Here is a 55908-nt window from a genome sequence, read left to right on the forward strand (position 1 = left end):
TGGGGTGAATACTGCATCTCCCCCCCTCCCGGCAGGCTCCGCCTGCCGACCTCCCCCTCAAGGGGGAGGTAAAGCGCGCTACGACAGCGACTCCTCCCGCCAACCCAATTCATAGATGGTCCACAGAGCGGCGGCGACAAAAAGCGCGTCGACGCCCCAGACATACCAGCGCGACATGACCTCGGCGACGCGCGGCTGCAGAAAATGCGCCGCGCCGGCAAGCAGCGCCAGGAGCGGCGCGACGCTCGCGAGGCCGAGCGGCGGGTTTAGGCCGCGGTCGCGACAGCGCTTGGCTGAAAGATTGATGAAGCTCACGACGATCAGCATCACGGCGAAGGCGTAAAAGATGACATAGACGTAGGCGAGAATCGTCATCGGCGCGAAGAAGGGCGTCGTCGCCAGATCATGGACCGAATAGGGCGCAAGCGCGAACCAGATCAGCGTCAGCGGCAAAAGCACCGCGATGAGCGCGCCCGCGCCGCGCCGCCAGGTCGCGCGATCAATGCGGCCCTGATCGGTTCGGTAGAGAAATCGCAGGCGCTCGGCGTCCATTCAATCCCTCAAAAGCTCGTTGATGCCCGTCTTGCTGCGCGTCTGCGCGTCGACCGTCTTGACGATCACCGCGCAATAGAGCGACGGGCCGGGCGTTCCGTCCGGCAAGGGCTTGCCCGGCAGACTGCCGGAGACGACCACCGAATAGGGCGGCACATAGCCCATGTGGATCTTGCCGGTGGCGCGATCGATGATCTTGGTCGAGGCGCCGATGAAGACGCCCATCGACAGCACCGAGCCCTTGCCGACGACGACGCCTTCGACCACCTCGGAACGCGCGCCGATAAAGCAGTCGTCCTCGATGATGGTGGGATTGGCCTGCAAGGGCTCAAGCACGCCGCCAATGCCGACGCCGCCAGACAGGTGAACATTCTTGCCGATCTGCGCGCAGGAGCCCACCGTCACCCAGGTGTCGACCATCGTGCCGCTGTCGACATAGGCGCCGAGATTGACGAAGGACGGCATCAGAATCGCGCCAGGCGCCACATAAGCCGAATGGCGCACGATCGCCCCTGGCACGGAGCGAAAGCCCGACGCCGCGTGCTCGCGCGCGCCCCAACCGACGAATTTGGAGGGGACCTTGTCCCACCAGGTCGCGCCGCCGGGTCCGCCGGCGATCACCGCCATGTCGTTCAAGCGGAAGGACAGCAGCACGGCCTTTTTCAGCCACTGATTGACGTTCCAGCTTTCCGGGCCGTCCTTGCCTTCGATCTTTTCGGCGACGCGCAGCTTGCCGGCGTCGAGCAGACGCAGCGCGCTGTCGACGGCGCGGCGGACGTCGCCCTGCGTCTCGGCGGTGATATTGGCGCGATCCTCGAAAGCGGCGCTGATGAGCGTCTCAAGTCCTGTGTGCGACATGAAATTCCCGAAATTGATGCGGTGAAGGCTGGCGCGGTTGTAAGGCCATGGCGAGGGGAGTTCAACAAGGGCGACGCGCCATGAGGACGACCCGGCGCAATGAAGACAAGCATGGCGCGCACTCTCAGCGTCATGCCCGGCCTTGTGCCGGGCATCCACGCGGCGCCTTTACGCAAGTCCCGCAGCATTGGCGCAACGTCTGGCGTGGATGGCCGGGACGAGCCCGGCCATGACGCGGAACCCCTCGGCAAGCGCTGCGGCGAAAGCCTATCCATTTGAAGTCCCGCTCGCCGGCGCGAAGCCTTCGGCCGCGCTCGCCGATCAGGTGAAGAGCCTCGACTGGCGCGCGCTTAAGGCGAAGAAGAAAGGCGCAGCGACGAAATCGGAAGTGACGCTGGCCTTGGCGAAGGCAATCACGCTACTGCGATAGGCTTCCAGGAGGCAAGACAATCACATGGCAAGTTCGACATTTGTAAAAACCATGGCGCGCTACAATCGCTGGCAAAACGCCAGCCTTTACGCCGCCGCCGACAGCCTGTCGGATGACGACCGGCGCAAGGACCGCGGCGCTTACTTCAAATCAATTCATGCAACTTTCAGCCATCTTCTTTGGGCGGACCATATGTGGCTGAGCCGCATTTCCGACGCCCCGAAGCCCTCCACGCCGCTGAGCGAATCAGCTTCCTATCGCGACGATTGGTACAGCTTGAAACAGGACCGCCTCGCCTGCGACGAAAGGCTGATCGCCTGGGCCGACGCCGTCACCGACGACTGGCTCGCCGGCGATCTCATCTGGCGTTCAAGCCTGATGCAATCGGATATGATCAAGCCGAAGTGGCTCGTCGTCAGCCACATCTTCAATCACCAGACCCATCATCGGGGCCAGATTCATGCGATGCTGACGGCCGCCGGAGCCAAGCCGCAAGACACCGATCTGATCTTGCTGGAACGCATCACAACTTAATCCGCGATCAATCCCTCCAAAAACCCCACGAGATCGTCCGTGACGAAATCCACATGCGGCTCGTCGCCCGTCGCGATTTCCCAGATTTCGCGCTCGGGGCCTTCATCATGGGCCGGCAGCACCAGCACCGTCGCCATGCCGCGCGCATGCGGCACGACGAGATTGCGGTCGATGTCCTCAAAGATCGCGGCGCGCTTGGGCTCGATCTTCAGCTTCTCGAAAAAGCGCATATAGGCGCCTTCCTCGGGCTTATTGATGAAGTCAGCGGCGATGATGTCGAAGATGTCCTCAAAGCAATGGTCGATGCCGAGCTGCTTCGCTGTTTCGACCGCGTGATGGCGCGAGGCGTTGGTGAGGATGAGCTTGCGGCCGGGCAGCGCGGCGATCGCCTCGGCGAGCGAATGATTATGCGCCAGCGACGAGCGGTCGATGTCGTGCACAAAGGCCAGATAGGCTTCGGGGTCGATCCCATGTTCGGTCATTAGCCCGCGCAGCGTCGTGCCGTATTGACGATAATAATGTTTCTGCAACGCACGCAGCGAAATGGCGTCGAGGCCGAACAGCCGCATCATGAACAGCGTGATGCGCGCGTCGATCTTGGGCCAGAGATCGGCGGTCTGCGGATAGAGCGTATTGTCGAGATCGAACACCCAGGTGTCGATCGCGGCGAAGCGCGATCTGTCGGGCAAGAGTTTGGTCATCGCAACCTGTCGCAGATCGACCGACGCGGCGCAACGCGCGCTCCCCTCCCCCTTGCGGGGAGGGGCTGGGGGTGGAGGTCGCAGGTGGTAGAGATTGCGCGCCTACCCCCCCGCCCTAACCCTCCCCCGCAAGGGGGGAGGGAATGACCGCGCACCGTTCCATCGTTGCGCATTACAACGCCAATGTTTCATCGACCCATGACGGCACGATCTCGCTCGCGCGGCCATAAATTCTGTCGTCGAATTGCTTTGCGTTTTCCGACGCCTCCAGGTTGATCTCGCAGCAGCGCAGACCTCTTGCGCGCGCCTCGCGCGCGAAGCCCGCCGCCGGATAGACCGCGCCCGACGTGCCGATGGCGACGAAAAGATCCGCCGCTCCGAGCGCCGCATAGATCTCTTCCATATAGAGCGGCGTCTCGCCGAACCAAACGACATGCGGCCGCAACGCGCCATCGCATCCGCAACGCGAGTCGGTCGAAAGATCGTCGCGGCAATCGCTCACCGCGCCGCATGAGGCGCAGCGCGCTTTGAGCAATTCGCCGTGCATGTGAATGACGCGCGTCGAGCCGGCGCGCTCATGCAGATCGTCGATGTTCTGCGTGACGAGAGTCACTGCGCCGCCGCGCTGCGCGAGGCCGGCTTCGAGCCGCGCCAGCGCGGCATGGGCGGCGTTGGGAGAAGCGGCGAGCAGATTGCGCCGACGCGCATTATAGAACGCATGCACCAGCGCCGGATCGCGCATGAAAGCCTCGGGCGTCGCGAGCTGCATCGGATCGTAGCGCTTCCACAGCGCCGCCCCCGGTCCGCGAAAGACGCCAAGGCCGCTTTCGGCGGAAACGCCAGCGCCGGTGAGGATGAAGAGGTTCACTAAATGGCCCTCATCCGACCCTCGCTACGCGAGGGCAAGCGCCAATCATCGCCGCAAACGCAATCGCGAAGCGTCGCCGTTCTTCCTTCTCCCGCAAGCGGGAGAAGGTGTCGCCACGCAGTGGCGACGGATGAGGGCTTCGTTCGTCACCGCGTGATCAGCGTGCCGGCGCCATGATCGGTGAGCAATTCGATCAGCACGGCGTGCGGCAGTTTCCCGTCGAGAATGACGACGCCCTCGACGCCGCGCTCGATGGCGTACATGCAGGTCTCGACCTTTGGAATCATGCCGCCGGTGATCACGCCCTCGGCGATGAGGCCGGGAATATCGCCGACCTTCAGCTCCTGGATGATCTGCTTGTCCTTGTCGAGCACGCCCGGCACGTCGGTGAGGAAGATGAGGCGCTTGGCGTGAAGCGCGCCGGCGATCGCGCCGGCGAAGGTGTCGGCGTTGACATTATAGCTTTCGCCGCGCGGACCTTCGGCGACGGGCGCCAGCACCGGGATGAGCTCGCGCCCCAGCACCTGATCGAGCACGGTCGTGTCGACCTTGTCGGGTTCGCCGACAAAGCCGAGGTCGACGCCGTCGGGGCGTTCGATCTTTTTGGCGGTGACCATGCGCCCGTCCTTGCCGGTCAGCCCGATGGCGCGTCCGCCTTCCGAATTGATGTAGCCGACGATCTGCTTGTTGATGGAGCCGGCGAGCACCATCTCGACGACGTCCATCGTCTCTTCGTCGGTGATGCGCAGGCCATCGGCGAAGCGCGATTCGACGCCGAGACGCTTCAGCATCGCGCCGATCTGCGGCCCGCCGCCATGCACGACGACCGGATTCACGCCGGACTGTTCGAGCAGCACCATGTCGCGCGAAAAATCGCGCGCCACCTGATCGTCGCCCATGGCGTGGCCGCCGTATTTCACCACGACGATGGCGTCGTCGTAGCGCAGCATATGCGGCAGCGCCTGCATGAGAATGCGGGCTTGCTGGAGCGCGGTGTCGACGGCGTCGGTCATCTGAGAATCCTGACTGAAGGCTGCCTCAAAAACGCCCCCTCCCTGTCCCTCCCCCGCTTCGCAAACCGGGTGTTCCCGGTTTGCGCATCGACCCCGAAGTCGGCGACAGCCGACTTCGAATGGGAGAGGGGACGCTAACGAGCGGCGTGAGCGACCTCTACAAAGCGCCGAATCTACTCCCTCTCCCGCGAAGCGGGGGAGGGTTGGGGTGGGGGTTCTAAATTGACCTAGCCCGCCCCGCCCGTCGCATTCAAGCGTTTCGTTCGGCCAGGAGCTTGGCGATCGCGGCGCGAAGCTCGGGAATTCCTTCGCCGCTCTGCGCCGAGGTGAAAATCACTTCAGGAAAGGCGGCGGGGCGCTTCTCCAGCGCCTTCATCGTTGCGGCGAGGACCTCGTCGCGCTCGGCGATCTTCAATTCGTCATGCTTGGTCAGAATGACCTGATAGGAGACGGCCGACTGATCGAGGAGATCGAACATCTCTTCGTCGAGCGGCTTCACGCCGCGGCGCCCGTCGACGAGCACGAAGACGCGGGCGAGGCTGGCTCTTCCCTTCAGATAGTCGCGCATCAGCTGCGACCAGTTCGCCACCTTCTCCTTGCCGACCGCCGCATAGCCGTAGCCGGGCATGTCGACGAGACGCAGCCGCTCGGCGCCTGGCGCGCCGCCAAGCGCAAAGAAATTGAGCTGCTGCGTGCGCCCCGGCGTGTTCGAGACGCGCGCGAGCGTCTTGCGGTTCGTCAACGCGTTGAGGAGCGAGGATTTGCCGACGTTGGAGCGCCCTGCGAAAGCGATCTCCGGCGGGCCGATCGGCGGCAGATCGCTCGCCTTGACGCTCGCGAAGATGAAGTCGCAGGGGCCGGCAAAGAGCAGCCGGCCCGGTTCGGTGAAGTCGGATTCGGTCACGCTCTCTGGAACGTCTTGCGCAGATTGTCCCAGAACTCGAACCTCACGCCGGCGCGCTTCATGATGACCCCCTGCTGGACGATCGACAGGAGATTGTTCCACGTCCAGTAGATCAGCAGGCCGGAGGCGAAGCCGCCCATGGTGAAGGTGAAGATCACCGGCATCCAGGCGAACATCGTCTTCTGAATCTCGTCGGCGGGCTCCGGATTCATCTTCATCTGCAGCCACATCGAGACGCCCATCAGCAGCGGCCAGACGCCGAGCGCGAGATAGGGGCCGAAGATCGCAACATGCGTCGGGTCGAAAGGCAGCAACCCGAACAGGTTGAAGACATTGGTCGGGTCCGGCGCCGAGAGGTCATGGATCCAGCCGAAGAACGGCGCGTGACGCATTTCGATCGTCACGACCAGCACCTTATAGAGCGAGAAGAACACCGGGATCTGCACGATCACCGGCAGACAGCCGCTCGCGGGGTTAACCTTCTCCCGCTTGAAGAGCTCCATCTGCTCCGTGTTGAACTTGTGCTTGTCGTCGCCGTATTTTTCCTTCAACTCTTTGATTCTTGGCTGAATCGCCTTCATTTTGGCGATCGACTGATAGCTTTTATTGGCGAGCGGCAGGAAGGCGAGCTTGACGACAACGGTCACCGCCAGAATGGCGAGGCCGAAGTTCCCCAAGAGCTTGTAAAGGAAGTCGATCAGCCGGAACATCGGCCTGGTGATGAAGTAGAACCATCCCCAGTCGATGAGAAGATCGAAACGCTTCAGGCCAGGATTCGTCTTATAGGCGTCGAGCACGTCGACGACCTTGGCGCCGGCGAACACATAGGTCGTCGCCTCCGCCGATTTCCCGGGCTCGATCGTCTTCTTGTCGCTGACCGTATCGGCCTGATAGGTCTTCACCGCGCCGCCCATCGAGGCGTAGCGCGCCTCCATCGGCAGATTCTGGTCGGGAGCGACCACGGCGGCCCAATATTTGTCCGTCAGTCCAACCCAGCCGCCGACGCCCTTGTAGGTCGTGACCGCGTTGTCCTCCTTCTCGATCTTGTCGTAGGTGACTTCCTGTCCCGCGTCGCCGATGACGCCGACGAAGCCTTCATGCAGGGCCGCGTAGCCCGCGGATGGCGGGTGGCCGACGCGGCTGATGCGCGCGTAGTTAAAAAGCGTGACGGCGGCGCCCGCTTTGTTCTCGACGCTGTCTTTGACGGTGAAGAGATATTCGTCGTCGACCGAGATGACGCGCTTGAAAACGAGGCCGTGGCCATTGTCCCAGGTCAGCGTCACCGGCTTTGCCGTCGTCAGCCCGTCGGCATCCGCGGTCCACAGCGTCTCGGTGGTCGGCAGAACGGGCGCATTTTCCGTTTCGGCGGTCAGATAGCCGAGTTCCGCGTAATAGGGGCTGGGGCCGTCCTCGGGCGAGAGCAGCGTGATGATCGGACTCGAGGGGTCGACGGTCTCGCGATAATTCTTCAAGGAGACGTCGTCGATGCGTCCGCCTTTCAGCGCGATCGAGCCGGAGATTGATCTGGTGTCGATGGCGATCCGGGGGCTCAGCGCCAGCGCTTCAGCGCGTGTCTTGGGCGCGGCCTTTACGGGAGGCTGGCCGGCTGTGACCCGCTCGGGCGCGCCGAGCTGAGGAACCTTGGCGATCTGCTCCTGCTGCGTCTGCGCCCGGCGCTGCTTGTCGATCTCGGGGAAGGCGTAAAAATAGTCCCACAGGCCGATGAAGACCAGCGACAACGCCGCGGCGAGGATCATGTTCTTGATGTTTTCACTCATGGCCGCGTAAGCCTGTCTTCCTGTTTGCGTCTCGGGCGCGCCGCGCCGCGATCATTCAACCTGGCGAGTCCTTCGGTCATCTGCGCGAGCAGTTCGGCGAATGGCGCGGAGAGGGACACGGGCCGCGCGACGAAGACGTAATCGCGACCAGGCTTCGCGCCAAGGGCGCCGCCGAGCCGCAGCGCCTCGCGGAGCCTGCGGCGGATGCGGTTGCGACCCACCGCGCCCGCGACCTTCCGCGTAACGGTGAGGCCGAAACGGGCCGGCGCATGCGAGTCCGTGGGTTCCCGCGGCGCCATCTGCACCGTAAAGGCGGGCATGGCGACTCGCGCGCCGCGCGCAGTACGCACGAAATCTTTGCGCCGGCGCAGAGTCTCCGGGCGCGAGGCCTTCTCATCTTCGGCGGGGACTTGCGCCTTCATGCAGTCATCCGCCTCGTCCGCATCGAGCCGGATCAGGCCGAGAGGCGCTTGCGTCCGCGGGCGCGCCGCGCCGCGATAACGTTGCGGCCGCCGACCGTGGCCATGCGGGCGCGAAAGCCGTGACGGCGCTTGCGCACAATGATGCTGGGCTGAAATGTCCGTTTCACCGTTTTTCTCCGCTGGCGAAAGGGGCTTGCGCCCGGCTCCCGCGCTCGTCTTGCCTGTCGCCGTCGACGGCCGCGCCGCAGACAGCTCAAAAAAGTTTCGGCGCCGCGACGGCGCACAGCCGTCACAAAACATTCGCCGCCCCTTTTGGAGCGGCGCCGATCGCAGGCATATAGGAGAAAGCGCAGGTTCAAGTCAATGTTCGTCCCGCCGGTTTTGCGCCGGCGCCGCGCGAAAATGCCCGAATGCGGCGCGACGGATGATCGGCGCGTTCTCGCCCGCCGGTCGCCGAGTCAAAGCGCCTCGAGAAAGGCGACGATCGCCGCTTTTTCGTCTGGAGTCAGCTCCAGCGGACGGATTTTAGGGTCGAGCGACGGATTGGCGCCCCCGCCGCGATCGTAGAACTCGATGACCTCGGCAAGCGTCCTCAGGCTTCCGTCGTGCATATAGGGCGCGCTCTCGCTGACGCCGCGCAGCATCGGCGTCGTATAGGCCCAACGGTCGGCCGGCGCATTGGTGATCTCGAAACGGCCGACGTCGCTGGGCGCGCCGGTCTGCGCCAGGCCGATCGCGGCGATGTCGACATTTTGGAAAACCCCGGGCGCGAGCTGCACCAGCCTTTCGCCGCCCCTCGCCCCGGAGCGAAACGCGACGCCTGTGTTGTGCCAGGACTGGTCCGTGAACAGCGCCGTCTCAGGTCCAATCGCGTGGCAGGCGGCGCAGCCGGCCTTGCCGGTGAAAAGCGCATAGCCCCGCCACTCCTGAGCCGTCAGGGCCGACCGTTCGCCGCCATAGATGGCGCGATCGAAACGCCCGCCGCCGCGCAGCAGCGACGCTTCATAGGCGGCGATGGCGCGCCCGAGCGTCATCATCGTCGCGCCCTCGCCCGGAAAGGACGCCTCGAACAATGGCCCATATTCGGCGTCGGCGCGAAGCCTTGCGATGAGCGGACCGATCCCGGCATTGCCCATTTCGTCGGCCGCGAGCAGCGGCCCCCAGACCTGCGCGGCGAGATCGGTCTCGCGGCCGTCGTGAAACAGGAAATTCTTGAAGGCGACATTATAGAGCGAGGGCGCGTTGCGCCGCAGCGACCGCCCCTCCATGCCGATCGAGAGCGCGCTTTGGTTCGAGGCGAAGCCCTGCGCGGGAATATGGCACATGGCGCAGGACAGCGTGCCGTTCGCCGAAATGCTGCGGTCGAAGAACAGTTTCTCGCCGAGCCTGCGCATGGCGGGCGTTCCCGCGACCGTCGCGGGGATTGGCGGGAGCCCCAGCGGCGATTGGATGTCCTGCGCTGCGGCGTGGCCGACGCAAAACAATAGCGCCAGCGCGTGCAGAACGCGCGCAATGTCTCCCCCTTGCGCGGAGGTCGCGACGCGCAGCGTCGCGGGTGGGGGAAAAAGCCACCCCACCCCGAACCGCTTTGCGGTTCGACCCTCCCCGTGAAGGGAAGGGATGACGCGCCCGTCCGAATGACCTCCGTTATAGCAAGGGAAGCGAAGCGATCCAGAGCTTCGCGTGCGGCGCTTGGATGCTTTCGTCGCTCCGCTCCTACGAATGACGAAGGGCGGGACGCTCATCTCGCAGCGGCCGCATTGCTCGCCTCCGGAAACTCCATCGCGAGCGTCCGCGCGTCATTGAGCAGGCCATCCGCCGTCAGAAACGCTGTGCTGTAAATCTCGCGGACCCAGCCTTCGGGATCAATCAAGAACACTTTCAGCATATGATTGATTGCGCCCGTGCGCCTGCCGACGCGATCCCTCACATGGGCGATGTCCTGTCCCAGGGCGGAAAAGAGCGGCGTCATCTCGCCTTCGCTCGCGCCGGTCAGAAAGACCCAGGGGACGTCGCCGCCTTTCTCTTCCGTCTCCAGCATGCGCATGACAGAAGGCGTGTCGCGCATCGGATCGAGGCTGACGAAAACGAGACGCAGCCTCCCCTTCAGCAACGGATCGGTTTCGGCCTCCTTTCGCGCCCCGTCGAAAGTCGACCAGGCGACAGGGCAACCGAGTGGATCGGCGCAGCGCGAATAGAAGAAGCCGAGCGCCGTCACTGCGCCGCGCGTGTGAGCGGAAAGCGGCGTCGGCTTGCCTTGCGCATCGAGGAGCGCGGCGTCCGGCGTGCGCTGGATCGGATGCAGCGCATAGCTTCCGGGCGCCGGCAGTCTTGTGACCGCCGGGTCCACTGCGAAGGCCGATGGCGCTGCGAGCGCGAGGGCGACAGCGACCGCCGCCCTTGCGATGTTGCGGCTTGCGCTCACGGCAGCTCGGCCTTCTGGGCGCGCGCGGTGAATTTCATATGATGCGCGCGGCCGAGTCCCTCCTTGTGGAAGTCGACGACGAAATCTTCCCTAAGCTCTTTCCCGTCCCACGAGTAGGCTTTGAGGAACTGCTCGTTTTCGGCGCCCTTCTTGTCCCAGTTGGCGAGCAGCGAGGTGGTGAAATACACGCGCTTCCCGTCCCAGCTTTGCGAGACCATATTCACCTGCGCGCCGATCTTTTTCGCATAGACCTGTTTCGGCGCTTCCGGATTGGCGAGGTCAAAGAGCCGCGCCGTTCCGTCCATGAAGGTGTTGACCCAGAGCGACGACGCGTCGGACGATATCGAGATGTCGACGGGCAAGGGAATTTTCGATGGATCGCCGACGTCGGCGACGGCTTTCGCCTGCCACTCGTGCTTGTCGTCCTGCTTGATCAGGTAAAGTTTCGAGGTGAGCGCGCCGGCGGTGATCGCCCAATTGGCGCCGGGCTTCAGCGCCCAGCGTATTTCGAGCGGCGCGCCGGGAACGGAAAACACCTTTAGAGGCTTCATCGCCTTCAGATCCCACATCACCATCGTGTTCCCGAAATTCTTCATCGCGGAATCGTCTTGGATGAGCTGGGATAGATCCATCATGTAATTGGTCCAGCCGGTGAAGCTCGACGTCAGCATGCGGTTCTGGGCGGGATTGATGGCGATGTCGTAGCCATAGCCGTCGCCGCCGTCAGTGAGCGGCGCCGCCGTCGTCGTCACGAGTTCGCCGGCGTTGTTGTAGGTGATCAGCCCGGTGACGCCGCCATGATCCTTCTTGTTGGAGAGCGCCTGCACCAGCATGCGGCCGGGCAGCGCATAGAAGGTGTGCGGGCCGACATAGCCCGTGCTCTCGGCAAGATTGTCGATGGTTTTGACGAGCTTCGGCGTCGACGGATCGGAGCCGACGTCGAAGATGAAAATCTTGCTGTCGTCGAGACGGCCAGCCCAGAGATATTTGCGATCGTCGGTGAATCCCATGTGATGCGCCTCGCCGCGCCCGCCGACGGAAATCGCGTGGAGCACCTTTCCATAGGTCGCGGAGCCGGGAACGACGTCGATCGTCACCAGCTTGTCGGATCCATCGCCGACGCCCTTCTCGCCGAGCGTCCAGACGTGGAGATATTGTTCCTGTCCCTTGATCAGCCCGCTCATGAACGGCGAGTTGCAGGTCTCATCCGCGATGGCGGGCGCAAGCGCGCCTCCCAAAAGAAGCGCGCAGAGAGCTGCGCGTGACGGCAAGCTTTTCATTTGAACCACTCTCCCTTGTTGGTCAGTCCCCGGTCAGGCCGTCGCAGGGTCTATGATCGCCCTGATTTCGCTGATCCGGTTGGCCGGAAAGCCTCCTTGCGCCGCATGTTCTTTGATCGCCGCCGCATTCTCGGCGATGTAGACGCAATAGATCTTGTCGTCGGTGACGTAGCTTTCGATCCATTGCGTCTGCGGGCCGAGCGCGCGCAGGACGGCGCAGGAGCGCTGCGAGATCGCCTGGAGATCGTCTTGCGTCATCTTCCCGGCGCCGGGGATGTCCCGTTCGATGATGAATTTCGGCATCGTCTTTCCCCTACTTAGAGCCCATATCAATATGACCGGTCGTCTCATTGGAGCGCAAATCGATCACGCCTTGAAGTAGCCGTTGAGCAGCATGTCGCAGAACTGCGTCAGCGGACGCACCGAGCGCTCGATCTTCATGCGCAGCAACGCGCCCTGCCAGAAATTGACGAGAAGGTCCGCCATTTCCTTCGCGTCCATATCCGTGCGGAAACCGCCTTCCCGCTGAGCGCGGGCGATTCCCTCGCGCAGCTTGTCGCGATAGCGGTGCACGGCCTCGCGCAGCGACGTCTGGCAGAGATCGCTCGTGTCGCCGATCTCGCCGATGAGATTGCCAAGCAGGCATCCGCCCCGGAAATCCAGGCGCTCCGTCTCTTCGATCAGCTCATCGAAGTAGGCGCGCAGCGCCGCCGCGGCGCCCAAATCCTTGCGCTGAAGCTGTGCGTCGAGCCGTTTGATGAACGGTTCAATGTAATGTGCGACGACCTCGGCGCTGAAGGCTTCCTTGCTTTCGAAATAATTATAGAAGGAGCCTTTCGGCACGCCGACGCTCTTGACCAGCTCCTGCAGCCCGGTGCCGTGATAGCCCTGCTCCATCAGCAGGGCCACTCCCCGGTCCAGAAGCTTCTCTCTCAGCTCTTTGACGTCGCGTCGGCTCATTTGGACATAATACGACCAGTCGTCTCAGTTTGGCAAGCGCCGCTCGTCGCAAGCATATCGTCGCGCAGCCTCATTGGCGCCGCGCATGGGACCCAATCATGACGCAGATGCGGCGAGAAGCGCGCGCGCGAAGCTTCGTGGGGGCGTGCGCGCATTTCGTTACGCGCCGCGTATTTTGTCTTTGCCCACCGGACTCGCCGCAGCGTATAGATTGGAAATGACGCGTGATTCGCGCGTCGCTGTCCGTGTCCTTCCAGACGTAGCGTGACGCGTCCGCCTTGCTTACCGCCCAAGATTAAGATTTAGGGCAGCGTTTGAGGCGTAAGTGAAGGTTTATTAACCAATTCCGCTTACCTTCGCAGGAAGGTCGGTCAGGTCGCTGAGGCGAGGACTCTCGCCGGCCGCCGGCGCGCGTCCTTCGCGCGATCGGTCGCGGACGATGGAGCTCGGTGGGGAACCAACATGCGCGTTTTATTGATCGAAGACGACAGCGCGACGGCTCAAAGTATTGAGCTCATGCTCAAATCCGAGAACTTCAACGTCTATACGACCGATCTGGGCGAAGAGGGCATCGACCTCGGCAAGCTCTACGACTACGACATTATTCTTCTCGACCTCAACCTGCCCGACATGTCCGGCTATGAGGTGCTGCGCACGCTGCGCGTCGCAAAAGTGAAGACCCCGATCCTCATCCTCTCCGGACTCGCCGGCATCGAAGACAAGGTAAAGGGTCTAGGCTTCGGCGCCGACGACTATCTGACGAAGCCCTTTCATAAGGACGAACTCGTCGCGCGCATTCACGCCATCGTCCGCCGCTCGAAGGGCCACGCCCAATCGATCATCATCACCGGCGACCTCATCGTCAATCTCGACCAGAAGACGGTGGAAGTCAGCGGCGCTCGCGTGCATCTGACCGGCAAGGAATATCAGATGCTGGAGCTGCTCTCGCTGCGCAAGGGCACGACGCTGACGAAGGAGATGTTCCTCAATCATCTTTATGGCGGGATGGACGAGCCCGAATTGAAGATCATCGACGTGTTCATTTGCAAATTGCGCAAGAAGCTCGCCAACGCCAGCGAAGGCCGCAACTACATCGAGACCGTCTGGGGCCGCGGCTATGTGCTGCGAGAGCCCAGCGAAGCGGAAGAACGCATCACCGCCTGATACGACGCCGTGCAACATGACGCCATCAAGCGCTCCGCAAAAATTTGCGGGAGATTTTGCGCCGTCCGTGAGCAATCCGCATAATCATCACCGTGTCGTCGGCGGCTATATGCTCGTAGATCACGACGTAAGGGGAGATGACGCCAATGCGGACATGCTTCCCGATGGCGGGGCGAGGCGCCCCACTGTCGGGATGCTGCATCAGGCGTTCATAGAATTTTTCAAAAGCGGCGGCGTATGCGCGGGAGACAGCGCGCCCCGCCTTGTCTCGAAGATCGGTGAGAATGTCAGCTGTATCGGCTTGCGCCAGCAGCGAGACGATGACCCGCGCCATTAATCCTTGAGAGACGCAAGGAGCGCCGCGTTATGTGCTTTGTGTTCCTCAAGAGAAACAAATTCGCCCCGCGCGATCGCGGCCCGCGCTTCATCGACTAAAGGCTTCGCCCATGCCATGTCATCGTCGTCGTCTTCGGCGGCGAGTTCGGCGATGCGGTCGTCAAGCAACTGGCGGGCCGCCTCCTCAATCGAAGCGAAATCGCCAGTCGCAATATGGGCTTTAATCCAAGCCTCTTGTTCGGGGGTGAGCGTGATTGACATAGCCGTCTTATACCACAAAAAATCCGTTCCCGCACGGTGCATTTCGCCGTCCTTCCTCGTTCACGGATGGCGCCTCGGCTTGTCGCTCGCGGGTTGCACGCCCTTCTTCCGAGGTACGGCCTTCTTTGCCTTGGTTGGTTTGGCGGCCATATCCCTCTCCAACCTCAGCGGCACGATGCGCTTTTGAGAGCCGAGCGAAGCGGAAGAACGCATCACCGCCTGATACGGCGCCATCGCCAGCGCTGAAGCAAAAGCGCGATCACGAGCGATACGCAAAACGCCGCGCCCGAGGATGCGGCGTTTTCTTTTTGCCAACTGAAGCATCTCGCGGAACAGGCGTGTGCGCGATCGGTTTACGGTGCGGGGGCGGAACGTCGAGGAGACGAAGATGAGGAAACCCCTGCTGGCGGGAGCCGTTGCGCTTGCGTTTATGGTCCCCGGTTACGCGCTTGCCGCGTCGTGGTCGAAATCCGGCTCAACAGCCACGATGACCCGATCAAACCGAGTGGACGCCACGACCCAGAACTTCGTGGACAAGGCCTGGAACATCGGCAATTTTGAAATTCAGGCCGGACGCGAAGCTCAGAACAAGGCAAACACTCAGGACTTCCTCGACTATGCCCGTAGGATCGTAAGAGATCACACGAACATGGACGACGAACTGAAGCCAATCCTGCGGCAAGGCGGGATTAACGCTCCGACCGCGCTCGACAAGGAACACCAGAATCTTCTGCAGCAATTGACCTCAGTGACTGGCGCGCGCTTCGAAGAGCGCTTCCGGACGCAGCAGATCGACGGACATGAGAAGGCGGTGAAGCTTTTCGAAAGTTACGCCAGGAACGGTCAGAACGCCGATCTGAAGCGGTGGGCGCAGAGCGCCATTCCGATGCTGGAGAACCATCTGCGCGACGCCAAGGCGTTGCCGCGCGCGACTCAGCGAAGCACCCGCGCCGACTAGCACGTCTGCGCATAGCTGATACGTTTCATCGAAACGGCAGGATCCGCGCGGGTCTCGCGCGGGTCCCGCAAGGGCGTTTGGCTTCAGGCGACGGCGCTCTCTGCGGGCGCATCCATCCCCGCCGCCGCTTGGACGGGGATCGCCTCGATCGTCACAAGTTCCGGCTCGCTGGAAACAACAACCTGCATGTCGCAGGCGTTGGCCACGAGACCCGCGTAATAGGCCTGAATGGCGCGGGCGTCGATCGCGCCCTCTTCCGATTCGCCTTCGAGAAGGCGGGGAACGTTCGACGCGACGCGCGCATTGACGCCTTTCGCCTCGATCCTGAACGTCACCCGATCGTCTTCACCCGTTGAGCTAACGGAAATCACGCCGCCACGCGGGATCGCCGCATCAGCCAAGACACAGAGGTTCAGCAGCAGCTTGACCTTGTTCTTGGACATCAGCACGCGAGGAACGCTCCAAAACAGCTGCGTGCGCTCGTCGGCGATCAGCTGGCGCGTCACCAGTTCGGCGTCGCCCGTGTCGATCGACGCGCCCTTCGAACCCGCCGCGCCGAAAGCGAGCCGGCAAAACTGCAGCCGCGCCGACGCCTCATTGGCGCTCGATTTGATCAGCGCTAGCGCATGGCCGCGCATCTCGGCGTCCTTCTCCTCCTCGAGCACTTCAAGACCATTGACGATCGCGCCCACCGGCGAAATGACGTCGTGACAGACCCGCGAGGACAGGAGCGCGGCGAGATCGAGTGGGTCGAGCGAGAATTTGGTCATGATGCCATCCAAAGCGGGTGAAGGCGGCGACGTCTCAAGGAAGCTTATCCGGTCTTCCTGTACGATGCGCGGCGGACTGACGCGGCGCGCGAATCACTGCGTTCAGGCTAAAACGAAACTAGCGGGCGCCGCGCGGATTGCAAATGACGCGCGCCTTTAATCGTAAACAGACGTTGGGGGAATCGAACGATGGCGGCGGAGAATTTTGTACAGTCGGCGGGCGCGCTCAATGACATCGAAGACCTCGCCCGCCTGTTCGCGAATATGGCGATCGCGGCCGGCGCGCTGGCGATGGAGACGCTGGCCAATGCAAACATCGAGTCGCGACTCAAAGGCGATACGTCGCCCGTGACCGAGGCGGACGAGCGGATCGAGGCCTATCTGCTCCGCGAGCTGGAAGCGGCGCTGCCCGGCGTGCCCTTTTTGGCCGAGGAGAGCGTCGCGCGTGGCATCACGCTCGGCGCCGGCGACGCCTTTTTGTTGATCGATCCGATTGACGGCACGCGCGAGTTTCTCGCCCGCAGCTCGGATTTCACCATCAATGTGGCGCTCGCGGAGAACAACGCGCCGCGCGTCGGCGCGGTTTACGCCCCGGCGCAAGGCCGCGTCTGGTTCGCCGGCGCGCAGGGCTATGAGGCGCAGGCGGTCCCCGGCGGGTCCTTGCCGCCGATGCAGGACTGGCGTCCGCTGCGCACGCGGCGGCGTCCCCCGGAAGGACTGGTCGCGTTGATTTCGAAGTCTCACCTCGACGAGGCGACGAAGACGTTTCTCTCGAAACAGCGCATCGCGCGCAGCGCGCCCGTCGGCTCCTCGATTAAATTCTGCCTGCTCGCCAACGGCGAGGCGGACGTCTATCCGCGTTTCGGACCGACGATGGAATGGGACACCGCCGCGGGCGACGCCGTGCTGCGCGCGGCCGGCGGCGTCACGCTCGATCCGGAGGGCGCGCCGCTGCGCTACGGCAAGAAGGCCGACGATTATCGCAATGGTCCGTTCGTCGCGTGGGCCGACGCGGCCGCGCTGGAAGCCGCCGCAACGCTTCCTTAACTACGGCGCGCGACTTTGGCGGGCGCAAACCCGCCTGTCGCCTTTGCGACGCAACTGCGCCGCGGGTCGGCCATCGTTGACGCCGACGCATGGCGTTTGAACACGTTCGTCCTGGAGTTCGTCGTCATGAGCAAATCTTCGTTCAACGCCGCCTCGCGCCGCGACCTGTTTCGCCTCGCCGCCGCCTCGGCCTGCGCTTGGGCGGCTCCTGGTTCTTTCGCCCGCGCGGCGCAGCGGCCCGAAACCTATTCCAGCGGTGAGATCGTCGAGAACGGCCACCGCTTCTTCGGTTCGATTTCCCGCGGCCTCGCCGAAGGCGTCGAGCGCGCATCGCGGCAGTGGGGCAGTCCAAACGCCTACATCCTCGGCGAGGAGGCGAGCGGCGCGTTCGTCGGCGGGCTCCGCTATGGCCAGGGCAGGATGTATACGCGCAACGCCGGCCAGCAGCGCGTGTTTTGGCAGGGCCCATCGATTGGCCTCGACGCCGGCGCCGACGGCGATCGGACGATGATGCTCGTTTATAATCTGCCGTCGGTCGACTCGATCTATCGGCGGTTCTCCGGCGCCGCCGGATCAGCCTATCTCGTCGGCGGCCTCGGATTCACCGCGCTCAACAGTGACGAAGTCGTCGTCATGCCGGTGCGCTCGGGACTTGGCGCGCGGCTCGGCCTCAATCTCGGCTATCTGAAATTCACGCCCGAATCGACCTGGAACCCGTTCTGATCCGATTCTCACGCGCCGACTTAAGGCGCGTCCTAAACGACCGGCTGGCGGCCCGCCCCCACGCGCGGCGGAAACGGATCGAGCGGCTCCCGGGCGACGAATCCGCAGATGCCGCAGGCCTCGTCGCCGCGCTGCCCCCGCCAGCGGCAATCATGACGAATGCTGCAGTCGTAGGCGGGACTCGGCTTCACCGGCGCAGCCGCCTTGGCGAGCAGCTGCGCGATGCGGCCGAGCAAGGCGCATCCGCCGCCGCTCCAATGCGCGCAGTCGTTTTCAACGCAAATCGGCGCGAATCGGATGCGCGCAGCCGGCGCTGCCAGCGTTTGCGCGGCGGCGAGAACGCTTTCATCCGCCGCAAGGGTGGTGGCGAAGACTCGCTCATTGGCGCCTTGCAGGCTTCTTTCGGCCGGATCGCCGACAAGGAGCGCGGGCGCGCCCGGACAGCGCATGGCGCTCATCGCCGAGCCCGCCGCAATCGCGGCGCGCCGCGCGCGCGGCCAAAACAAAAAACGCCAGCGGATAAAATCATTTGGCTTCTTCTGCTTTCCGCGAGCAACGCCCGCGGCCGTTGCGTCCGCCGTTCTGCAGCCCGCTAGGGGGAAAGTCGTCATCCAAATGGACGACGGCGAAAGCCACGGTCGCATTGCATCGCGCGCGCCGACCAACCGTAGCTCGTGCTTTGCGTTCTGCGTCATTACGTGGCAAAATCCGCAGCGCCGTCCGCCTTGAGACGGATCAAGGATTGCTGCGTCTTGATCGAACAAGCGATGTATTTCGCGCTCGGCTTCCTCGTCGCCGGGCTTTTCGCCTTGATGTTCCTCCCCGCTTTCTGGCGGCGCGCGCTTCGTCTGTCGATGCGACGGCTGCAGATGCTTGCGCCGATGTCGATGGAGGAAGTCGTCGCCGAGCGCGATCTGCTGCGCGCCGAATTCGCCGTGCGCGAGCGGCGGCTCGAGCAGGCGATGGAGGCGACGCAAGCCGCGCGGGCGCATGATCTGGCGACGGTCGGCCGCCATGTCGCGCGGATCGCCGATCTCGAAACGCAGCTCAATCGCGCCGAAGCCGACAATCGCGACATGAACCTGCGCGCCAATGAGGCGGAGAAGGTTTTGGGCGAGCGCACCGAGCTTCTGAACGCCACGGAGAGAGCGCTGCACGAAATGACCGACCGCGCCGAAGGCCGCGTCGCGCAACTGCGGCTGATTCGATCGGAGACGGCGGCGCAGGACGAAGGCGCCGGGGCTCAGCTGGACGGTTTCGTGGCGGCCTATGAGGCGCGCGTCGCGGCGCTGCATCAGCATAATAGCGAGATGCAGCGCGAGCTGCAGGTCTTGCGCGACGAGCATGTGCGCGCCGTGCAGTCGGGCGCGCGGGCCACGGAGCTTGAAGATCTGCTGACGCGCATGTCGGGCGAACTTGCCGCGACCCGCACGCTGGGCGAGACGCTCGCCGCCGAACTCGACGCGGCACGGGCGCAGCTCAAAGCCGCCGAAGAACGCCAAAAGAGCGACGGCGACCAGTTGGAAGGCGCGCTGCGCGTGGCGCGCGCCGAAGCGAACGACGCCGCCGGAAAGCTCGAATCGGCGCGCGCCGACAACGCCATGCTGCAAGGCGCCGTCGAGGCGCTGCGCGCGGAGCGGGCCAATCTGCGCCGCGCCGCCAACGGGTCCAAGGGGTTGTCCGTTGTTCCCGTCGCAGCGAGCGACGCCGAAATCGCCGCCCTGCGCGACGCCATCATCGGTTTTGGCGACCGCGTCGTCGCGCAGGAGCTCGAGGCGCCGGCGACGCGCGCCTGAAGCGCGCCTTCCCCCCAGAGAATCGGGTGAAGGATTGTTATATGCGGCTTGCGGCTTCCTCGCCCTTCGAGACGCGTGCTGCGCACGCTCCTCAGGATGAGGAAGCCCTTCAGGCGCCTTGCATTTCCCGAAGCCCTCGCCTCTTCGAACATGAAATCGTCATTTCGGCGGCGGCGCTGTTGACCCGCGGCGCGGGCTTTGGAACAAGTTGCGCCTTCGTCACGCTTACGCGAGGCCGCCTGTGCTCTTCGTCGCCCTTTGCCTGGATAAGCCCGGTCATGTCGATCTGCGCCTATCGACCCGCGCCGCGCATCTCGCCTTTCTCGAAAAGCATGCTTCGCGCGTAAAACTCGGCGGTCCGTTTCTGGACGGCGAGACCCCCGTCGGCTCCATGCTCATTCTCGACTGCGAGAACGAGGCCGCCGCCCGCGCGCTGCTCAGCGAAGACCCTTACGCCGCCGCCGGCCTCTTCGCCTCGGTGGAGCTGAAACCCTGGAAACGCGTGGTGGGAGCGCAGCTCTAGTGGCGCATTGGCTACTCAAAAGCGAGCCGTCGAGCTGGTCCTGGGATCAACAGGTCGAGGCCGCCGCCAAGGGCACGTTCTGGAACGGCGTGCGCAACCATTCGGCCAAACTCAATCTGATGGCGATGAAGAAGGGCGAAAAAGGCTTCTTCTATCATTCGAACGAGGACAAGGCGGTCGTCGGCGTCGTCGAGATCATCAAGACCTATTATCCCGACCACACCGACGAGAGCGGCAAATTCGGCATGGTCGATGTGAAGGCTGTGAAGGCGCTGAAAAAGCCGGTGACGCTTGCGCAGATCAAAGCCGAGCCGCGCCTCAAGGACATGGTCCTCGTCAACAATTCGCGCCTCTCGGTGCAGCCGGTGAGCGACGAAGAATGGCGCGTCGTGCTGGAAATGGCGGACGAGTAAAAGCTAGTTTGCGTCGACATCATGAATTTGCAAATACCCCCACAATGAACTTGTTCAACAAAGCTCGAACTTCGCTGACGCGGACCGTGGGATGACCATCTTAAACGAAAGGGGTCTTTTTTGGTGGCATCACGACCCCATCCCTGAAAAACATTTCGCTCCAGACTCCAGTGTCGCAGGTCTACTCAAAATTCACGACGATGGTCGAACAACGCTCGAGTTGGACGGGTGTTTAACGCGCGAGAATGGCATCAAGCTCTTTCTTGGCCAAGACGATGCTTGGTTAGACGGAAAACAAATCCAAGGCATTTTGAAGGGAACTAATAATCATGTGCTGCTAAGCGAACTTTCGCGTTATGGTGGCAGATACGGTAGCGGTCTTTCCTATGAGAACTACTTCGCTGCAGAATGTTTATTAAGCGATCTCTTGACTCGGCCCTTCAAGCATTTGGCTTTCAAAGAGTTTGAGATAAATTTGGAAGGATTCGAAGGATGGCTGCGACTGGGGTCGATAAAAATAATAAGAAATAAATCAAGCCTATCGGTCCGGCACCAGGTTCCCAAGCAAGTCAATTACACTCTTGAAGGCGGAGCCAAACTGAAAATAAAATTCGGTATCCTGGCACCAATTCAAGGGAGCCATAAGGATAATAAACTTGAATTACAGGAAAGCGCAACTTTGGTCTATTCTCAGCGAACGACAATGGTTTTGAATGACGTAAAGCGTATATTCAATTCTCTAGATGATTTGTTCACATTGCTCACAGATTCCGAATATCCTCTTGCTTGGCCTTCCGTACTGCTTAAGATAAAATCCATGCCATACCCAATTAAATTTAAATTCTATTTTGTTCGGATCGTAGACAATTCAGACCCACCAAGTCCACCAGAGAGTCACACCTGTCCGACGAACTTTTTGCAGCTCCGGGACCGTTTTGGAGAAATCGTCTCCCGTTGGCTTAGCAAGAAGGAAAAAATTGGCTCAGGGTTTTATTTATACACTGGTCTCCGTCGAGGCATGAGGCTCTACACTGAACACCAATTCGTGAGCCTGGTATGGGGCCTCGAATCTTTCCATAGGAGTACGGAATTTACGCGAGCGCCGCTAAAAAAACTGGAGGATAAGATCGCTCGCATACTTCAGCAGATTACATGCCGTAGAGACAGAGAATGGGCAAAACGACAATTGCGCGCCGAGCCGAGTCTGGAAGCTCGGTTATTTGAGGTTCTTTCGACCGTTAAAATCGATATGAGCCCCGACAAGCTGCGTATCTTTTGCTGCGAATGTGCCAAACGTCGCAATGACCTGTCGCACTTTGGAGCGCCGCAGGATCAAGACGTCAGCCCACCATCATTCTATGAAGATTTACAGAAAAAGATCGGCGCACTTTCTATTTTATACCACTTGTTGATACTGACTGAAATCGGCATTGAGGAAGATTCCGTAAGGTCGTGGGTAAATCAAGGTTTTCGTTCCTACCGAATAAAAAATACCCTGATCGAAGCCGGACTGCTGCATGAGGATACGATGTCCTAACAGCAAAGTTCCCTACCCGCCGTTCTGCGCCGCCTTGTCATGGGCGAGCGTCGGCGCGTCCGACATGCCGTGGTTGATCTTATCGACGATCTTCGGCAGTTCGTCGGGCTCGGGATTGAGGTCGCGCGCATGGTTCCACTGGAAGTGCGCTTCGAGCTTGCGGCCCACGCGCCAATAGGCGTCGCCGAGATGATCATTGATCACCGGGTCTGACGGCTTCAGGTCGATCGCCTTCTCCAATTCGCGCACGGCGTCGTCATAGCGCCCCAGGCGGTAATAGGCCCAGCCGAGACTGTCGACGACATAGCCGTCGCGCTGCCGCAGATCGACGGCGCGGCGCAGCATCTTGAAGGCTTCGTCGAGATTGGAGCCCTTGTCGACCCAGGAATAGCCGAGATAGTTCAACACCAGCGGCTGGTCGGGGTTGAGATCCAGCGCCTTCTTCAGATCGGCTTCCGCTGCCGGCCAATCCTTGCGCCGTTCATTGGCGATGCCGCGATAATAGTAGAGCAGCCACAGACTCTTGTCCGCCTTGGACCGCAAATCGAGCACGCGCGTATAGGTCACGGCGGCGTCGGCGAAAGCCTTGCGCGAGCGCTGAAGATTGCCGAGCGCCGTCAACGCCTCCTGATTCTTGGGGTTGGCGGCGACGATCGCGGAGAGATTATCGCTCGCCTCTTTGGTTTTGCCGAGCGTCTCCAGCAGCAGCGCCGCCTGCACGTCGGCGTTGACGCGCAGCGGACTGTCTTTGGGCACGCTTTGATAAAGATCGATGGCGGCCTCTTCCTGCTTCATCCGCTCATAGACGTCGCCGAGCGTGACGATGGCGAGAGCGTTCTCCGGCGCAAGATGCAGCGCGAGGCGCAGATAGATGAGCGAGGCGAGATCGTCGCCCTGACGGCCGCCGACGGCGCCCAGCCCGTACAGCACTTCACCCGCGCCTTCGTCGGCGGTGCGCACGAAGGCCGGCAGCGGCTTGCCCTCCTCGAGCGCGGCGAGGCCGGCGACGACGATCGGGTGATTGGGCGCGACCTCGTCGAAGGCGAGGTAGAGCTGCTTCGCCTCGTCGCGGCGTCCGTGGGTCGCGAGAAAGCGCGCATAGGCGTCGACAAGCCGCAGCGTGTTCTTTTCGGCGGCATAGGCGGACTTGAAGCGCTTTTCAGCCTCCGCCTTGTCGCCGCCGAGATCGGCTATCAGACCCGCATGATAGTCGCGAAACACCACGAAGGCGTCGTCGGTCAGCGTATCGAGCGTTGCGAGGGCGCGACGCGTGTCCTTGGCCCCGGCGTAACTCCAAGCCGAGAGCAGCGTCGAGGTGATGTCGCGGCGACGGTCGCCGCCGCCCTTGGCGAGTTCGGCGCGCGCGGCGGCGTATTTGCGAGTCTTAATCAGATCGACGCCGCGGGCGAGATGCGCGAGCCCGTTCGTGCGGTCATGCGCGATCACGCGGCCGGTCAGCGAGAGGGCCTCCGACATATTGCCGTTGGCGAGCGCCGCGACGAAGGCGCGGTCGGCGAGATCGGTGTTCTTGGGATCGTCGCGCAAGGCCTCGCGGAAGAAGGTCGAGGCGGCGAGCGTGTCGCGCTGCGCGCCGGCGACGATGGCCGCGAGATAATTGCCCGACAGGCTGGAGCCGACCTCGAAAGGCCGCGCGACGACGATATTTTCCCGCGCCGCGAGGCTGCTGTCGCAGGAGAGCCCGAACGCGCCGGAGCCCGCAACCAAGAGGCACGACAGACGCGCCAGAGCGCGTCTCGCGCGGCTGGCCGGAGACGCAAACAGAAGAGCTGATTTGGGCACTGGCGCTTCCCTAAAAGGCGACGATCGCGCGCGAAGGCCGCCCCACGGGGAACAGCGGCCTAAAAGTCCAAGGTCGCGCCTAAAGATGGCCCTTTTGGGCCGATGACGCAAGGCGGAAGAGAAAGGGGCGATTGATCAAGGCGACTTAAGCGCGACTTTCCCAGAAAGATCCAAGCCGCAGCCCCGCGCCGCTTCCGGAGACGCGCGACTCCTTCTCCCGTTTACGGGAGAAGGAAGAACCCAAAGATTGCGCGACGGCGGTCGAGGAGCGGTGGTTTCGCGAAACTTACGCCTGTCTGATCGCGGCGACGATCTTTTGCGCCGCGTCGTCGAGGTCGTCGGCGGGAATGACGTTCAGCCCCGACTCATTGATGATCTTCTTGCCGAGATCGACGTTGGTGCCCTCGAGCCGCACGACGAGCGGCACTTTGAGGCCCACTTCCTTCACGGCCGCGATCACGCCTTCCGCGATGGTGTCGCAGCGCATGATGCCGCCGAAGATATTGACGAGAATGCCCTTCACGTTCGGATCGGCGGTGATGATCTTGAACGCGGCCGTGACCTTCTCGGTCGTGGCGCCGCCGCCGACGTCGAGGAAGTTCGCCGGAAACTCGCCGTAGAGCTTGATGATGTCCATCGTCGCCATGGCGAGGCCGGCGCCATTGACCATGCAGCCGATATTGCCCGGGAGCGAAATATAGGCGAGGTCGTATTTCGACGCCTCGATCTCCTTCTCGTCCTCCTCGCTCTTGTCGCGCAGCTCGACCATGTCGGGATGGCGGTAGAGCGCATTGTTTTCAAAGCTGACCTTGGCGTCGAGGCAGCGCAGCTTGCCATCCTTGGTGACGATCAGCGGATTAATCTCCAGGAGCTCCATGTCCTTGGCCACAAACGCGGCGTAGAGCTTTTCGGTCAGCGCGCCCGCCTGCTTGGCGAGATCGCCGGTGAGGCCGAGCGCGGCGGCGACCTGGCGGCCGTGATGCGGCATCAGCCCCGTCGCCGGATCGACCGAGAAGGTCACGATCTTCTCGGGCGTGTCATGCGCCACCTTCTCGATGTCCATGCCGCCTTCGGTCGAGACCACATAGGCGATGCGCGACGTCGCGCGGTCGATCAGCATCGACAGGTAGAATTCCTTGTCGATCGCGGCGCCGTCTTCGATGTAGAGGCGGTTGACCTGCTTGCCGGCCTCGCCGGTCTGCTGCGTGACGAGCGTCGCGCCCAGCATCTCTTTGGCGAAGGCTTCGGCCTCGTCGATCGACTTGGCGATGCGCACGCCGCCCTTGTCGCCGGCGCTCGCTTCCTTGAACTTGCCCTTGCCGCGCCCGCCGGCGTGGATCTGCGCCTTCACCACATAGACCGGGCCGGGGAGCTTTTCAGCCGCCGCGCGCGAATCTTCGGCGCGCAGCACGGCGAAGCCTTCAGCGACGGGCGCGCCGAACTCGCGCAGAACGGCCTTGGCCTGGTACTCGTGGATGTTCATGGGCTCTGTCTCCCTGGCGCAATGGCGCGCCGGCGCGGCGAAAAATCGCGCTCAATGGGCATAGGCGGAGCCGTTTCGTCAAGGCGGCGCGGGGACGCGGGCCGAACTGCGGCTGTTGTCTTTGGCGGGCGCTTTGGGCGGTGCGGCGGAGGGAGATGCGACAGGGGAGGCGTACCGCTCATTCGCTGCGGCGGGCGACAGCGCCGGCGGATATTTATTCAGCGCCGCCGCCTTGATCTCCTGCAGGCGCTCCTTGTCGGCGTCCGTCAGCGCAGTCGACACGGGGCAATCCTTTCCCGTAAGAATGTCCTCGATCAGCGCTGGTGCCTCTTGGCCGGTGGCGGTGAGACGCCCGTTCGTCGCGAGTCCGCGCAAAATTTGGATGGCGTTCGCCTCGGAGGCGCAGATCAATGGGCGCAGCAGCATCGCGAGTACCTGCTCATAGGTCGCCTCGTCAGTGCGAGCGCCTTCTATAACCTCGCGCACTTTTGGCACCGCCGCCGCATTTGCTTTGCAAGGTGCAAGATCATCCCCGCTTTTCTTGCAGTCAAGCCGTGCGATGCGCCTTAGCGTGTCATCGCGTGCAGCGCCTTGTGGGACCTCCTTCTCAATCATCTTGCGCAGTTCGTCATATGTATTAGCGGTCCATGGCTCATCGTACCCAAAAAAGCCATCGAAGCTATAATTCACAGCTTTCCATTTCTGCTGGATGAAGCGGATCGGCTTCATCGAACCAGCGTACAATTCATCCCAATACGTACGCCACAGATAGGTGCCTTCGAGCCACGCGCCCTGGAGCTGCGCCCAAACCAGCGTGGCGCCTTGAAGCTGCGCTTCATAGAGCGACGCGCCCTGAAGCCGCGCTTTATAGAGCAACGCGCCCTGAAGCTGCGCTTTATAGAGCGACGCGCCATGAAGCTGCGCTTCATCGAGCGACGCGCCCTGAAGCCGCGCGTTACTGAGAGACCCGCCCTGAAGCCCCGCGTTACTGAGAGAAGCGCCCTGAAGCCGCGCATCATTTAGTTTCGCGCCCTGGAGCTGCGCCAAAAGCAGCGACGCGCCTTGAATCTGCGCCAGAACGAGCGACGCGCCCCTCAACCGGGCTTCGCTAAGGTCGGCTTTTTTCAGCTTCGCCCGGTCAAGCAAACTGCCGTCGAGACTTGCCCCACGCAGATCGATATTGTCGAGCCGCGCGTCGCGCAGATCGGCATGTTCGAGACGACGATGTTTGAGGCTGAAACTGTATGGCTTCCAATCAAGCTTGTCCGGGCCTTCGACTCCCAGCGCTGCGTAAATGTCAAATTCGCGCAATCGCAGCGTATTTACGGGCCAGTTTCCAGTAACGCGCTCTTTCTCGTCACTTTTGAGCGCGTCGACCTTGCCGAATACGAATTCGGTGGCCGTGGTGATCCTGCGTTCGAGCTTCTGCGGCAGCCGGAAAGGCCAGTCATCCCACTCGCCGGGGAAAGTAGCAATGACCACGGAAAAAATAGCGACCAGCGCTGTCGCCAATTGAGAGCCTATTCTTCGAAAGAACCATAGAAAGTCGTCCCAACCTTTCATCCATCGGTCCAGATGCTTCGGTTTGCTTCGGTCGCGGCCGGCGAGGATTTTCATCCACAGCCACCAGATGACGCCAAGATCGGCGCAAAGAACAACGCGGTGCAGCCAGGTCACGCGCGTGTCGTGATAGGGGAGAAACTGCAATTGCAGCAGTAACAGGACGAGGACCGGCGCACCGACCAGAGTCGTCCAGGCGATGATCCAGAGCATGACGCCAAAAGCGCTTTCGCGGATGTCGGTCGGCCCGGCGAGAAACTGCACAAAGACATTGATCGGCAGCTGCTGGCGCAGGCCCTCTCGGATCGCATGGTCGTTGTCGACCTCGGCATTGACTTTGGCGGTAAGGCGGTCGTGAAAGGCTTTCGCCTTGTCCGACAGCATAGCGAAATGTGCGAGCACGTAAGCGTGGACGATCAGGAACAGAATCGGCGCTAAGACAAAGAAAGCCTTCAGTGGCAGCTTGATGTTGAGAAACGGAAGATCGACCGGGCTTTCGAGCAGGAGTTCCTTATGCGTTACCGCTCCGGCCGCGATCGCGATGTAAAACAACAGAAAGATGTATGAGAGCCAAAGCGGCGCGCCGACCGCCGCGGCGTCCGAGACAGATTTTTGAATGGCGTCGAGATCATCCGCCTTTTTTTTGATCGCGGCCACTTCTTCAGCGGAAATTTTGTCGCTCGAACGTGATTTAGAGCGCTCGGCGAAAGCCATCGCCCGCTGCAATCGAGATCTTCGCAATTCTTCCGACGCCATCGCGCCTACCCCGGCAATAACGGCAATTTTGCGCCTAAGACGCCGCTTTGGGCAAGAGGTCGGCGAGAGCGAATAGCGATCACTCGAGAACAACCGCGCCGCTTGGAACAATCCCGAGCGCCGGCGGTTCAATGACACGGAGCTCCCCTCTCCCCTCTTCGACTGCGCTCGGCCAACCTGGCCGGGCGCTTTTTCTTGAGCCGAGGCGTTTGGCGATCGGCGTGAGGGCGTCCCTCCCTTGCCTGGGATCGATCCCTATGATCGAGTGAGAAAGCTCAGCCCCATGCGCGCGTGATGACCAGCATCGAAAATCCCTTCGGCGAAGGCGCCCAAAAATATTGGGATCGTCGTTACGAGCTGTTTTCGAAATGGGATGAGGGCGTCGAAACCGACGAGGTGGGGCTGTTCTCCGTCAAGCCGGAGCGCTTTGCGCTGGAGATCGGCAATCTCCTGAGCGGTCACACCGTGCTGGACGCCTTTTGCGGCATCGGCGGCTCGGCGATCGCATTCGCCCGATGCGGCAAGCGCGTCATCGCCGTCGACATTGACCGCGACAGGCTGTCCATGGCGAAGCATAACGCCGAGATCTATGGCGTCTCGCAAAACATCGAATTCATTCATGACGACGTCATGGAGGCCTATCCCAAGCTCTCATTCGATGCGCTGAATGTTGACCCGCCCTGGGGCGGACCGGACTACTTCAAGAAGGCGCGCTTCGGCTGGCGGGATTTTTCGCCAAACCCGCTGCCGCTCATTCGGGAAGCGATCCGTTCGGGGATCGCCGTCGCCATCGGACTGCCGGCGAATTTTTCAGAAGGCGAACTGCGCGAACTGCCGCCTGAAACCATTGTGCGAGAGTCTCGGGACGCAACGCGCGTTCTCTTTCGGACGGCCTATTATCCGCCCGTGGCGTGAGGTTTATGCCTTCCTCTGCAATGTTTCAAAATGATTCGAATTACAGCCCCGTATCGTGAAATAATTGGACGAGACGCCGCATATCTGCAAATCTGGCGAACCACGAACCCCGAGCGCCCGCTTTGTGGGGCCCCGGCTTGCCAAGACCCAGCTGACGGCACAGATTTGCGTCCGCACGATTCCGTTTGGCCATTTTGAATGGACGATTCTCTCTGTGAGCGATGGATTTAAACTGGCCCCGCCTGAACCTGCGCCAGCCGTGCCGGCCGAGAAGGCGATTGGCTTGGTCCCGGTCGACGAAGAACAAAAGTCGAAACTGAAGGGGCGAGTCGTCGAATTCGTGGACGACCTCGTCGCGCAGGATTGTCATTCGCCCGAATTCGGCCGGCGCGTCGACCAGATCACCAATTTGGGCCGTCGCGAAATTTCCGAAGCTGCGAACCACTCAAACCGTTTCCTGCATCGGCCGGTCCGCGCGATGGATGAGACGTCGAGCCTGGGCGCCGACGTTGCCGAGCTGCGCCGCACCGTCGAGGATCTCGATCCGCTCCGGCAGGGCGACCTCTTCGCCCCGCGCAGGCTGTTTGGCGTTATCCCGTTCGGCAACCGGCTCCGCGGCTATTTCGACGCTTACAGGAGCGCGCAAAGCCACATCGCGACGATCCTTGCCCGCCTGAAGAGCGGCAAGGACGAATTGCTGAAGGACAACACCGCGATTGATGTGGAGCGGCAGAATTTGTGGGTCGCGCTCGGTCGGCTCGAGCAGATGATCTTTATGTCGAAGGCGCTCGACCTCGAACTCGAGTCCCGTGCGGCGGATCTCGATGCGACTGATCCGGCCAAGGCGAAAGCGTTACGCGAAAGCGCCTTGTTCTATCTGCGTCAGCGGACTCAGGATTTGCTGACTCAAATGGCGGTCAGCGTGCAGGGCTATCTCGCCCTTGATCTCGTGAAGAAAAACAACATCGAGCTCATCAAGGGCGTGGACCGCGCGTCCACCACCACGGTCGGCGCGCTGCGCACCGCCGTAACGGTCGCGCAGGCGCTGACGAACGAGAAGCTGGTGCTCGATCAGATTGGCGCGCTCAACGCCACGACCGCGAATATCATCGACAGCACGGGTCAGATGCTGCGTGATAATACGGCGCGAATCCATGAGCAGGCGTCCAGCGCCACGATCCCCCTCGAAACGCTCCGCCGCGCCTTCCAGAATATCTACGACACGATGGACAGCATCGATTCCTTCAAAGCGCAGGCGCTTGAGAACATGAAGCAGACGGTCGCGGCTCTGGAAAGCGAAGTCGACAAATCGAAGGCCTGTATTGCCCGCGCCCATGGCCAGACGGAAACGCAGTCGGCCGGCATACGCGCTGGCGGATTGCTCGACGCGCTTGAGTGAGGCGCAGCGAGAATGATCGAGTCGTTCCTTCTGCCGGAGAATCTGCCGTTCAGCGTCGCCATCGCGCTGATGGTGTTGCTGGGGCTCGTGCAGGTCCTTGGTCTTGGCGACGTGATCGACGGCGACGCCGGGATCGATACGCCGGGGAGCCTGACGATCGATGCGGGGCTGCTTTCCCTGATAGGGCTACGGCGCTTGCCATTTCTGATGTGGGCGATGCTGCTGCTGACGGCATTCGGACTGATCGGCCTCGCCGGCCAGCAGGCGCTCGCCGCGTTGACCGGACACACGCTGTCGGCATGGCTTGCCGGCCCCATCGCGGCGCTGGCCGCGCTCCCGGTGACGGGAGCGCTCGCACGTCCGCTCGCCGCCATTATGCCGCGCGACGAAACCACCGCGATCGACCTCGTCGCGCTGGTCGGAAGAGAAGCGGAGATTGTCATCGGCAGAGCCGCGAAGGGCAATCCAGCGCGCGCGCGCGTCGTCGATCATTTTGGCCAGACGCATCACGTCATGGTCGAGCCGGACAATGACGGGCAGACCTTCGGCGAGGGCGAACGTATCCTTCTTGTCCGACAGGAAGGCGAAAACTTTCGCGCGATCACGCGCGGCGACGCATACTTGCCTCAACTCGACTGAGTTGGAGCAAAACCTGGCGGAATCGGCCAACGTCAGGCCGTATCGGATTCCCTGTATTTGGAGCGGCGAACATGATTCCCTTCAACGTCATCAAAACAGCGCAAGAGGCCATCACCCTGGCCGAACTGCCCGCCTTGCAAATTCAAAGTGATAAGATGGATGCTCATCTGATCCAGATCGGCGTTTACGCCGTTATCCTTCTCTTCCTGCTGCTGACATTCGGCCTGATCATCACCCGCTTGTACAAGCGGGCTTCGAAGCAGATTGGATTTGTCCGCACCGGGTTCGGCGGCGAGAAGGTCGTGATGAATGGCGGCGCGCTGGTTCTGCCGGTGCTGCATGAAACCATGCCGGTGAACATGAACACCGTGCGCCTCGCCGTCGAACGCAAGAACAGCGACGCATTGATCACGCTCGACCGGCTTCGCATCGACGTAAAGGCGGAGTTCTATGTGCGCGTGCGACCTGACTCGGCGGCGATCGCGATGGCGGCGCAAACGCTCGGCGCGCGCACCATGCAACCCGAGGCGCTCAAGGATCTCGTCGAAGGCAAGTTCGTCGACGCGCTGCGTTCTGTGGCGGCCGGCATGACGATGAACCAGTTGCACGAACAGCGCGCCGACTTCGTACAGAAGGTGCAGCAAGTTTCGTCGTCAGACCTTGCGATGAACGGCCTCGAACTTGAATCGGTCTCGCTGACCGGACTGGACCAGACCTCGATCGAACATTTCAACGCCAATAACGCATTCGACGCGGAAGGCCTCACCAAGCTCACCGAGCAGATCGAAATGCGCAGGAAGACGCGAAACGATATCGAACAGGACACGCGTGTCCAGATCGAGACGAAGAATCTCGAGGCCGAGCGGCAGTCGCTGCAGATCAAACGCGAAACGGAGTTTGCGTTGCTGGAGCAGACAAGAGAGATCGAAATTCGCCGCGCCGAGCAGGCGGCCGAGATCGCGCGCGAGCAGTCGCAGCGCAACCGCGAGGCGGACGAAGCGCGCATTCTCGCCAAGCAGCAGGTCGACGCCAAGCAGATCGAGGCGGATCGCACAATCCAGGAAGCCAAGATCGCGCAGCAGCAGGCTGTCGAGCTCGCCCGGCAGGAACAGCAGATCGCCGTTCAGAACAAGAGCCGCGAGGAAAGCCAGGCCAAAGCCGAGGCCGACGCCGCGCGCGCCAAGGCGGTGGCGGCGGAGGAGCAGGTCGTCACCAGCCGCGAGACCGAAGTGGCCGAACGCGCCAAGCGGATCGAACTCATCGAAGCCGCGAAGGAAGCCGAACGTTCGGCGATCTCGATCAGGGTCGAGGCGGAGGCGGAGAAGGACGCCGCCGCCAATCGCGCCGCCGCGACGAAGCTCACGGCGGAAGGCGAGGCGGAGGCCGAGAAGTTGCGGGCGGACGCCGCCCGGGTCCGCTTCGAAGTCGAGGCGGCGGGCCAGCGGGCCGTCAACGAGGCGGCCAATTTGCTCTCGTCCAATCAGGTGTCCCTGCAGATGAAGCTCGCGCTGCTGAAGGTTCTGCCCGAGATCGTGCGCGAGTCGGTCCGGCCTTTGGAGGCGATCGACTCGATCAAGATCGTGCAGGTCGACGGCATCACGCGCGGACCGTCACAGGTCGGCAATGGCGGGGTCAGCAACGGCTCGGGGAATCTCGCCCATGACGCAGTTACTGCAGCGCTGGCCTATCGCGCGCAGGCTCCGGTGATTGACGGCCTGATGAAGGAGTTGGGCCTCTCCGGCGCGTCGCTCGAGTCGTTGATGGAGGGCGCGGCCGCCGCCAAGCTGCAGGCCGATCCCGCGGGGGGAGGCGAGATAAGAGGGTGAGCAGACAAAATCAGAGGAGGCGCGACTCATCGCCTCCCTAATTTCTGGCGCGTTTTTCGGTCGGTGGCGGGTGATGGCGCTCCCTAGGGGAATCGAACCCCTGTTTTCGCCGTGAGAGGGCGACGTCCTAGACCGCTAGACGAAGGGAGCGGGAAGGAGCGTTCTATAGACCGCCGCCGCCCGCCGGGCAAGCGGTCGCGCGAAGCTCAGCCTCACCCGCCCGACGAAGTTTTGCGGCCGAGCAGCGTGCGCGTCGCGACGCGCTTCTCATCGCCGGCGGCGGCGAGATAGAGCGCGCCCTTGGCGCCCTTGGCGCCGCGCACCGCCTCGTTGATGCGATCGATCGAAGAGGGTTTCGGCGGCGCGCCGGCAATCTCCACGCGTTCAGCGGCGGGCTTGGCCGCTGGCGCGGCCTTCGCGGCGCGATAATCTTCGATCGCGGTCAGTTCGCCGGCGATCACGGCGCCCTTCTCCAGCTCGATCTCGCCATAGGTGATCTTGCCCTCGACGCGTCCGGTGGCGCGCACGACGAGCAGCTGCTTGATCTCGATATGATCGGAAATCCAGCCGCTGACGTCGGCTTCCGTGGCGCTGACCTTGCCGCGGATGACGCCGCCCTGCCCCACCTGAATGACGCGCGCGGAGACGTCGCCCTCGATCGCGCCGTCGACGATGATGAGATCCGAGGCGGAGATTTCGCCCTTGAACGTCACGCCGGCGCCGATATAGGCGACATTCTCTTCCTCGGGCCGAAAGTCCATCGCGTTCTTCGCCATCGCCAAGCTCCTCGGTCGCGCAACTGCGCGGAAAAGCTTACGTTGAGCGCGTCTCAACATTCAATGGAAAAAGCGCCCAAGGCGGCTCAGCGCGACTCAACCCTTTTCCGTCGTCTCCGACAGCGGATGCAGATCGCGCACCATCGCCCGCATGCGCTCGTCGAGCACATGCGTATAGATCTGCGTCGTCGAGATGTCCGCGTGGCCGAGCAGTTCCTGAACCACACGCAGATCGGCGCCGTTCTGCAGCAGATGGCTCGCAAAGGCGTGGCGCAGCGCATGCGGATGCATGTCGGCCGCGGGCAGGCCGGCGGCGCGCGCCAGCGCCTTGAGATCGCGCGCGAAGGCCTGTCGGGTGAGATGACCGCTGTCGCTGTCGGCGGGGAAGAGAAAGCTCGAGCCGGCGCGCTCGGGCGCCATCTCCTCGAGCAGTTTGCGGTAGGAAAGCAGCGCGCGGCGCGCGCGATCGGTCAGCGGCGCCAGGCGCTCACGTCCGCCCTTGCCGCGAATGGCGATGAAAGGATCGCGCGAATGCGCGGCGCTTTTTGGCAGCGAGACAAGTTCCGAGACGCGCAGGCCGGTGGCGTAAATCGTTTCGAGCAGCGCATAGAGGCGCGCCGCCCGCAGCCGCTCGCCAGCAGGCCGCGTTTCGTCATCGAGCCCTTCACTCGCGACCGCAAGCAGCCGATCGATTTCCGCCGTGGAGAATACGCCGGGCGCGCTGCGCCGCATCCGTGGTCCGTCGAGCGCCGAGGCCGGGTCGTCGCCGCGATGGCGGTCGACGTAGAGAAACTTGTGGAACTGGCGAATCGCCGAAATGCGCCGCGCCACCGTCGCCGCCGACATGCCGCGCGGCTCCAATGAGGCGAGATAGGCGCGGATTTCGTCCGTCGTCGCAACGCCGGGATCGCGGCCGTTCGCGGACAGATGCGCGAGGTAATCCGAAAGATCGCGCCGATAGGCGTCCTGCGTATTGCGCGCCGCGCCGCGCTCGGCGGCGAGCATGTCGAGAAAGGCGTCGAGCTGGCGCGCTGCGCCGGCTTTCATGCGCTTAACTCCCCAGCGTCATTCCGCACCGGCGTCACGAATGACAGCCTTCACTTGTTCAACCGCTGCGCCGGGATCGTATAGGTCATCTGGCGCGGTTGCGGCGTCACATAAGCGACGAGGGCGACCATGACGCCGTAGGCGATCGCGACGATGGCGCCGACGACGATCAGAAAGCGGATGAGACTCGGCAAGGATTCGACTCAGCCCCCATAAACCCGAAGACTCTCTTCGCCCGAACGCGCGTCGATTGCAACCCGCGCGATGGTCGGCGCCCATGCGCTTGAAATCATCGGCGCGTGCGGCGACGCCGATCCCGTTCAACGGCGCGCGCGCAAATCAGAAATGCGTTTCGGGATCTTCGTCCTCGGGGCGAATTTCGTGGCGCATGATGAGCGGCGCCTGCGACAGCGCGAAGACGAGCGTCAGCGGCAAAATGCCGAAGACCTTGAAATTCACCCAGTCGTCGGTCGTCAGAATGCGGCGCAGGACTTCATTGAGCCCAGCAAGCGCGAAAAAGAACAGGCCCCAGCGTATGGTGAGCTTGCGCCATCCCGCGTCGTCAATGTGGATCGCCATGTCGAAGACGATCGGCAGCAGCAACTTGCCGAAATAGAGCGCGCCGATGAGGCCGGCGCCGAACAGCGTGTAAAGGATCGTCACCTTCAGCTTGATGAAGGTTTCGTCGTGCAGAAAATAGGTGAGCGAGCCGAAGACCAGCACCAGCACGGCGGTGACCACCGGCATCGCCGGCAGATGTCGGGTGATCGCCCATGAGACGGCAAGCGTCAGGACGACGCCGGCCATCAGCACGCCGGTCGCGGCGAAAATCCCGTATCTGGAATTGATGACGAAGAACAGCAGCAGCGGTCCGAGTTCCAGTCCGAGCTTCAGCCAGGGATTGAGCTTTCGTTTTGCCGCGATGGCCGTTTCCTGCGTCATCTCTCTTAGCTTTCCGCCTCTGACGTTTCTTCAAGCCCTGCAATCGCCCGTGCGAAGTCGCGCGCCGCGAACGGCTCCAGATCGTCGGCGCTTTCGCCCACGCCGATAAAGTGGATCGGCAGGCCGTAAGTCTCGGCGATCGCGACCAGAATGCCGCCCCGCGCGGTGCCGTCGAGCTTGGTCATCACCAGGCCGGTGACGCCGGCGACCCGCTCGAAAACCTCCACCTGCTGCAGCGCGTTCTGTCCGACGGTGGCGTCGAGCACGAGCAACACCGCATGCGGCGCCTCGGCGTCGGCTTTTTTCATTACGCGGACGATTTTTTCAAGCTCGGCCATCAACTCGGCGCGATTTTGCAGCCGCCCCGCCGTGTCCATGAGCAAAATATCGGCGCCCTGTTCTTTCGCGCGCTTGATCGCGTCGAAGGCGAGCGCCGCCGCATCGGCGCCTTCCGCGCCCGAAACGACTTCGGCGCCGAGCCGCGCGCCCCAGACCTCGAGCTGCTGGACCGCGGCGGCGCGGAAGGTGTCGCCCGCCGCAAGCACGACCGTCTTGCCCTCGCCGGTCCATTTTGCGGCGAGCTTGGCGATGGTCGTCGTCTTGCCCGAGCCGTTGACGCCGACGACGAGAATGATGAAGGGCGTCTTGCTGTCGTCGACGACGAGCTCTTCGGCGACCGGCGCCAGCACGCGCTCGACTTCGCGCGCGAGGATTTCGCGCACCTCCTCGGGCTCGATGTCGCGCTCGTAGCGCGCCTTGCCGACCGCCGCGGTGATGCGCGTCGCGGCGCCCACGCCCAGATCGGCCCGCAGCAGCACGTCTTCGAGCTCCTCGAGCGTCAGCGCGTCGAGCTTGCGCTTGGTGAAAACGTCGGCGACGCCCTGGGTGATCGCCTGCGAGGTGCGCGAGAGGCCGCCGGACAGGCGCGACCACCAGGAGCGCTTTACTTCCTGCGGCGCCTCTTGCTCAGGCGCCTCTTGCTCAGGCGCCGGCTCGGGCGCCGCTTCGGGCGCGGGCGAGCTCTGGCCGCCGCCAAACAGGCGGGAGAACATGCCGCGCTTTTTACCTTCGGTTTCCTGGCTCATTCACCGGATGGCCTACACGAGTTGCGCTAAAAGGGCCAGCGGGCGGAGCCCCCCGCGATGCGCGTGGCGCCAATGCACGAGACGCCCGAAAAAATACCTGCGCTCGCCACGGCGCCGGAACATCCCATGAAACGTCGGGTTGTTCTTCCGTCTAACGGTTCGACGGGAGGCGCGCAATGCAAGCCAGGACGCGACAGCTCTTCGCCGGCGCATTCGGCTTGTCGCTGATCGGCGCCACGGCCGCCCTGGCGCAGTCCCCAGGATACTCTCCGGGCCCGCCCGGCTGGTATGGAAGGGCGCGTCCGCCCGCCTACGCGGGAGATTGCAAATTCCCCTATCCGCCGGGCTATCGTTACGATCTGAAAGACTGGCGCACCGGCTTCACCGATCGCGATTTTTCCTGTTACCGGCTCGATAGCGACTGAAAGCAGCCACAGCTCGACGAACGCTGGCTAAAAGGCTCTCCCCGCCTGCAGCCGCAGCAGCGCAGTGACAAGCGCATCGACGTCCGCGCATGTGTTGTAGAAGGCCAGCGACGGGCGCACGGTGGCTTCGAGGCCGAAGCGGCGCAGAATCGGTTGCGCGCAGTGATGACCGGAGCGAACGGCGATCCCCTCGCGATCGAGCGCCTTGCCGACGTCTTGCGGGTCGTGTCCATCGAGCGTGAAGGAGAGCACCGAGGCTTTCTCCGGCGCCGTGCCGATGAGGGTCAGACCCGGAACGGTGGTCATCTTTTCGGTCGCATAGACGAGAAGATCGTGCTCGTAACGGGCGATCACCTCCATGCCGATGGCTTCGACATAGTCGAGCGCCGCGCCGAGACCGACGGCGTCGGCGATATTGCCCGTGCCGGCCTCGAAGCGCTCTGGCGGACCCTGATAGATCGTCTGTTCGAACGTGACGTCGGCGATCATATTGCCGCCGCCCTGCCACGGATCGAGATGTTCGAGCACGGCGTCCTTGCCGTAAACGACGCCGATGCCGGTCGGGCCGAACACCTTGTGGCCGGAGAAGACGAAGAAGTCGCAGCCGATCGATTGCACGTCGATCGGCATATGCGACACCGATTGCGCGCCGTCGACGAGCACGCAGGCGCCGTAGCGATGCGCGATCGCTGTGATCTCCTGGACGGGCGTAATGGTGCCGAGCGCGTTCGAGACCTGCGAGACCGCGACGATCCGCGTCTTCGGATTCAGGAGCTTCTCATATTCCTCGAGAATGAGCGCGCCGCGGTCGTCGACCGGCGCGACGCGCAGCTTCGCGCCTTTCTCGGAACACAGCATCTGCCACGGCACGATATTGGCGTGATGTTCGAGGTGTGAGACGACGATTTCATCGCCCTCGCGCACATTGCGCCGGCCCCAGCTTTGCGCGACGAGATTGACGCCCTCCGTCGCGCCGCGCACGAAGATGATGTCCTTGACGTTGGGCGCCTTCAGAAAGCGGCGGACTTTTTCGCGCGCTTCCTCATAGGCGTCGGTCGCGCGCGCCGCGAGCGTATGCGCGGCGCGATGGATGTTGGAGTTCTCATTCTCGTAGAAATAGGCGAGCCGGTCGATCACCGACTGCGGCTTTTGCGTCGTCGCGGCGTTGTCGAGCCAGATAAGCTGTCGTCCGTTGACGCTCTGGTTGAGGATGGGGAAGTCGCGCTTGACGCGATAGGGATCGAAGAGATGCCGCGTGGCGAGGGTTTTCTCGGGCTGGCGTCCCTGCCGAGGCGCCGCGTAGACGCCGTCGCCATAGGGCGCATGCGCCGCGCCAGGGATCGCGCCAGAGGGCGCGCGACCGCCGGCGCCTCCCGGAAACGCATGCGCAACCGTGTCATAGTCGCTGGCGCGGCGCGGCGTCGAAGATGGGCGCCCGCCGGCGCCCGGCGAGTGGGGCGCGCTATGCGCATGATCGGACGCGCCGCCGCCTTGGGCGAATTCCCCCGGATGCAGCGGATAGACGCCCTGCGTCGCGCCGCCTTGCGAGTGACGCGAGACGAGTTCGTCGCCACGCATTGCTCCGCTCGTCTGCTGCGGCGAGAAGGGGTCGGGATGGCCATATCCCGCGCCGGTTGACGGCGCCCGCGTTTCATAGCGTAAGGGCTCTGCGCGTCCAGGCGCCGGCGCTGTTGGAAGAAAATAATAGTCGCTCGCCGGTCGTGCGACCGCGTCGTTGTCGACGAGCGAGAACTCCTGCGCAAGGCGGCGCGTCGGCTCGCTGTAATCCAGTTCGCCAGGGATCGATGATGTCGCGCCGCCGAGCGAAGCGCCGGGCTGCGGAATGTCGGCGAGGCCCAACGGCCGCGTCGAGGAATGCAAGGTCTGCGGCGCCGAGGGCGCCGGGACATTCGGGGTCGGGACGACGGAAGGAATCGTCGTCGGCGGAAAGTCCATGGGACCAAGAGGCGCGCGCGCAGGCGCATGCGGGGCGACGCTCGTCGCGATCGATGGCGCCGGAATATCGGTCAGACTGGGCGTCACGGCGGGCAAGGCGCCGGCAAGCGCCGGCGCACCGGATTGCTGCGTCACGGCGCCGGTCGTCGGTAGCGTCGCATGGGGCAGCGCGCCAAAGAAGGCGTTGGCCATCTGCGCGATGATCTGCGCGTCGGGCGCGGCGGCGTCATGATGCGTGAACGCCTCCTCGGACGGCGCGCCGTCTATGGGGAAGTCGACAAATTGCGGCGTCTGCGGCGCAGTCGGCATATGTGCACACCTCAGGAGGAAGAATCGGCGCGCTCAGCGCCGATCCCATAGGGACTCACGCATATTCGTCGGGATATTTGTGATATTTGCCGACGTCGACGTCTTCGAGCACGCCGAGCGCGTCATGCGTCAGCACGGCCGCCGAGCAATAGAGCGAGATCAGATACGAGGCGATGGCCTTGCGATTGATTCCCATGAAACGCACCGACAGGCTCGGCGCGACTTCTCCTGGGACGCCCGGCTGAAACAGGCCGACGACGCCCTGTTTCTTCTCGCCGGTGCGCAGCAGCAGAATATTCGTCTTTCCCGCTTCATCGACATAGAGCTTGTCGCTTGGGATCAGCGGCAGGCCGCGCCAGGTGACGAAGGGCGAGCCGAACAGCGTCACGGTTGGCGGCGGCACGCCGCGACGCGTGCATTCGCGCCCGAAGGCCGCGATGGCGCGCGGATGAGCAAGAAAGAAGGCCGGCTCCTTCCAGACTTTGGCGATCAGGTCGTCGAGATCGTCGGGCTGCGGCGCGCCGGTGCGCGCGCTGAGCTTCATCGACGGATGCGCATTGGCGAGGAAGCCATATTCGGCATTGTTGATGAGTTCGGCTTCCTGCCTCTCCTTCACCTTTTCGGTGAGGAGCCGCACCTGCTCCTGAATCTGGTCGTAAGGATGATTGTAGAGATCCGAGACGCGCGTCTGCACGTCGAGGATCGTCGTCACCGCATTCATCGAATATTCGCGCGGCGCATCCTCGTAATCAACGAAGGTCTCCGGCAGGTCAGCGTCGCGGTCGCGCGCCGGACTGCATTGGACGTCGGCGTCGCTGAGCGCCGTCGCCTCCTTGACCCGGTTGAGACGATAGATGCCCGCTTCCACCGGCACCCAGGGCAAGAACGACACCAGCCAGCGCGGCGTGACGCCAGACCATTGCGGACGCGTCTTCGTCGCATTGGCGAGCTGACGGGCGGCCGACTCGCTCAATGTTCGGCGAACTTCAGGTTCTGCGGTCATCAATCCTTTTCCCTCGACAAGATAGCCCCACGCGGCTCCACGCCATGACGCCGCTACTCGCATACTATAGCTTGTCGATAGACTATACCTGTTTTATGGTCAAGCCAGGGGTCGGGCCCCATTGGCGAGCGAAAGCAAGATGACGATGCTGCGAGAGATTTTTTCGAAGGACCACGACATCGACGCGATCGTTTCCGCCTTGAGCGCGCTGCGCCGAACGTCGCAGGCGCAGCGTTACGGAAACGCCGCGCCGCCGCAGCTCCCGTCGAAATTCGTCATGGCGTCGATCGTCGAGGGGATTACGGCAGCGCTTTATCCCCGGCATTATGGACCGCCCGAACTGCCCTTCGACAGCACGGACGAATTCATCGCGTCGACGCTAAAGACGTGCCTTGGGGGCCTTCGCGAACAGGTCCGGCGCGAGTTCGCGCTTTTTCCGAGCGACGCGCCGGACGAACCGACGCGGCTGCGCCCAACGGACGTCGTCGAAGCCTTCGCGCGTGCGATTCCGCGCGTGCGCACGCTGCTCGACGCCGACATCCGCGCGGCTTACGCCGGCGATCCGGCCGCGAAAAGCCTCGATGAGATTATATTCTGCTATCCCGGCGTCGCCGCCTTGATCAAACACCGGCTGGCGCATGAACTCTATCGACTCGGCGTTCCGATGCTGGCGCGCATCGTCGCGGAAATCGCGCATTCGCAGACCGGCATCGACATTCATCCGGGCGCCGAAATCGACCAGGGCTTCTTCATCGATCACGGCACCGGCGTCGTCATCGGCGAAACGGCGCGCATCGGCAAGAATGTGCGGCTCTATCAGGCGGTGACGCTTGGCGCCAAGCGCTTCGATGTCGATGAAAACGGCGCGCTCGAGAAAGGCAAGCCGCGACATCCGATCCTCGAAGACGACGTCGTGATCTATGCCGGCGCGACGGTGCTCGGCCGCATCACCATCGGCCGCGGATCGACGATCGGCGGCAACGTCTGGCTCACGCACTCCATTCCGCCCGGCAGCAACATCACGCAGGCGAAAGCGCGGATCGAGCTCTTCGATCACGGCGCGGGAATTTGATTGCGTGGGAGCTAAAGTAACCAAGCGGGCCGGCGTCCCGGCCCGCTTCCTTCCTCATGAGGTCGATCGGGTGAAAGGCTTCCTCATCCTGAGCAGCGTGCGCCGCACGCGTCTCGAAGGACGAGGACGGCCGTTACTCACGCCGTCGCCTCGGCGCAGCCCTTCGCCATCGCCTCGCGGCCCGCCGCCGCGATCTCGTCGGGAGTCAGGTCGCGCATATGCGTCGCGATCGACCAGACATGGCCGAAAGGGTCGATCACCTGGCCGTAGCGGTCGCCCCAGAACATGTCGTCGACCGGCATTTTGACCGTCGCGCCGGCGGCGACGGCCTGTGCGAAGACGGCGTCGACATCGTCGACCATGAGATGAATGGTCACCGGCGAACCTTTCAGCGCCTTCGGACCGAGCGCGCCCCATTCCGGCATTTCGTCGACAAGCATCACGATTGAATCGCCGATCCTCACCGACGCATGCATCAGTTTTCCGTCGGGACCGGGAAGGCGCATCATCTCCTGCGCGCCGAAGGCCTTCTTATAAAATTCGATCGCGTCGGAAGCGCCTTCGCAGATGAGATGCGGCGTGATCGATCGCATGCATGGCGGAGTGTTCTCAGCTTTGGCGTTCATGCTTTGACGTCCTTTCCTTCGGTTTGAGTTTCAGCCCCTAATATGCGCAGCGCTTTGCGCAGCTTTTGTCCCTCGCTGTGCGAAAACCCGGCGTCGAGCGCGGCATGTTCGCGCCGCCAGATCGGCAGCGCCGCGGCGAGCAGTTCGCCGCCGGCGTTTGTCAAAAACAGTCTGCGCGCGCGGCGGTCCTTCTCGTCAAGACGCGTTTCGACGAGTTCGCGCCGCTCCAGGGATTTCAGCGCGGCGGTGAGCGTCGTGCGATCCATGGCGAGCGCGCTCGCAAGTCGCCCCAGGGTCGGCGCCTGCGGGGCGTTGAGCGACATCATCAGCGAGAACTGGCCATTAGTGAGTCCAAGCGGCGCGAAGGCGCGATCGAAGCGGCGCGCGAGCGTGCGCGCCGCGCGCTGCGTCGCAAGGCAGAGACAGGCGTCGCGAACCTCATGAACGACCTCGATCGGCAGCTTCTTTGACATGGCGTCATTATGTTGATATCAACCTTTATTGCGTTTGTCGAGTCTTTCGCCTCACCGCCCAACTCAGCCCTCATGCTGAGGAGGTTCCGCAGGAGCCGTCTCGAAGCACGAGGGCGAAGTTCACGAAGGCGACGCATAAAGGTTTCCTCGTCCTTCGAGACGCGCCCTTCGGGCGCTCCTCAGGATGAGAAAACCTTGGAAACGCGTGCTGCGCACGCTCCGTTCGTTGGAAATGACAGACAGGAAGCAAGGAGCGGCCATGCCGTCGAAAGTCAGAACCTGTATCGCCTTCAAGGACCAGGCGGAGGAAGCGGCCCGCTTCTATGTCTCGGTCATTCCCGATTCAGTCTTCGAAGGCGTGTTCCGCCTCCAGCCAGACGGGCCGGCGCTGCTGGTTTCCTTCACCCTCGCCGGCACGCCCTATCAGGCGCTGAACATGGGCCGCGCGCCGAGCCACAACGAAGCCTTTTCGATCTCGGTGATGACCAAGGATCAGCGCGAGACCGACGCGCTTTGGGACAAGCTGCTCGCCGGCGGCGGCGCCGAGATCGAATGCAGCTGGCTCAAAGACCGCTACGGCATCCACTGGCAGATTGTGCCGGAAGCCTTGCCGCGCATGTTCACGAACGACGACCGCGCCGCCGCCGGCCGCGCCTTTCAGGCGATGCTTGGCATGCGCAAGATCGACCTCGCCGCGGTCGAAGCGGCGTTTCGCGGCGCGCCCGTTTAGATCACGCTGCATTTGGGCGGGAATCGTCCAAATGCAGATCGGTGATCGATTCCCAAAGTTGAGAGCGCGCTCTATGCCGAGCGCGCGATCGGCGCGGCGTCGCTTTTGGCGGCGACGGCGTTCCACTCCTGCTCCCAGAAATCGGCGACGCCGAAGCGCGCGATGACCGCGCCTTTTTCATCGAGAACGATCACCTCGTCGAAATCGACGACGTCGAGCGCCTTGGGACTGGAGAGCTCCATCGCGAAGAAGCGGCTCACTTCGGCGATGACGCTCGCCGGATCGGATGATTCCCGCTCATATTCACGCAGCGGCTTCAGCTTCACATGGCCGCCTTCGGTCTCAATGAATTTGACTTCGCGTACACGATAAATCGCCATTGCCTTACCCTCGCTTGCGCCGGGCACATGAGGGTGAAATTGGCTGCGCAAGCGGCGCGTCAAGAGGATAGCAGAAGCCTCGCTGTCGATTGGAAGCACAGGCCACCTGTCATTCCAACGCGCGTGCTTGGGCGCATACCTCAATGTCATTCCCGACGCGCGCTCCGCGCGCGATCGGGAATCCAGAAAAACCGATCATTCGCGAATTTGCTCTGGATTCCCGATCCGGCCTTCGGCCTGTCGGGAATGACACTGGAGCGCGCCACCCAACTCGCACCCTCATGCTGTGTAGGCGCCGAAGGCGCCGTCTCGAAGCATGCGGCCCGCAATTCGACAGCACATAAATCGTCGTCTGACTGACACTCAAAGGCCTTGGGACATTGACCACCACTGAAAGTAGACGAAACGATAGACCGCGTTTCAGCCCTTTACAGCGCAAACGCTAGAACGGCAGTCGCCAAGTCTCGCGCTCTGCGGGCGCTTTGACCAACCCTCTGCGTATTAATGCGGCTGTGCTATAGATTGCCCCATTTCGGCATTCGATTTGAGAGCTGGATATGATGGACTTAGTTGCTGGCGGGAGGGGCGCTGAGATGAGCCGCCAAAAATTCTCCGTTGCTTACAGCGGCAGAGATCGCCCGGATGATCATTCCATAGATGCAGAATCGCTCGGTCCTGCCCTTGTGGCGTTCGGCCGCTTGATCCGAGAGGCGAACAGTGAATTCAATGATAAAAGAGCGGCCGCGAAGGTTTTGGTCGTCTCAGATTTCGAACATAAGTGCTTCAATATAAACTTTGAAGTAGTTATGAGTGTCTTTGAGCACGTAAAGAGCTTAATTGGCGATGATAAAGTCTCGACCGCGAAAGACATTTTAGAATGGATTGGACTCGTAAAACCGATCGCACTCTCAAGCCTTACTTATCTCGGATACCTAAAATGGAAAAATGGCAGGAAAGTCATTAATACCACCACGTTAGTGGATCAGGATAAGTCCGGGTTTGTGGGCGTTCAAGTAGAAGGTGAGCATAACCCAATCGTTATTAATCAGCACGTTTACAATATGTCCATAAATCCTAAGGCTCTTAAAGCAACCCGCGACGCGCTTTCTCCTGTAGGAAGTGACGGGTTCGATAGCATTGATCTGCGCGACGAAGGCCATATAGTCGACAAGCTCGATCACAAAAAAATCGACGAGATACTTTCGTCATGCAACGCGGGGCTGGAAGAAATAGGAGAGGAATCCCCTGAAGTTGAAGAAACTAGCGCGTGGCTCAGCGTTTATTCACCCGTATATGATCTCAGTGCGGACAAATGGCGCTTTAAACTAGGGAAAGAGCCTGTTTACGTCGATATTTCAGAAACAGAAATAGCAAGGGACGCGCTGGCAAGAGGCGGAGCATTGGCGGACGATGCTTATTTCGTAACACTTCAAGTCACGACTCCCAAGGATAAATCCGGCAAAATCGGTAAACAATCTTATAAGATTATTGAGGTGAGAAGATTTATCGGAGCGAAGCCTACCTCACAAGGCTCTCTATTCGACAAGTAAGGCTTGCTAATCGACTCGTCCGTTAAACGACCAGCTTTTTGCGGCGCCGCTAAGACGCTCTCGATCGCCGGCATATCCGCATGTCGGACGGGGATGCCGAGGCGATGTTTTTTGCTGCGGGCGCAGGCCAGAGACTGATGGCTATATGCGCCCTCTTGACACCTCCGGAATAAATTCCTATCCTCCGCTCGCCTTCGTCAAGCGAGGGCGCGGCTCAGGGTCGAGCGGCGCCGGCGAAGGACGGATCCGGCGGGACGAACGACCCTCGTTCCCTGGTCCGGCGGCGCGTCGCCGGTCTGGGCTTCTCTCCTTTGCGCGGAGACGCATGAGCCCTTCGATAGGCCGCAAGGCTTAGCGAAACTCATGTGCAGGCTTTGAAAGCCCGGACCACAATATCCGAGGATGGCGCAGGCGTCGGTTACCCGAACGATGGGGAGCGGCTCCCTCAGCCCGGAGGCGGCGAGACGACGCGATCCGTGTCCGGGAGAAACCGGCCGTCGAAGACACTTCTCTGCGCTGCGGCCAGCGACGGCCGGGGCGTCCCGGACCGCTCGCCCCCCGCGCCTTAACGGCGGCGGGACGTCTTCGCGCGCCCGCGTTTTGGCGCACCCCTTATCAGCGCACGTCCAGAACCACCATGGCGAGTCGACATGCCGCGACGATCGAAGTCACGTCAGCGTCGCCGCCTTCGCATCAGTAATACCGCACCCGTGCGACAATGCGTCCTACAGCGCGTCGTATTGCGTGGCGAGATTTCTGCTTTGCAAAGTCTCTGGCAAGATAACGGGCTCGGCTGCCGCTTAGAATACCTCCGGTGAGCTTACATTCTGGTCCGGATTGCCCCTTAAACGACGAATCATGTCTGAGTTCAGACAAAAGGAGCAAAAACAGTGGCTAATGTGACATTCTCCTCACCCGTACTTGCGCGCGACATTACTGTCTATGCGATCGCCGGAGACCGCGGCACGATCCTGGCGGTGGCCAAGGCCCATAAAATCCCCATTCCCTTCGACTGTCAGGACGGCGAATGCGGCTCCTGCCTCGTCGAGGTCACGCACCTCAGCCGCAACCCCAAATATGGAATCGCGCTGACCGAGAAGGAAAAGGAGATGTTGCGCCAGCTCGGCAAGATCACCAAAGCCGAGATCGACGCCGCCGAAGTCAACGACATGCCGCCGCGCTATCGCCTGGCGTGCCAATGTTTCGTGCGTAACGAAGACATCCTCGTCAAATTCGAAGGCGATCAAACGCTGCCCGCGCAAGGCGCCCATATCACCCATGCCGCGAAACGCTTCACGGGCGGCATCGAGATCGCCACGGTGGAGGAATTTGTCGGATACGCCGTGAAGGTCGAAGAGGACGCGGCGATCCATTTCGACGAACTCGCGGGCATGATGGAAAGCTGCGGCAACGCGGAAGTCGCCAAATTGTTTCGGCAACTCGCCGGCTTCTCACGCCTGCATCTCGCCGAGGCTAAAAAGCGCGCGGGATCGATCGATCTGTCGGCGGTCATTCCGCCCGATTACGTGTGGCCAAATCATGCGACCCCGGAACGCACCGAAATTTGGGCCGCCGATCCGACGCTGTCGCGGCTCGACGGCTTGAAGGCCGCCCTGCAGGGCGAACGCCGAGGCTATGAGTTCTATCGGGCCGTCGCCGCCAAAACCAAATCGCCGGAGATCGAAGCGATGGCCAAGGAATTCGTCAAGGAAGAGGCCGAGCATGTCAAAATTCTCGAAGCCTGGATCACGCGCGAAGAATGGACGATAAAGAACCCGTCAAGCGCCAACGCTTGAGCGAGGAGCCTGATAACCGGCTTGAGGCGGGGGCGGCCTTTTTTGGCCGCCGCTCGCTGACAAATCTGAGCTCAGCGAGCGAGGGGGAGACATGGAATCGGTCGAGGAATTTCTCGCTTATGCAATTCACCTCGAATTCGAGGCGGCGACCCGCTACGGGCAATTGGCGGACGCCATGGAGTCAGGCGGCAATCGCGAAGTCGGCAAACTGTTTCGTCGATTGGCGGATTATTCCAGACTGCATCTGGCCGAGGCGCAGGCCCGCGGCGGCTTTCGCGAATTGCCAAAAATGAAGCCGGACGAGTTCGTCTGGCCCGGACTGGAGAGCCCCGAGACGGCGGCGATCTGGGCCGCCGATCCGTTTATTGGACGCGAACAGGCTCTTGAGATTGCGCTCGACGCCGAGACCGCGGGCCTCAAATATTACCAGCACGTTCTCGACACGACATCCGACCCCGAGATCAAGATCCTCGCCAAGGAGTTTGTCGCCGAAGAGCTTAGTCACGTCACTGAACTGAACAGGTGGATCGCCGCGAATAAAGCCGGGAAAATGCTGACCGTCGATCCTTGAGTCCATCGTTCGACGTCAGCACACCTGCGCCACCACCATGGCGACGTCGTCCGACGCCGGCGCCTCGCCGCGGAAGGCGCGCACGTCGGCGAGCACCGCCTTGATGAGGTCGCGCGGCGAAAGGCGGCGATGCTGCATGAAAGCGGCGGACAGGCGCTCGAGTCCAAAGAAGTCGCCCTGGCGGTTTTGCGCCTCGGTGATTCCATCGGTGTAGAACAGCAGCTTGTCGCCCGCGGCGAGTGCGAGGCTCCCCTCCTTGAATTCGACCGCGCGCATGACGCCGATCACCAGGCCGTCGGCGTCGAGCTGCACGCACACGGCGCCCTCGGCGCGCAGCAGCAACGGCGGATTTTGGCCGGCGTTGGCGTATTGCAGCGTGCGCGTCTGCGGCAGGAAGCGGCAATAGAACATGGTGATGAAGAGGTCCGCGGCGGTCAGGTCCTCGTGCAGGAGCTCATTGAGGTCGTGCAACAGCTCCGCCGGCCCGCTCAAGGCGTTCGTCGCCTTTCGCGTTTCGGCGCGCAGCGTGCTGCGCACTTCGGTCATGATCAGCGCGGCGCCGACGCTATGGCCGGAAACGTCGGCGATGACGATGTCGATGACGCCGGAATTTTCGAAATAGTCGAAATAATCGCCGCCGACATGGGTCGCCGGCACACAGATTCCGGCGATCTCCATATGCGGCGTGCGCAGCGGCGCATTCGGCAGCAGCGACAGCTGGATCTGCTTGGCGATTTCGAGTTCGTGGCGATTCTCTTCGACGCGCCGCCGGTCGGAAATATCGGCGTGAACGCTGACGAAATGGGTGATGCGCCCCGCCTCATTGGCGACCGGCGAGATCGAGAGTTCGTCCCAGAAGGAGCTGCCATCTTTGCGGTAGAATTTCACCACCACCTGGCAGCTTGTGCGATGCACGATCGCGTTGCGGATTTCCTCAAGCGCCGCAGGGTCGGTCTCCGGCCCGCGCAACAGATGCAGGCTGTGCCCGAGCAGCTCTTCGCGGGTGAAGCCGGTGATCCGGCTCAGCGCCGGATTGACGTAGATGTTCGGAACGCGGGGCGCCTGCGCGTCCCAGACCGCGATGCCGATCGGGACGGATTCGATGGCGCGATTGCGCACGCGCAGCGCGTCTTCGAACGTCTTGCGCGAGGTGATGTCGTGGTCGACGCCGCGCCATTTTACCAGTCGGCCGCCTTCGTCGAAGATCGGCGCGCCGGTCGACTCGGTGAAGACGTCGCCGTCGTTCTTATGCCGGTAGTGGTTGACGACGCGATGGAAAGCCCGGCGCAGCGCGATCGGGCTCGGGGAAGACTTGAGAACGGGGTCTTCTGCGCTCTCCTTGGCGAAGAGATCGACATAGGTCTTGCCGAGAACCTCGTCGGGCGTCATGCCGAGCACGTCCTCGACGGCGCTGCTGCTATAGGTGTAGCGGCCGTCCGGGTCCTGCTCCCACAGCCAATCGCCGGCCATGTCGGCGATCTGCCGGAAACGCTGTTCGCTCTCGAATAGCGCCTCCTTGTCGCGCTTCTGTTCGGTGATATCCTGCTGAATGGCGAGGTAATGGGTGATCTCGCCGTTCGCATCGCGCAGCGGCGTGATGATTTCGGAGGCCCAATAAAGCTTGCCGTCCTTTCTTTTATCCTGGATCTGACCGCGCCATTCAACGCCGGCGCGAATGCTCTCCCAAAGCCGCCGATATTGATCGCCCTCGGTCCGTTTCGATTGAAGCATCCGCGGGTTCCGGCCGATGAGCTCATGCGGGGGATAGCCGGTCAGGCTGGCGAAGCGGCTATTCACATATTCAATTTCGCCATCCTTATTGGTGATCATCACCGCGATCGGACTTTGTTCGACGGCGGCGGAGAGCGTCACCAGCCGGTCTTCGGCGCGTTTCAGCCGAGTCAGATCATGGGTGACGCCGACGAAGTAGCGCGTGCCGTCAAGCCGGATTTCGCCGATCGAGAGATACATCGGGAAGGTCGTGCCGTTTTTGCGCCGACCGACGACCTCGCGGCCGACGCCGATGATCTTCTTGACGCCGGTTTCTCTATAGGCGGAGAGATAGCCGTCATGCGCCTCGCGATAGGGCGACGGCATCAGCAGCTTGACGTTCCTTCCGAGGGCTTCCTCGGCGCGGTAGCCGAACAGCTTCTCCGCGCCTCTGCTGAAGAGCAATATGTCGCCGGCCTCGTTGATCACGACGAGACCGTCGACCATGCCGCCGAAGATGGTTTCGAGCTTTTTCGTCGTCTCGTCGAGCGCATCCGCCTCACTCGGCTCGTCGATAGAACGCAGTTTGAGCAACGATCCGCCATCGCCATTGCCGGAAAGCGGGTCGATCTCGCAGCGAACGTCAAGCGTTGCTCCATCCTTGCGCCGAATGCGCAGAGACAGCCGCCGGCGGGCGCTCGGCGACGACGACGGGGACTCGCAATCATCGGCGTGTGGCGCGAGAACCCGCGGAAAGAACGGCTGGCCGCGAAGCTCCCCTTCGCGATAGCCCGTAAGACGTTCGGCGGCTTGGTTCATCAATCGCAGGGCGCCCGACGATTCGAGGATGCAGAGAGCCTCATCGAAAGCGTCGAGAATAGCGCGATCGGCCGCGACCGTTTCCATGCGCTACGAAGCTCCTGCTTCGGAGGATGCGCGCCTGGGCTTTCGCGCCCTCTCCACGCCCTCCGCCGAGCGGCTGCGATACGCGGCGTCGCATGCGTCGACCAGGGCGTTCAGCTCGGCGACGAAAGCTGCGAAGGGCGTCAGCGTCGTAAAGAGCGAAGCCTCGAGTTTGAACGCCAGCCGCTCGAGCCCGGCGAGACGGAACTCCAGGCCGACGTTCCGAAACAAAGTCCGCGCGTCGGCGATTCCGCTCAGCAACTGCATGGACGCAATGCGCGCGGACGCATCCCGCATTCGCGCGTCGAGCGCGGCCTGCAACTGCTGCTCCCAGAGGTCTCTTGGCTTCACGTCCGCGAGAAGGGCGGTCAGCTTTTGCAATCCAAACAGATTGGCGGCCTTATCGAAATATCCGCCGGCGACCCGCATGTCCTCTCCCGATTCGCGGGTGAGCGCGACAAGGAAAGGAAAATTCCGCAGCCGATCGAAATAGGGCGCCGCCACAGATTGATCGCCCTGCGCTTCGCTCATGCCCGCGCGTTCACGATAGGCGCGCAGATCGGAACGCCAACGCTCGATGTCTTCGTGGTCGGGACTCAGTCGATGCCCTCGTCGCATGGCCCAGTGGCACATATACGCCAAAGCGTCCTCAAGCTGGAGAATGAGCCCATACTGGCGCGCGGCGTCCAGTTCGCGGCTTTCGCGAAAGCTGGCGCGCCATCGATCTCCCTCGAAGATTCGATCGAAGGAAAGATAGAGCTTGACGGCATAGCTCAGCAGAGTTGGGACCAGCCCCTCGCCCAGCAACAGGAAGCAAACTCCCGCCTGATCGACGACCTTGTTGCAGATCATCGTGACGGCGATTTCCCGCGCGAGTGAATGACTCCTGATCCGCTCCGAAAAATGAGTCCGCAGATATTCTGGGAAATAGCTCGCCAGAAATTCATATGACCAGGAACCCTGCAGAAACGCCTCGTCTTCCAGCAGCCTCTGCTTCAGCGCCAGCTTCGAACCGGCCATCAGCACGGCGAGCTCCGGTCGCGTCAGCTCTTTCGTCTCGCGCGCCGAGACATCCTTTCGTGTCGGGAAGGCCTCGGCCACAGGATTGATGTAGCCGGCGTTTTCAAGCTGCTCCGCGAGGTCCATGAATGGATCGAGATTGATGCGGCACCGCGCGCGGTCCAGCGATAGGCAAAGACTCTGTCGGTCGTTGTCCTGCAATACGGACGCGCAAACCTCCTCGGTGAGGGATTCGAGCAAGCGATTGGGATCTCCGACGTCTGGCGTGTTTTGGTCCGGCCACGTGTGCAGCAGAGTCTTCAAATTGACTTCGTGATCGGAGAGATCAACGCCGGCCGAATTGTCGACCGCGTCGGTATTAATCCGGCCGCCTCTCAGGGCGTATTCAATGCGCCCCCGCTGCGTAAAGGCGAGGTTGGCGCCTTCGCCGACGACCTTGGCGCGAAGCTGCAGCGCATCGACGCGCGCGCCGTCGTTGACGCGATCGCCGACGCTCTCATTCGTCTCCGAGCTCGCCTTGACATAAGTGCCGACGCCGCCCATCCACAACAGATCCACGGGCGCGATCAAGAGCCAGCGGACCAGCGCTTCGCCATCAATGGCGCTATGCCGCACGCCAAGCCACGCGCGCACTTCCGGGCTTAGCGGGATATCCTTGGCGTCGCGCCGATAGACGCCTCCGCCTTGCGAGAGCAGCGCCGGGTTATAATCGCGCCACGTCGACTGCGGCAGTGGGAACAGACGACGACGCTCGGCGAAGGAAATGAGCGGATCCGGCTTGGGGTCGAGGAAGATGCACTGACCGTCGAACGCGCCAAGCAGGCGAATGTTCGGCGTGTGCAGCATGCCATTGCCGAAGACGTCGCCATCCATCGAGCCGACTCCGACGACCGTAATCGGCTCCGCATCGACGTTGCGACCGAGCTCATGGAAGTGCCGTCTTACACAGACCCAGGCGCCACGCGCAGTAATGCCCAGTCGCTTATGATGATAGCCATGCGCGCCGCCGCTCGCGAAGGCGTCGCCGAGCCAGAAGCCATAGGCGTGCGAAATCTCATTCGCGACATCGGCCCAGAAGGCGGTGCCCTTGTCGGCCGCGACGACGAGATAAGGATCGGGACCGTCATAGGCGACAAGCGCCGGCGGCCTGACAATCTGCGAATCCTTCAGATTGTCGGTGAGATCGAGAAGGCCGCGCAGGAATTGCGAATATGCCTCCCTCCCGAGGCGCTGGCGCTCCGTCGCGTCTTCAAAGGGAAGCTTCAGAACAAAGCCGCCCTTGGCACCCTGCGGCACGATGAGGGCGTTCTTGATCATCTGAGTCTGCATCAGAGCCAGGACTTCGCCTCGAAAGTCCTCGGGCCGGTCCGACCAGCGGATGCCGCCGCGCGCGACTTTGGCGCCCCGCAAATGCACGCCTTCCATTGAAGTGGAATGAACGTAGATCTCCGCCATTGGCTTTGGCGACGGCATATTGAAAACGCCGAGGCTGCTGATCTTTAGAGAGATGAACTTGCGCGCCCAATCGCCGCAAAAATAGAAGTTGGTGCGCACCGTCGCGTCGATGAGATTGAAGAGATCGCGAAGAATGCGATCGTCGCCACCGTCAGCGACCTTGTCCAATACGTCGACAAGCTGAGCCCTGATCGGCGTGAGCAACTCCAACTCGATCTCAAAGGAGTCGCGTCCCCCGTGATCCGGCTCGAACCGCGCTTGGAAATAACGATAGAGGAGTTGGGCGACCGCCGGACTGTGCAAAAGCGCGCGATAGATGCGCGTGCGCTCGATCCGCAGACCCAGCTGCTGATAGTAGTTGCTATAGGCGCGAAAGAGATCGATCTGCCGCCAGTCAAGCTCCGTGACTAAGACCAGGCCGTTCAAGGCGTCGCTCTCAACCTCGGCTGAAAGCACGGCTTTGAGCGCCGCCAACAATCGACGGTGCGATCGTGCGACGCTCGCGTCGCCGCGCATGGAGGGCTCGACGATGAAACTTCGAATGAACCGCGGCCCGATGCTGAGATTGAGTGCGAACTGAATTTGATCGACGGCGCGCAGTCCGAGGTTCTGCAGCATCGGCAGTAATTCATCGAGCGCATGGTCTTTGGCGCCGATCAGCCGAACCTCATATCGGGCGACATCGGTTCCGGAGCCGCGCAGCCGGCGCAATTCGACGATCTCGTTCTCGCTTTGGTGGGCTGCAATCAGCGCGAGATCACGCGCGGCGCGCCGCGCCGGGACGAGAAAGCGATAGGCTTTGGGCAGTGCGTCAAGCGACTCCCCGGAAAGATTCTGTCGAGAACCGCGACCGGCGCGGCGGAGGAAATCCCGCACCACGGAATCCCAGTCCGCGACGCGGGGCGCTTCAGACGTCAATGGGTCCGGAGAGCGAAGCACGAGCAACCATCAGCTAGGCGATCTTCTTGCGCATTTCGAGAACATTGCCCGAATCCGTCTTGCGATATTGAACAGAGTCCATCACAGAGCGAATGAAGAATATGCCGCGGCCACGTTCACGCAGTTCATCGAACGCGGGCGTCGGCAGAGCGGCAAGGTCGAAGCCCCCTCCATGATCGTAAACGCGGACGGAAAGATAGGCGTCCTCCACCGAAAAGCAGATCCGAACGGAGTCGGTCGAATTTGCCGCGGAGCTATACTGAATGGCGTTGGCGACGGCCTCGGTCAGCGCAAGATTGAGGTGAAAAGCGAGGGTGTCGCGCGTGTCCTCCTGAACGTCCAGCTCCTTCGCAAGCTGCTCGGCGATCGCGCCAACGAGGCGCAGATATCGCGTTTGACTGGGAACGACGATGTCCAGATTGACGAATGTCTCGCACATCTCGATCACCGCCCACCCCATTCCGCGGACTCACGCGCTCAGCGCCAACTGCAAGCTTGGGTAGATGTCGAAAACGCGGTGCAGTCGCGTCAGTTCGAACATCGACCTGACACGCGGCTGCAGACCCGCCAAAGCGAACCCGCTCGTGCGCAAACTCGCATTCTTGTAGCCGGAGAGCAGCGCCCCCAGCCCTGAGCTGTCAATGAATTGAACTCTCGCCAAGTCGATGACGACGTTTTTGGCGCCGCCTTCGAGCGTCTTGAGCACCAAGTCCTTGAGCTCGCCGGAGTTGTGCGCATCGATGCGATCCTCCTGGATGCTCAGAACGGTTCGGTCGTCTCGCACTTCCTTCGCTATTCTCATTGTCCAGTCTCAGCTCGATGATGACCACGAAAGTCTCTTGGAAATAGATATGTCTGCGGCAAGCGATTAACAGGCCCTAGCGCCCAGTCTCCGCTAAGCCGACCGCGACGGTTAACTTCGCGTTACGCGAAGGCCTGCGCCAGATCGGCGATAAGGTCGTCCGGATGTTCAATGCCGATCGAAGCGCGAATGAGCGAAGGCGTAATGCCGATCTCCCGGCGGGCCTCTTCGGTGAGCCCCGAATGCACGGTGGTCGTCGGATGACAAATCAACGATTCGGTGCCGCCGAGGCTGACGGCGAGCTTGAAGATCTGCAGCCGGTTGAGGAAGGCGAAGGCTTCGGCTTGTCCGCCCACGACCTCAAAGGAAAAGGTGGAGCCGGCGGAGCTCGACTGGCGCGCCATCAACAAGCGCTCGGGATGATCAGCCGGCAGCAGCGGCGGGTAGTGAACGCGGGCGACCTTGGGATGACCGGCGAGAAACTCCGCGACGATCGCCGCGTTCTCCGCCGCCCGGTTCATGCGCAAAGACAATGTCTCGAGCGAGCGGCCAAGCATCCAGCAGGAATGCGCGTCGAGCTGCGTGCCGATGGCGCTGCGCATCGTGCGAATGGTCTTCAGATGCGCGCAGGATCCGACGACCGCGCCGCCGATGAGATCACTGTGCCCGCCGACATATTTCGTCAGCGAATAGAGCGACAGATCGGCGCCGTGCCGGAGCGGCGACTGGAAAACCGGACCGAGCAGCGTGTTGTCGCAGCAAATGACCGGCCTCGAGTCCTGCCTTTCCGCGACATCTTCGGCGATACGTCGCACCAGCGCGATATCAACCAGGCTGTTCATCGGATTGGACGGCGTCTCGATGAAGATCATCGCGATGCGTCCGACGTCCATCGCGCGCGCGGCTGCGGCGCGGATATCGTCTTCGTCGAGCCCGTCGGTAAAGCCGACGCCGGTCAGTCCGAACGGCGCCAGAGTCTTGTCGATGAGAACTTCCGTGCCGCCATAGAGCGGACGGCTGCGCAGGATCGTTTCTCCTGGGCGCGCGAAGGCGAGAATCGTGGTGACGATCGCCGACATGCCGGAGGAAAAGACGAGACCGCATTCGGCGTGCTCGTAGATCGCCAGGCGGTCCTCGACGATCTCGAGATTGGGATGGTTGAACCGTGAATAGACGAGTCCGGATTCTTCGCCTTCCGGCGGGGCGCGACGGCCGGCCATATAGTCGAAGAAGTCGCGCCCCTCTTCGGCCGTTCGAAACACGAAGGTCGACGTCAGAAATACCGGAGGCTTAACCGCGCCTTCCGACAGCGTCGGATCGTAGCCGTAGCCCAGCATGAGCGTTTCCGGCTGAAGCAAGCGGTTTCCGATGCTCGCCTTATGGTAACGCGCGCTGTCCATGGATGCTTCCTCGGCGGTCGCCGCGCTCGAATGATCAGCGGCGCCGCCACTGTAAATAGCGCGCTAATGCTGCTTCGCCCGCGCCAGCGGAACATTCGCATTGGCCATCTCGGCCAGCGCCGCCAACGCCGCGTCGATGTCGGCGGCCGTGTGATCCGCGCTGATCTGAAAGCGGATCTCCTCGTCGCCCCGCGGCACGACCGGATAGGTCAGCCCCGTAACCAGTATGCCTCGCCGCCGCAGATGCTCGACAAGCGCGACGGTGCGGGCGCTGTCACGGGTCACGAGCGGCGCGACCGGATGCTCA

57 protein-coding genes and 1 tRNA gene (1 of these 58 only partly in view) are annotated in these 55908 nt (G+C 62.3%); 20 read left to right on the forward strand and 38 right to left on the reverse strand.

The annotated features are described in order from the left end of the window. Positions 1-78: 78 nt before the first annotated feature. Positions 79-552 carry a hypothetical protein gene (locus IYY11_RS12960; protein WP_196404238.1) on the reverse strand — a complete coding sequence of 158 codons (474 nt, stop codon included), beginning with the start codon at positions 550-552 and terminating at the stop codon, positions 79-81. Further along, positions 553-1410, reverse strand: a complete 858-nt coding sequence (gene dapD, locus IYY11_RS12965; protein ID WP_196404239.1) for a 2,3,4,5-tetrahydropyridine-2,6-dicarboxylate N-succinyltransferase — start codon at positions 1408-1410, stop codon at positions 553-555. A gap of 229 nt (positions 1411-1639) precedes the next feature. On the opposite strand from dapD, the gene IYY11_RS12970 reads away from it, so the two are divergent. Beyond that, positions 1640-1840 carry a PemK family transcriptional regulator gene (locus IYY11_RS12970; protein WP_196404240.1) on the forward strand — a complete coding sequence of 67 codons (201 nt, stop codon included), beginning with the start codon at positions 1640-1642 and terminating at the stop codon, positions 1838-1840. Positions 1841-1864: 24 nt separating this feature from the next. Beyond that, on the forward strand, positions 1865-2374 hold the full coding sequence (locus tag IYY11_RS12975; RefSeq protein ID WP_196404241.1) for a DinB family protein: 510 nt from the start codon (positions 1865-1867) through the stop codon (positions 2372-2374). Here IYY11_RS12975 and IYY11_RS12980 read toward each other — a convergent pair. The 12 genes from IYY11_RS12980 to IYY11_RS13035 form a co-directional block, all read right to left on the reverse strand. Continuing rightward, positions 2371-3075: a pyrimidine 5'-nucleotidase gene (locus IYY11_RS12980; RefSeq protein WP_196404242.1), complete on the reverse strand. Its 705-nt coding sequence runs from the start codon at positions 3073-3075 to the stop codon at positions 2371-2373. The two genes, IYY11_RS12975 and IYY11_RS12980, sit on opposite strands and share 4 nt — an antisense overlap. 172 nt (positions 3076-3247) lie before the next feature. Further along, positions 3248-3943, reverse strand: coding sequence for an NAD-dependent deacylase (locus IYY11_RS12985; protein ID WP_196404243.1), 696 nt, complete (start codon positions 3941-3943; stop codon positions 3248-3250). Positions 3944-4089: 146 nt separating this feature from the next. After that, positions 4090-4956, reverse strand: coding sequence for an acetylglutamate kinase (gene argB / locus IYY11_RS12990; RefSeq protein ID WP_018407270.1), 867 nt, complete (start codon positions 4954-4956; stop codon positions 4090-4092). 250 nt (positions 4957-5206) lie between these two features. Continuing rightward, complete coding sequence (yihA, locus tag IYY11_RS12995) at positions 5207-5860, reverse strand: ribosome biogenesis GTP-binding protein YihA/YsxC (RefSeq protein WP_196404244.1); 654 nt, start codon at positions 5858-5860, stop codon at positions 5207-5209. Further along, positions 5857-7638, reverse strand: coding sequence for a membrane protein insertase YidC (gene yidC, locus IYY11_RS13000; protein ID WP_196404245.1), 1782 nt, complete (start codon positions 7636-7638; stop codon positions 5857-5859). Before yidC ends, yihA begins: the two co-directional genes overlap by 4 nt. Then, positions 7635-8060 (reverse strand): ribonuclease P protein component, encoded by a 426-nt coding sequence (gene rnpA, locus IYY11_RS13005; protein ID WP_196404246.1) that lies wholly within the window; start codon positions 8058-8060, stop codon positions 7635-7637. The genes yidC and rnpA overlap by 4 nt, the downstream gene beginning before the upstream one ends. Positions 8061-8092: 32 nt before the next feature. Then, on the reverse strand, positions 8093-8227 hold the full coding sequence (rpmH, locus tag IYY11_RS23040) for a 50S ribosomal protein L34 (protein ID WP_196391618.1): 135 nt from the start codon (positions 8225-8227) through the stop codon (positions 8093-8095). Positions 8228-8518: 291 nt separating this feature from the next. Beyond that, entirely contained in the window at positions 8519-9637 is a 1119-nt protein-coding gene (locus IYY11_RS13015) for a cytochrome-c peroxidase (protein ID WP_196404247.1), read from the reverse strand. A 164-nt stretch (positions 9638-9801) separates the two neighbouring features. Then, complete coding sequence (locus IYY11_RS13020) at positions 9802-10485, reverse strand: SCO family protein (RefSeq protein WP_196404248.1); 684 nt, start codon at positions 10483-10485, stop codon at positions 9802-9804. Then, the gene (locus IYY11_RS13025) at positions 10482-11765 is read right to left on the reverse strand and encodes a selenium-binding protein SBP56-related protein (RefSeq protein ID WP_196404249.1); all 1284 of its coding nucleotides are present in this window, start codon (positions 11763-11765) and stop codon (positions 10482-10484) included. Before IYY11_RS13025 ends, IYY11_RS13020 begins: the two co-directional genes overlap by 4 nt. Before the next feature lie 33 nt (positions 11766-11798). Beyond that, positions 11799-12068: a DUF4242 domain-containing protein gene (locus IYY11_RS13030; protein ID WP_196404250.1), complete on the reverse strand. Its 270-nt coding sequence runs from the start codon at positions 12066-12068 to the stop codon at positions 11799-11801. A 63-nt stretch (positions 12069-12131) separates the two neighbouring features. Further along, positions 12132-12725, reverse strand: a complete 594-nt coding sequence (locus tag IYY11_RS13035) for a TetR/AcrR family transcriptional regulator (protein ID WP_196404251.1) — start codon at positions 12723-12725, stop codon at positions 12132-12134. A 462-nt stretch (positions 12726-13187) separates the two neighbouring features. Between IYY11_RS13035 and ctrA the strand changes: the two genes are divergently transcribed. Further along, positions 13188-13889 (forward strand): response regulator transcription factor CtrA, encoded by a 702-nt coding sequence (ctrA, locus tag IYY11_RS13040; protein WP_018407261.1) that lies wholly within the window; start codon positions 13188-13190, stop codon positions 13887-13889. Positions 13890-13914: 25 nt separating this feature from the next. Here ctrA and IYY11_RS13045 read toward each other — a convergent pair whose 3' ends face one another. Both IYY11_RS13045 and IYY11_RS13050 read right to left on the reverse strand, forming a co-directional pair. Then, entirely contained in the window at positions 13915-14223 is a 309-nt protein-coding gene (locus IYY11_RS13045; RefSeq protein WP_196404252.1) for a type II toxin-antitoxin system RelE/ParE family toxin, read from the reverse strand. After that, positions 14223-14528, reverse strand: a complete 306-nt coding sequence (locus tag IYY11_RS13050) for a hypothetical protein (protein ID WP_246719943.1) — start codon at positions 14526-14528, stop codon at positions 14223-14225. Before IYY11_RS13050 ends, IYY11_RS13045 begins: the two co-directional genes overlap by 1 nt. 346 nt (positions 14529-14874) lie before the next feature. Between IYY11_RS13050 and IYY11_RS13055 the strand changes: the two genes are divergently transcribed. After that, positions 14875-15444: a DUF4142 domain-containing protein gene (locus IYY11_RS13055; protein WP_210331348.1), complete on the forward strand. Its 570-nt coding sequence runs from the start codon at positions 14875-14877 to the stop codon at positions 15442-15444. An 83-nt stretch (positions 15445-15527) separates the two neighbouring features. Here the strand turns inward: IYY11_RS13055 and chpT are convergent, their stop codons facing one another. Beyond that, positions 15528-16214: a histidine phosphotransferase ChpT gene (gene chpT / locus IYY11_RS13060; protein WP_196404253.1), complete on the reverse strand. Its 687-nt coding sequence runs from the start codon at positions 16212-16214 to the stop codon at positions 15528-15530. 189 nt (positions 16215-16403) lie between these two features. On the opposite strand from chpT, the gene cysQ reads away from it, so the two are divergent. After that, positions 16404-17261, forward strand: a complete 858-nt coding sequence (cysQ, locus tag IYY11_RS13065) for a 3'(2'),5'-bisphosphate nucleotidase CysQ (protein ID WP_196404254.1) — start codon at positions 16404-16406, stop codon at positions 17259-17261. 126 nt (positions 17262-17387) lie between these two features. Further along, positions 17388-17984, forward strand: coding sequence for a DUF1134 domain-containing protein (locus IYY11_RS13070; protein ID WP_026222785.1), 597 nt, complete (start codon positions 17388-17390; stop codon positions 17982-17984). Positions 17985-18016: 32 nt separating this feature from the next. On the opposite strand, the gene IYY11_RS13075 is transcribed toward IYY11_RS13070, so the two are convergent. Then, positions 18017-18442: a hypothetical protein gene (locus IYY11_RS13075; protein ID WP_196404255.1), complete on the reverse strand. Its 426-nt coding sequence runs from the start codon at positions 18440-18442 to the stop codon at positions 18017-18019. 294 nt (positions 18443-18736) lie between these two features. On the opposite strand from IYY11_RS13075, the gene IYY11_RS13080 reads away from it, so the two are divergent. The 4 genes from IYY11_RS13080 (at position 18737) to IYY11_RS13095 (ending at position 22253) form a co-directional block, all read left to right on the forward strand. Next, entirely contained in the window at positions 18737-19780 is a 1044-nt protein-coding gene (locus IYY11_RS13080) for a hypothetical protein (RefSeq protein WP_246719945.1), read from the forward strand. Between the two features lie 241 nt (positions 19781-20021). Then, positions 20022-20303: a YciI family protein gene (locus IYY11_RS13085; protein ID WP_196404256.1), complete on the forward strand. Its 282-nt coding sequence runs from the start codon at positions 20022-20024 to the stop codon at positions 20301-20303. Beyond that, positions 20303-20716, forward strand: a complete 414-nt coding sequence (locus IYY11_RS13090; RefSeq protein ID WP_196404257.1) for an EVE domain-containing protein — start codon at positions 20303-20305, stop codon at positions 20714-20716. Before IYY11_RS13085 ends, IYY11_RS13090 begins: the two co-directional genes overlap by 1 nt. A 91-nt stretch (positions 20717-20807) precedes the next feature. Beyond that, on the forward strand, positions 20808-22253 hold the full coding sequence (locus tag IYY11_RS13095; RefSeq protein ID WP_196404258.1) for a HEPN domain-containing protein: 1446 nt from the start codon (positions 20808-20810) through the stop codon (positions 22251-22253). A 12-nt stretch (positions 22254-22265) separates the two neighbouring features. Here the strand turns inward: IYY11_RS13095 and IYY11_RS13100 are convergent, their stop codons facing one another. The 3 genes from IYY11_RS13100 to IYY11_RS13110 all read right to left on the reverse strand — a co-directional run bounded on the left by IYY11_RS13100 (position 22266) and on the right by IYY11_RS13110 (position 27753). Beyond that, positions 22266-23978 (reverse strand): tetratricopeptide repeat protein, encoded by a 1713-nt coding sequence (locus IYY11_RS13100; protein WP_196404416.1) that lies wholly within the window; start codon positions 23976-23978, stop codon positions 22266-22268. A gap of 361 nt (positions 23979-24339) precedes the next feature. Continuing rightward, positions 24340-25536 (reverse strand): ADP-forming succinate--CoA ligase subunit beta, encoded by a 1197-nt coding sequence (sucC, locus tag IYY11_RS13105; RefSeq protein ID WP_018407248.1) that lies wholly within the window; start codon positions 25534-25536, stop codon positions 24340-24342. 78 nt (positions 25537-25614) lie between these two features. After that, positions 25615-27753, reverse strand: a complete 2139-nt coding sequence (locus IYY11_RS13110) for a pentapeptide repeat-containing protein (RefSeq protein WP_196404259.1) — start codon at positions 27751-27753, stop codon at positions 25615-25617. A 393-nt stretch (positions 27754-28146) separates the two neighbouring features. On the opposite strand from IYY11_RS13110, the gene IYY11_RS13115 reads away from it, so the two are divergent. From IYY11_RS13115 to IYY11_RS13130, 4 genes are all read left to right on the forward strand, one after another. Next, a complete protein-coding gene (locus IYY11_RS13115; RefSeq protein ID WP_196404260.1) occupies positions 28147-28767 on the forward strand; it encodes a methyltransferase domain-containing protein in 621 nt (206 codons plus the stop codon). A gap of 214 nt (positions 28768-28981) precedes the next feature. Next, positions 28982-30166, forward strand: coding sequence for a toxic anion resistance protein (locus tag IYY11_RS13120; protein WP_210331350.1), 1185 nt, complete (start codon positions 28982-28984; stop codon positions 30164-30166). 12 nt (positions 30167-30178) lie between these two features. Then, positions 30179-30805, forward strand: coding sequence for a YqiJ family protein (locus IYY11_RS13125; protein WP_196404261.1), 627 nt, complete (start codon positions 30179-30181; stop codon positions 30803-30805). 71 nt (positions 30806-30876) lie between these two features. Then, positions 30877-32631: a flotillin family protein gene (locus IYY11_RS13130; protein ID WP_210331351.1), complete on the forward strand. Its 1755-nt coding sequence runs from the start codon at positions 30877-30879 to the stop codon at positions 32629-32631. A gap of 74 nt (positions 32632-32705) precedes the next feature. On the opposite strand, the gene IYY11_RS13135 is transcribed toward IYY11_RS13130, so the two are convergent. The 6 genes from IYY11_RS13135 to ftsY all read right to left on the reverse strand — a co-directional run bounded on the left by IYY11_RS13135 (position 32706) and on the right by ftsY (position 36481). Beyond that, a tRNA-Glu gene (locus tag IYY11_RS13135) sits at positions 32706-32781 on the reverse strand. Between the two features lie 62 nt (positions 32782-32843). Then, entirely contained in the window at positions 32844-33407 is a 564-nt protein-coding gene (locus IYY11_RS13140) for a polymer-forming cytoskeletal protein (RefSeq protein ID WP_196404262.1), read from the reverse strand. A gap of 96 nt (positions 33408-33503) precedes the next feature. Continuing rightward, a complete protein-coding gene (locus IYY11_RS13145; RefSeq protein ID WP_196404263.1) occupies positions 33504-34454 on the reverse strand; it encodes a tyrosine recombinase in 951 nt (316 codons plus the stop codon). A gap of 50 nt (positions 34455-34504) precedes the next feature. Then, the gene (locus tag IYY11_RS13150) at positions 34505-34648 is read right to left on the reverse strand and encodes a hypothetical protein (protein ID WP_018407243.1); all 144 of its coding nucleotides are present in this window, start codon (positions 34646-34648) and stop codon (positions 34505-34507) included. Between the two features lie 145 nt (positions 34649-34793). After that, positions 34794-35396 (reverse strand): septation protein A, encoded by a 603-nt coding sequence (locus IYY11_RS13155; RefSeq protein ID WP_196404264.1) that lies wholly within the window; start codon positions 35394-35396, stop codon positions 34794-34796. A 5-nt stretch (positions 35397-35401) separates the two neighbouring features. After that, positions 35402-36481, reverse strand: coding sequence for a signal recognition particle-docking protein FtsY (gene ftsY / locus IYY11_RS13160; protein WP_196404265.1), 1080 nt, complete (start codon positions 36479-36481; stop codon positions 35402-35404). A 176-nt stretch (positions 36482-36657) separates the two neighbouring features. On the opposite strand from ftsY, the gene IYY11_RS13165 reads away from it, so the two are divergent. Then, the gene (locus tag IYY11_RS13165; protein WP_196404266.1) at positions 36658-36906 is read left to right on the forward strand and encodes a hypothetical protein; all 249 of its coding nucleotides are present in this window, start codon (positions 36658-36660) and stop codon (positions 36904-36906) included. 27 nt (positions 36907-36933) lie between these two features. Here the strand turns inward: IYY11_RS13165 and IYY11_RS13170 are convergent, their stop codons facing one another. Beyond that, positions 36934-39171 (reverse strand): family 2A encapsulin nanocompartment cargo protein cysteine desulfurase, encoded by a 2238-nt coding sequence (locus IYY11_RS13170; protein WP_196404267.1) that lies wholly within the window; start codon positions 39169-39171, stop codon positions 36934-36936. A 55-nt stretch (positions 39172-39226) separates the two neighbouring features. Next, positions 39227-40174: a family 2A encapsulin nanocompartment shell protein gene (locus IYY11_RS13175; RefSeq protein WP_196404268.1), complete on the reverse strand. Its 948-nt coding sequence runs from the start codon at positions 40172-40174 to the stop codon at positions 39227-39229. A 139-nt stretch (positions 40175-40313) separates the two neighbouring features. Here IYY11_RS13175 and epsC point away from each other — a divergent pair, with 139 nt between their 5' ends. Next, a complete protein-coding gene (gene epsC, locus IYY11_RS13180; RefSeq protein ID WP_196404269.1) occupies positions 40314-41246 on the forward strand; it encodes a serine O-acetyltransferase EpsC in 933 nt (310 codons plus the stop codon). Positions 41247-41383: 137 nt separating this feature from the next. On the opposite strand, the gene IYY11_RS13185 is transcribed toward epsC, so the two are convergent. Both IYY11_RS13185 and IYY11_RS13190 read right to left on the reverse strand, forming a co-directional pair. Next, positions 41384-41872 (reverse strand): VOC family protein, encoded by a 489-nt coding sequence (locus IYY11_RS13185; protein ID WP_196404270.1) that lies wholly within the window; start codon positions 41870-41872, stop codon positions 41384-41386. After that, entirely contained in the window at positions 41869-42345 is a 477-nt protein-coding gene (locus IYY11_RS13190; protein ID WP_196404271.1) for a MarR family winged helix-turn-helix transcriptional regulator, read from the reverse strand. The genes IYY11_RS13185 and IYY11_RS13190 overlap by 4 nt, the downstream gene beginning before the upstream one ends. Positions 42346-42604: 259 nt before the next feature. Here IYY11_RS13190 and IYY11_RS13195 point away from each other — a divergent pair, with 259 nt between their 5' ends. Next, positions 42605-43075, forward strand: coding sequence for a VOC family protein (locus tag IYY11_RS13195; RefSeq protein WP_196404272.1), 471 nt, complete (start codon positions 42605-42607; stop codon positions 43073-43075). Between the two features lie 71 nt (positions 43076-43146). Here the strand turns inward: IYY11_RS13195 and IYY11_RS13200 are convergent, their stop codons facing one another. Next, positions 43147-43455, reverse strand: coding sequence for a hypothetical protein (locus tag IYY11_RS13200; protein WP_196404273.1), 309 nt, complete (start codon positions 43453-43455; stop codon positions 43147-43149). 557 nt (positions 43456-44012) lie between these two features. On the opposite strand from IYY11_RS13200, the gene IYY11_RS13205 reads away from it, so the two are divergent. The 3 genes from IYY11_RS13205 to IYY11_RS13215 all read left to right on the forward strand — a co-directional run bounded on the left by IYY11_RS13205 (position 44013) and on the right by IYY11_RS13215 (position 47372). Then, positions 44013-45005 carry a hypothetical protein gene (locus IYY11_RS13205; protein ID WP_196404274.1) on the forward strand — a complete coding sequence of 331 codons (993 nt, stop codon included), beginning with the start codon at positions 44013-44015 and terminating at the stop codon, positions 45003-45005. A gap of 890 nt (positions 45006-45895) precedes the next feature. Then, positions 45896-46801, forward strand: coding sequence for a ferritin family protein (locus IYY11_RS13210; protein ID WP_196404275.1), 906 nt, complete (start codon positions 45896-45898; stop codon positions 46799-46801). 91 nt (positions 46802-46892) lie between these two features. Beyond that, entirely contained in the window at positions 46893-47372 is a 480-nt protein-coding gene (locus tag IYY11_RS13215; protein ID WP_196404276.1) for a ferritin family protein, read from the forward strand. Positions 47373-47387: 15 nt separating this feature from the next. On the opposite strand, the gene IYY11_RS13220 is transcribed toward IYY11_RS13215, so the two are convergent. The 6 genes from IYY11_RS13220 to IYY11_RS13245 all read right to left on the reverse strand — a co-directional run. Then, entirely contained in the window at positions 47388-49988 is a 2601-nt protein-coding gene (locus tag IYY11_RS13220; protein WP_196404277.1) for a PAS domain S-box protein, read from the reverse strand. 3 nt (positions 49989-49991) lie between these two features. Then, a complete protein-coding gene (locus IYY11_RS13225; protein WP_409455257.1) occupies positions 49992-53336 on the reverse strand; it encodes an NAD-glutamate dehydrogenase domain-containing protein in 3345 nt (1114 codons plus the stop codon). 76 nt (positions 53337-53412) lie between these two features. After that, a complete protein-coding gene (locus IYY11_RS13230; protein WP_246719947.1) occupies positions 53413-53859 on the reverse strand; it encodes an ATP-binding protein in 447 nt (148 codons plus the stop codon). A gap of 9 nt (positions 53860-53868) precedes the next feature. After that, entirely contained in the window at positions 53869-54201 is a 333-nt protein-coding gene (locus IYY11_RS13235) for an STAS domain-containing protein (protein WP_196404279.1), read from the reverse strand. Between the two features lie 122 nt (positions 54202-54323). Beyond that, the gene (locus IYY11_RS13240; RefSeq protein ID WP_196404280.1) at positions 54324-55601 is read right to left on the reverse strand and encodes a cystathionine gamma-synthase family protein; all 1278 of its coding nucleotides are present in this window, start codon (positions 55599-55601) and stop codon (positions 54324-54326) included. A 63-nt stretch (positions 55602-55664) separates the two neighbouring features. After that, positions 55665-55908: the end of an aminotransferase class I/II-fold pyridoxal phosphate-dependent enzyme gene (locus IYY11_RS13245; protein WP_246719949.1), read on the reverse strand. 1016 nt of this gene lie beyond the right edge of the window; 244 of the gene's 1260 nt are visible here — the last part of the coding sequence; its start codon lies beyond the right edge, outside the window; it ends in the stop codon at positions 55665-55667.

Source organism: Methylocystis sp. H62 (assembly GCF_015709515.1).
Lineage (GTDB): Bacteria > Pseudomonadota > Alphaproteobacteria > Rhizobiales > Beijerinckiaceae > Methylocystis.

Bases quoted from the DNA above. Each gene is read 5' to 3' on its own strand.
- IYY11_RS13195 (WP_196404272.1), top strand. From the start codon at position 42,605: ATGCCGTCGAAAGTCAGAACCTGTATCGCCTTCAAGGACCAGGCGGAG.
- IYY11_RS13200 (WP_196404273.1), bottom strand. From the start codon at position 43,455: ATGGCGATTTATCGTGTACGCGAAGTCAAATTCATTGAGACCGAAGGC.
- ftsY (WP_196404265.1), bottom strand. From the start codon at position 36,481: ATGAGCCAGGAAACCGAAGGTAAAAAGCGCGGCATGTTCTCCCGCCTG.
- IYY11_RS13095 (WP_196404258.1), top strand. From the start codon at position 20,808: ATGACCATCTTAAACGAAAGGGGTCTTTTTTGGTGGCATCACGACCCC.
- IYY11_RS13140 (WP_196404262.1), bottom strand. From the start codon at position 33,407: ATGGCGAAGAACGCGATGGACTTTCGGCCCGAGGAAGAGAATGTCGCC.
- IYY11_RS13190 (WP_196404271.1), bottom strand. From the start codon at position 42,345: ATGTCAAAGAAGCTGCCGATCGAGGTCGTTCATGAGGTTCGCGACGCC.
- IYY11_RS13045 (WP_196404252.1), bottom strand. From the start codon at position 14,223: ATGGCGCGGGTCATCGTCTCGCTGCTGGCGCAAGCCGATACAGCTGAC.
- IYY11_RS13035 (WP_196404251.1), bottom strand. From the start codon at position 12,725: ATGAGCCGACGCGACGTCAAAGAGCTGAGAGAGAAGCTTCTGGACCGG.
- IYY11_RS13230 (WP_246719947.1), bottom strand. From the start codon at position 53,859: ATGGGGTGGGCGGTGATCGAGATGTGCGAGACATTCGTCAATCTGGAC.
- IYY11_RS13240 (WP_196404280.1), bottom strand. From the start codon at position 55,601: ATGGACAGCGCGCGTTACCATAAGGCGAGCATCGGAAACCGCTTGCTT.
- IYY11_RS13025 (WP_196404249.1), bottom strand. From the start codon at position 11,765: ATGAAAAGCTTGCCGTCACGCGCAGCTCTCTGCGCGCTTCTTTTGGGA.
- IYY11_RS13050 (WP_246719943.1), bottom strand. From the start codon at position 14,528: ATGCACCGTGCGGGAACGGATTTTTTGTGGTATAAGACGGCTATGTCA.
- IYY11_RS12960 (WP_196404238.1), bottom strand. From the start codon at position 552: ATGGACGCCGAGCGCCTGCGATTTCTCTACCGAACCGATCAGGGCCGC.
- IYY11_RS13185 (WP_196404270.1), bottom strand. From the start codon at position 41,872: ATGAACGCCAAAGCTGAGAACACTCCGCCATGCATGCGATCGATCACG.
- IYY11_RS13170 (WP_196404267.1), bottom strand. From the start codon at position 39,171: ATGCCGACTGCGCCGCAGACGCCGCAATTTGTCGACTTCCCCATAGAC.
- IYY11_RS13220 (WP_196404277.1), bottom strand. From the start codon at position 49,988: ATGGAAACGGTCGCGGCCGATCGCGCTATTCTCGACGCTTTCGATGAG.
- IYY11_RS13115 (WP_196404260.1), top strand. From the start codon at position 28,147: ATGACCAGCATCGAAAATCCCTTCGGCGAAGGCGCCCAAAAATATTGG.
- IYY11_RS13070 (WP_026222785.1), top strand. From the start codon at position 17,388: ATGAGCAAATCTTCGTTCAACGCCGCCTCGCGCCGCGACCTGTTTCGC.
- yidC (WP_196404245.1), bottom strand. From the start codon at position 7,638: ATGAGTGAAAACATCAAGAACATGATCCTCGCCGCGGCGTTGTCGCTG.
- IYY11_RS13055 (WP_210331348.1), top strand. From the start codon at position 14,875: ATGAGGAAACCCCTGCTGGCGGGAGCCGTTGCGCTTGCGTTTATGGTC.
- IYY11_RS13155 (WP_196404264.1), bottom strand. From the start codon at position 35,396: ATGACGCAGGAAACGGCCATCGCGGCAAAACGAAAGCTCAATCCCTGG.
- IYY11_RS13075 (WP_196404255.1), bottom strand. From the start codon at position 18,442: ATGAGCGCCATGCGCTGTCCGGGCGCGCCCGCGCTCCTTGTCGGCGAT.
- chpT (WP_196404253.1), bottom strand. From the start codon at position 16,214: ATGACCAAATTCTCGCTCGACCCACTCGATCTCGCCGCGCTCCTGTCC.
- rnpA (WP_196404246.1), bottom strand. From the start codon at position 8,060: ATGAAGGCGCAAGTCCCCGCCGAAGATGAGAAGGCCTCGCGCCCGGAG.
- IYY11_RS12980 (WP_196404242.1), bottom strand. From the start codon at position 3,075: ATGACCAAACTCTTGCCCGACAGATCGCGCTTCGCCGCGATCGACACC.
- epsC (WP_196404269.1), top strand. From the start codon at position 40,314: ATGACGATGCTGCGAGAGATTTTTTCGAAGGACCACGACATCGACGCG.
- IYY11_RS13165 (WP_196404266.1), top strand. From the start codon at position 36,658: ATGCAAGCCAGGACGCGACAGCTCTTCGCCGGCGCATTCGGCTTGTCG.
- argB (WP_018407270.1), bottom strand. From the start codon at position 4,956: ATGACCGACGCCGTCGACACCGCGCTCCAGCAAGCCCGCATTCTCATG.
- IYY11_RS13125 (WP_196404261.1), top strand. From the start codon at position 30,179: ATGATCGAGTCGTTCCTTCTGCCGGAGAATCTGCCGTTCAGCGTCGCC.
- IYY11_RS13215 (WP_196404276.1), top strand. From the start codon at position 46,893: ATGGAATCGGTCGAGGAATTTCTCGCTTATGCAATTCACCTCGAATTC.
- IYY11_RS13175 (WP_196404268.1), bottom strand. From the start codon at position 40,174: ATGACCGCAGAACCTGAAGTTCGCCGAACATTGAGCGAGTCGGCCGCC.
- IYY11_RS13145 (WP_196404263.1), bottom strand. From the start codon at position 34,454: ATGAAAGCCGGCGCAGCGCGCCAGCTCGACGCCTTTCTCGACATGCTC.
- ctrA (WP_018407261.1), top strand. From the start codon at position 13,188: ATGCGCGTTTTATTGATCGAAGACGACAGCGCGACGGCTCAAAGTATT.
- sucC (WP_018407248.1), bottom strand. From the start codon at position 25,536: ATGAACATCCACGAGTACCAGGCCAAGGCCGTTCTGCGCGAGTTCGGC.
- IYY11_RS13130 (WP_210331351.1), top strand. From the start codon at position 30,877: ATGATTCCCTTCAACGTCATCAAAACAGCGCAAGAGGCCATCACCCTG.
- IYY11_RS12970 (WP_196404240.1), top strand. From the start codon at position 1,640: ATGACGCGGAACCCCTCGGCAAGCGCTGCGGCGAAAGCCTATCCATTT.
- IYY11_RS13030 (WP_196404250.1), bottom strand. From the start codon at position 12,068: ATGCCGAAATTCATCATCGAACGGGACATCCCCGGCGCCGGGAAGATG.
- cysQ (WP_196404254.1), top strand. From the start codon at position 16,404: ATGGCGGCGGAGAATTTTGTACAGTCGGCGGGCGCGCTCAATGACATC.
- dapD (WP_196404239.1), bottom strand. From the start codon at position 1,410: ATGTCGCACACAGGACTTGAGACGCTCATCAGCGCCGCTTTCGAGGAT.
- IYY11_RS13205 (WP_196404274.1), top strand. From the start codon at position 44,013: ATGATGGACTTAGTTGCTGGCGGGAGGGGCGCTGAGATGAGCCGCCAA.
- IYY11_RS12975 (WP_196404241.1), top strand. From the start codon at position 1,865: ATGGCAAGTTCGACATTTGTAAAAACCATGGCGCGCTACAATCGCTGG.
- IYY11_RS13235 (WP_196404279.1), bottom strand. From the start codon at position 54,201: ATGAGAATAGCGAAGGAAGTGCGAGACGACCGAACCGTTCTGAGCATC.